General features: G+C 51.4%; 32 protein-coding genes and 2 rRNA genes. 5 read left to right on the top strand and 29 right to left on the bottom strand.

Annotated elements, in window-relative coordinates:
- Positions 1–484 precede the first annotated feature (484 nt).
- The 20 genes from VF575_00170 to VF575_00075 all read right to left on the bottom strand — a co-directional run bounded on the left by VF575_00170 (position 485) and on the right by VF575_00075 (position 26,713).
- Complete coding sequence (locus tag VF575_00170; protein HEX8181997.1) at positions 485–2,002, bottom strand: glycoside hydrolase family 71 protein; 1,518 nt, start codon at positions 2,000–2,002, stop codon at positions 485–487.
- Positions 2,003–2,154: 152 nt separating this feature from the next.
- Positions 2,155–5,700, bottom strand: coding sequence for a hypothetical protein (locus VF575_00165; protein HEX8181996.1), 3,546 nt, complete (start codon positions 5,698–5,700; stop codon positions 2,155–2,157).
- Positions 5,701–6,087: 387 nt separating this feature from the next.
- The gene (gene rplU / locus VF575_00160; GenBank protein ID HEX8181995.1) at positions 6,088–6,402 is read right to left on the bottom strand and encodes a 50S ribosomal protein L21; all 315 of its coding nucleotides are present in this window, start codon (positions 6,400–6,402) and stop codon (positions 6,088–6,090) included.
- 112 nt (positions 6,403–6,514) lie between these two features.
- Positions 6,515–8,716 (bottom strand): ATP-binding protein, encoded by a 2,202-nt coding sequence (locus VF575_00155; protein HEX8181994.1) that lies wholly within the window; start codon positions 8,714–8,716, stop codon positions 6,515–6,517.
- Between the two features lie 249 nt (positions 8,717–8,965).
- The gene (gene ileS / locus VF575_00150; protein HEX8181993.1) at positions 8,966–12,010 is read right to left on the bottom strand and encodes an isoleucine--tRNA ligase; all 3,045 of its coding nucleotides are present in this window, start codon (positions 12,008–12,010) and stop codon (positions 8,966–8,968) included.
- A 362-nt stretch (positions 12,011–12,372) separates the two neighbouring features.
- Positions 12,373–13,323: a right-handed parallel beta-helix repeat-containing protein gene (locus tag VF575_00145; protein HEX8181992.1), complete on the bottom strand. Its 951-nt coding sequence runs from the start codon at positions 13,321–13,323 to the stop codon at positions 12,373–12,375.
- Between the two features lie 137 nt (positions 13,324–13,460).
- Positions 13,461–13,730 carry a hypothetical protein gene (locus tag VF575_00140; protein ID HEX8181991.1) on the bottom strand — a complete coding sequence of 90 codons (270 nt, stop codon included), beginning with the start codon at positions 13,728–13,730 and terminating at the stop codon, positions 13,461–13,463.
- Between the two features lie 62 nt (positions 13,731–13,792).
- Positions 13,793–14,830, bottom strand: coding sequence for a hypothetical protein (locus VF575_00135; protein ID HEX8181990.1), 1,038 nt, complete (start codon positions 14,828–14,830; stop codon positions 13,793–13,795).
- Between the two features lie 5 nt (positions 14,831–14,835).
- Positions 14,836–15,855, bottom strand: a complete 1,020-nt coding sequence (locus tag VF575_00130) for a hypothetical protein (GenBank protein ID HEX8181989.1) — start codon at positions 15,853–15,855, stop codon at positions 14,836–14,838.
- 134 nt (positions 15,856–15,989) lie between these two features.
- Positions 15,990–16,511 (bottom strand): hypothetical protein, encoded by a 522-nt coding sequence (locus tag VF575_00125; protein ID HEX8181988.1) that lies wholly within the window; start codon positions 16,509–16,511, stop codon positions 15,990–15,992.
- Positions 16,512–16,732: 221 nt separating this feature from the next.
- Positions 16,733–19,660: a vitamin B12-dependent ribonucleotide reductase gene (locus VF575_00120; protein HEX8181987.1), complete on the bottom strand. Its 2,928-nt coding sequence runs from the start codon at positions 19,658–19,660 to the stop codon at positions 16,733–16,735.
- 189 nt (positions 19,661–19,849) lie between these two features.
- Positions 19,850–20,356: a transcriptional regulator NrdR gene (nrdR, locus tag VF575_00115; protein ID HEX8181986.1), complete on the bottom strand. Its 507-nt coding sequence runs from the start codon at positions 20,354–20,356 to the stop codon at positions 19,850–19,852.
- A 304-nt stretch (positions 20,357–20,660) separates the two neighbouring features.
- The gene (gene ftsZ / locus VF575_00110) at positions 20,661–22,046 is read right to left on the bottom strand and encodes a cell division protein FtsZ (protein HEX8181985.1); all 1,386 of its coding nucleotides are present in this window, start codon (positions 22,044–22,046) and stop codon (positions 20,661–20,663) included.
- A gap of 315 nt (positions 22,047–22,361) precedes the next feature.
- On the bottom strand, positions 22,362–23,618 hold the full coding sequence (ftsA, locus tag VF575_00105; GenBank protein ID HEX8181984.1) for a cell division protein FtsA: 1,257 nt from the start codon (positions 23,616–23,618) through the stop codon (positions 22,362–22,364).
- A 189-nt stretch (positions 23,619–23,807) separates the two neighbouring features.
- Positions 23,808–24,575, bottom strand: a complete 768-nt coding sequence (map, locus tag VF575_00100) for a type I methionyl aminopeptidase (GenBank protein ID HEX8181983.1) — start codon at positions 24,573–24,575, stop codon at positions 23,808–23,810.
- An 8-nt stretch (positions 24,576–24,583) separates the two neighbouring features.
- Positions 24,584–25,132, bottom strand: coding sequence for a nucleoside monophosphate kinase (locus VF575_00095; protein ID HEX8181982.1), 549 nt, complete (start codon positions 25,130–25,132; stop codon positions 24,584–24,586).
- Positions 25,129–25,596, bottom strand: a complete 468-nt coding sequence (locus tag VF575_00090) for a GatB/YqeY domain-containing protein (protein HEX8181981.1) — start codon at positions 25,594–25,596, stop codon at positions 25,129–25,131. The genes VF575_00095 and VF575_00090 overlap by 4 nt, the downstream gene beginning before the upstream one ends.
- Before the next feature lie 135 nt (positions 25,597–25,731).
- Entirely contained in the window at positions 25,732–25,947 is a 216-nt protein-coding gene (gene rpsU, locus VF575_00085; GenBank protein HEX8181980.1) for a 30S ribosomal protein S21, read from the bottom strand.
- Positions 25,948–25,981: 34 nt separating this feature from the next.
- Positions 25,982–26,386 (bottom strand): hypothetical protein, encoded by a 405-nt coding sequence (locus tag VF575_00080; protein HEX8181979.1) that lies wholly within the window; start codon positions 26,384–26,386, stop codon positions 25,982–25,984.
- Positions 26,387–26,428: 42 nt separating this feature from the next.
- The gene (locus VF575_00075) at positions 26,429–26,713 is read right to left on the bottom strand and encodes a winged helix-turn-helix domain-containing protein (GenBank protein ID HEX8181978.1); all 285 of its coding nucleotides are present in this window, start codon (positions 26,711–26,713) and stop codon (positions 26,429–26,431) included.
- 199 nt (positions 26,714–26,912) lie between these two features.
- Here VF575_00075 and priA point away from each other — a divergent pair, with 199 nt between their 5' ends.
- The 3 genes from priA to VF575_00060 are packed head-to-tail and all read left to right on the top strand — an operon-like array spanning position 26,913 to position 30,621.
- Positions 26,913–29,021 carry a primosomal protein N' gene (priA, locus tag VF575_00070; protein ID HEX8181977.1) on the top strand — a complete coding sequence of 703 codons (2,109 nt, stop codon included), beginning with the start codon at positions 26,913–26,915 and terminating at the stop codon, positions 29,019–29,021.
- 58 nt (positions 29,022–29,079) lie between these two features.
- Entirely contained in the window at positions 29,080–29,667 is a 588-nt protein-coding gene (gene def / locus VF575_00065; GenBank protein HEX8181976.1) for a peptide deformylase, read from the top strand.
- Positions 29,668–30,621 (top strand): methionyl-tRNA formyltransferase, encoded by a 954-nt coding sequence (locus VF575_00060; GenBank protein ID HEX8181975.1) that lies wholly within the window; start codon positions 29,668–29,670, stop codon positions 30,619–30,621.
- 63 nt (positions 30,622–30,684) lie between these two features.
- Here the strand turns inward: VF575_00060 and VF575_00055 are convergent, their stop codons facing one another.
- From VF575_00055 to VF575_00040, 4 genes are all read right to left on the bottom strand, one after another.
- Entirely contained in the window at positions 30,685–32,577 is a 1,893-nt protein-coding gene (locus tag VF575_00055) for a hypothetical protein (GenBank protein HEX8181974.1), read from the bottom strand.
- Positions 32,578–32,825: 248 nt separating this feature from the next.
- Complete coding sequence (locus tag VF575_00050; protein ID HEX8181973.1) at positions 32,826–33,488, bottom strand: DUF5663 domain-containing protein; 663 nt, start codon at positions 33,486–33,488, stop codon at positions 32,826–32,828.
- 26 nt (positions 33,489–33,514) lie between these two features.
- On the bottom strand, positions 33,515–35,281 hold the full coding sequence (infB, locus tag VF575_00045; protein HEX8181972.1) for a translation initiation factor IF-2: 1,767 nt from the start codon (positions 35,279–35,281) through the stop codon (positions 33,515–33,517).
- 51 nt (positions 35,282–35,332) lie between these two features.
- Complete coding sequence (locus VF575_00040) at positions 35,333–36,448, bottom strand: S1 RNA-binding domain-containing protein (protein HEX8181971.1); 1,116 nt, start codon at positions 36,446–36,448, stop codon at positions 35,333–35,335.
- A 242-nt stretch (positions 36,449–36,690) separates the two neighbouring features.
- On the opposite strand from VF575_00040, the gene VF575_00035 reads away from it, so the two are divergent.
- Both VF575_00035 and VF575_00030 read left to right on the top strand, forming a co-directional pair.
- Positions 36,691–37,536: an ROK family protein gene (locus VF575_00035; protein ID HEX8181970.1), complete on the top strand. Its 846-nt coding sequence runs from the start codon at positions 36,691–36,693 to the stop codon at positions 37,534–37,536.
- Positions 37,537–38,037, top strand: coding sequence for a hypothetical protein (locus tag VF575_00030; protein HEX8181969.1), 501 nt, complete (start codon positions 37,537–37,539; stop codon positions 38,035–38,037).
- A gap of 67 nt (positions 38,038–38,104) precedes the next feature.
- Here VF575_00030 and VF575_00025 read toward each other — a convergent pair whose 3' ends face one another.
- The 5 genes from VF575_00025 to VF575_00005 form a co-directional block, all read right to left on the bottom strand.
- The gene (locus tag VF575_00025; protein HEX8181968.1) at positions 38,105–38,305 is read right to left on the bottom strand and encodes a KGG domain-containing protein; all 201 of its coding nucleotides are present in this window, start codon (positions 38,303–38,305) and stop codon (positions 38,105–38,107) included.
- A 235-nt stretch (positions 38,306–38,540) separates the two neighbouring features.
- Positions 38,541–38,759: a hypothetical protein gene (locus tag VF575_00020; protein ID HEX8181967.1), complete on the bottom strand. Its 219-nt coding sequence runs from the start codon at positions 38,757–38,759 to the stop codon at positions 38,541–38,543.
- A 278-nt stretch (positions 38,760–39,037) separates the two neighbouring features.
- On the bottom strand, positions 39,038–40,786 hold the full coding sequence (locus VF575_00015; protein HEX8181966.1) for an IPT/TIG domain-containing protein: 1,749 nt from the start codon (positions 40,784–40,786) through the stop codon (positions 39,038–39,040).
- 209 nt (positions 40,787–40,995) lie between these two features.
- Positions 40,996–41,111: ribosomal RNA gene (gene rrf / locus VF575_00010) — 5S ribosomal RNA — on the bottom strand.
- Between the two features lie 222 nt (positions 41,112–41,333).
- Positions 41,334–41,738 (bottom strand): 23S ribosomal RNA (locus tag VF575_00005); the annotation flags it as partial.

Here is a 41,738-nt window from a genome sequence, read left to right as displayed (position 1 = left end):
GGCAGCAGCCGTAGCTGTTTGAGGGAATAGAGCGAAGCCAGCATACAAGATGCTGGCCACGCTCAATACACCCAGTACGACAGGCGTCAGGATACGTGGGAACAGTACTCGTTTTTGAGGTGTTTGTTGGAACATTTGTTTGAGTATGTTTTTTGGTTTTAGCTGAAGCAATTGCGAGAAAGCTTCAACTAGCGCCATAAACTTTAGCGTCTATGGCTTGTATACAGTATGAACCGCTTATGGTACTCAATCAATGACAATTGCATAAAATATCCTTTCCTCCAAGCAATCGGCAAAATGTCATAAAATAAGCATATAGTGTTGTTAATACCACACTTATCACCATAAAATAGATGACTTATAAACTATCGTAGTAATATAATTGTTGTATATATCACATTAATAACTTAATTTCTTGTTATTTCCATAGACTTATACACAGGCATTATCAGGCCACAGCAGCCGAAGGGTCAACAGACACTGGCTAGCGGGCACTACTCGTAAAATAATATTGGAGATCTTGGACTACCGGAGAGTTAGTAACAGGAAATGTCGATGTTGCAGTAGCCGTTACCTGACCGGTAGTAATCCGGGTAGTACTCACTGAAACAGTACCCGCTGCCAATGGATACGTCTTAGCATATACACCTGCAGGCGCATCATACGTATATGCCGTAGCGCCGATCTTAACACTCACCTTGGCTGGAGCAGTTAGAAAAGTTAACGCTTCTACCATGTCTCTCGGCTGGCTGCTGCCGGCTCGCAGCAACATAAGCCTCGTCTGGCCCCCAGTCGGCGTAGCGGCGGCTGGGTGCACCCTGTGGGACACATAGACAACATCTTTCCTTATAGTCGGTTCAACACCCAGTTTATATTTGGTGACGTAATAGCTCGTCAGGTCTAACAGACTCCAGCCGATATGCGTTGAGGGAGCAATTTCCGCACTTTCTGTGTAATCATTCCAGGTGGGTATTTGCACCCATTCGGCATCCCCCCGGATTGCTCCGTCCCATGTTAAGCGGTAATTTTCAGAATTTTGAGCCTCGTCGTACACACCGGACCTTGGTCGTTCGTCCTGGGTCGAGGCTGATTGCATCCATAATTTTCCTCGATTATGGGCATCCGTTATATTGGTGGCAATGTTAGCATTCGCCGCGGGGCTGCGACTTCCCCAGTTCGATAATCCATAACTAAATGGCGCAAAGGACTCAACATTGTTTCGATAATCAACAAAACATGGCACAAAAGCGACATCGATTCCTTTGCTTTTCATTATAGCCAACCAGTTCTGCCACCAGGCAGCTCCCTGGCGTTCGGGTGCAAACGGCGAAATAACAAGACGCCCATCTGCCAGCCGGTACGCCGAGGAATTCTGTGCCATGCCGGCAACGGAGTTAGCCAGTGCATTAACGTCTGCAGTTACAGAGGTCGTGCCATCTGGCATAAGTAGTATTTTGAATTTTGGATCCACGGCAGTCGCCGCCTGCAGGAGCAATTGCATCTTATCCCAATGCGCTCCGCTGAGTGACAACATGTCGAGAGTAAATCCGTCGAGGCCGGCCCCTGTTGCCCGCCTGACCTCAGTTTTCATATCCTCTAGCCGCCAATCAGCAGCAGCAATAACCGGCCGTGGCAACGGCCTTTCACGCAGAAACCCTCCATACGAGCTATGTTTTCCGCTTTCGCCGTTGGGATTTAAATAGTTCACCGCATAGTAGTCGCTCTCCGCCGGTTTATTATCTATAGATATAGGAAACTGCGTAAAATAATGAGCAAATACTTTTTTGGGGCTGGATTTCAGTACATCCTGGGATGGTAGTAACATCGGCAAATACTGCTCGCCTGATGGAACTGTTCTACCGAACACTACCCCGCTCCCACTACTTGCCGAACTGTCGGCGATATCAGATACCACCCCAGTCTTTACGCCCGCTTCGGCCTCAACACTGACAGAACTAGTTGCGGCAGATGACGACCATGTCAGTATTTGTGCTCCAAGCACTGCAAATAACGTAATTACAGCAGCAACTACAACAAATCTACTCCACTTTCTCCTCGGTAGTACCATAACTACCATAAGCATAACCAAATGTGGTCAGACGGTCAATGCAAGACCTCTCTCCTGCCCCCTGGGTTATACAGCACATCAACAGACTAATTCGTATACTCATACGTTATTTCACCTATTCGCACGTTGCTATTTGATCTGGAAGCCATACGGATTACAGCTGTGATGAGATCATTGACAGCGTAGGTACAGCCGCTCAGGGTGACCGTTTGTTGCGTCCAGGTATTGGCAGTGCCTGGTAATAGCGATACGGCATTTGTGCATGTCGTCCCCGCAGCGTCTTTGATAGTGATGATTATATCGTTGTCTGCCGGCAAGTTTGACGTACCATAAGTCCATATCTTAAACGAACCAAAATTGCTCATATAATCGCTCGGAATGGCGCTGCGGACAACTACCTCATTGTCATTGAGCGTACCCGCGGTACTCGTCCAATTGTAATATGAGTGCACGTTCGCAGCGTCATAATTCGTTGACATAGTGCCGCTGTTATCACTGCCATCAGCCCTGGTTATTGCACCTGTATAGTGTGGTACAAGTGTCGTTCGACGTATTGCTCCGCCGCCGCCTGAACAATTCGAATATCCAAGCTGCGCATTGCCCGATACGACCGACACAATGGACAAACACTGGCCTGCACTGCCGATAGCCATTGGTAATGTCAGCGTATAGCTGGCACTTGTAGCACTCGAAGCTAGGGTGACTGTATTTGCGTTGGTGCTGTTTTGTAAGGTAATACTACTCGCCGTTAAGCCGCCTGCAGTATTAAAACTGCTTACCACGGTACCTGCAGAATTTATAAGTTCGAATACATTTCCAGATTGACCCGACCACCCCTGCACGGCCAGCTTCGTGCCAGTCGTTGTGGCCGGAGGAACGCCCGCGCCCGTAGCACCGGCTGTGCCAGTATAGCTAGTAGTTGTGCCATTTGTGATGGTAGCAGCCAGCAATGTTCCAGTGGCGAACGAACTCGTCGTATTTCGATAAATCTTGTATCCAGTCGCCCCTGGTATTTGTGTCCAGCTAATCGTGACCGTATTGGTCGTAGCGCCAATGGTATTCGATGCGACCGTCTCACCGGCAGCATTTGTCGCTGTCACTACGTAATAAAACGCGGTTCCGGCAGTACCGCTCGACAACGTTATAACTGGCGTGTTCAGTCCGAGTAAATTTGTTGTCGTGCCGTACGATGTCAGGGCGCCGCTGGCACTGAATTTGCTGAAAACTTCACCGTTCGCAGCCTGGAGATCCAGCAGGTTGCCTGTCTGTTGTGGTCCTGCCCGGCTCACCAGCGTCGTATTAGCGTTGCCGGATGTCCGGGTGACGAACATGCCGGAATTTCCGGCAGCGTGCCCGAGTACGCCGATAGAGCCAGTGCCGACAGCCTGCCCCACTACACCGCGGCCACCGTTAATAGATTCGCCAAATACGCCAGCCTGGCCGCCGCTCTGGCCAAAACCCATACCGCCCGTATTATATCCATATACTGCATAGCCGCCGCCGGCAGACGTCACCGTTAATGCAGTGCTGAAATTTCCGACTGTGCTGGTACTCGCTATGGTCGTGTTATTGCCCGACATCGTTACCGTTTGAGCTGCACTGACCGACCTAAACAGTGTATACCCACTGGCGGCATTGCCGGGAGCACTGCCCGAACCGCTCGTAGCAGTCGTATCGGCGTTACCCAAACTGGTAGCGTTGCCTGGCACCGTAATGTAGACATTCTGTCCGCCTGGTGTCGTACCGCGATATACCCGGTAGCTGGTAGCCCCGGCAGCAGCCGTCCAGCTGACAGTGGCACCAGCACCGGACGAGACTTCTGTCGTTACGCCAGATTCACCCTGCGCATTAAGGGCGCTGACCTTGTAATAGAAGCTGGTGCCGGCTGGCGTAGCACTCAATCCAGTTACCGGCGCTAATGCGCTCAAGGTAATAGTCGTACCATTACCCGTGTAATTTCCGTTGGCATCATATCTAGTCAGGACTTCGCCGTTATTGGCTTGTAACTGCAGCAAATCACCGGTTTGCGCGCCGTTGGCCCGCGATACGGTGGTAGCGGCCGTATTAGTCGCCGTGCCGCTTTGGAAAAACGCCGAGTTACTACTATTACTGCTTGCGCTCAGCGCCAAACCACTGGTAGACGTGCCACGGACACCAATCCCGGTAGTGCTGCCGCCCAGGACTGCTGTAGCGCCGGCCGTACCAACTCCTTCAACAGCAGAGTTCGTGTTATTGCCGCTGGATGTTGCCTTGAGGCCACTGCCGACATTCGATACGGTCAATGCTGGTTGTGTACCATTAGCGGTTACCGCCATAGCGACTGTCCCTGTGCCACCTCCAGCATTGGGTGCGATTTGAAACTGCCCCGCACTCGTTATGGTCGTCCTGAACTGTCCACCGCCAATAATCCGCAGTATGTCGGCCGATTGACTGGTAGCTCCAGAAATAATCGCCGCCACACTGGATGCGCTGTTGCTCATTATGTTGAAATTGGCAGTTTGCTGAGTAGTCGTGTTTTGTATGTAGTTTGCGCCGCTGCTGTCAACACCGGCCGACGTCCACTGCGTGCCGTTCCATACCAGTGTCGTCGTCGAGTTTGGCACAAGAATTGTGTTCACCCCGCCGACCGTAAAGCTCACAGTACCAGTGTTACTTATGTACAAAAGCCGTCCGGCGGTCGTGATAGTCGGAGCCGGAATCGTCAGCGTTTGCCCTGCTGTCGTCTGCGTAATGGCGATGGTCGTTGCAACGTCTACTGTCGCTGCCGCCGTTCCTATAGCGCCCCCCGCTACCAAGTTAGCAATGGTAATTGCAGTATTGATCGTACTAGACGAATTGATGAAGGCCGGACCGCTTGCGACTGTCAGTCCGGCATTGGCGGTCAACAAACCACCAAGTGTACCGCTGCCGGAAATATTGAAGTTTGCCGTTTGCGGCGAAACATTCTGATTTTGTATATAACTCGCGTCTGTGCCAGATCCAGATCCACAGCTACTGCCTCCCTGCACACACAACGTATACACCCCCGCCGCCCCCTGGTCCTGCACGACGAAGGTCTGGTTACCACCAGTTGGTGCAGCCAATGTCAAGTTGCTCGTGAAGTTAGTCGCGTTGTTAAACTGCGCCAACTGCCCTGCCTGGAAGGCATACGGCACAGCGGTAAGCGCGAGCCGAGGATTCATTTCACCGTCGTAGGACGGTGTGGACGACTGTGTTGTCCCGCCCACATTCATAGTCAGGTAGAGATTCTGGTTCCAGTTGATCGTACTTGGGAAAGCCGTCTGGGAGCCGAGTGAAACACTGACGTAGCCGTTGACCACTTGTACTCTGTTATCATTCCCTGCGGCTAATCCATTACTGTCATAATAAACTTCATTCCACAGCGATACGCCGCCACTACTGGTAGCGTAGATATTAAACTCGATATTATACATACCGTCAGGTGCAATACTGCCCCCGGGACCTTCCAGGCGAGCCTGAAAATTAATCGTATTACTCGTAATAGCCGCGGCAGTTTGAGGGAATAGAGCGAAGCCAGCATACAAGATGCTGGCCACGCTCAATACACCCAGTACGACAGGCGTCAGGACACGTTGGAACAGTTCTCGTTTTTGAGGTGTTTGTTTGAACATTTGTTTATAATGTTTTTGGTTTTAGCTGAAGTCGCTATGTAAAGCGACTAATAAGCTTATGTACTATTTTGAAGCATGCTGATAACAGATACAACCCTAATGTTTATTGGGCAAATATCATAATCCATACGTGATATAGTCAAAGGTATACATTGAATAGTTGTAAAAACAACCAAATGGTATATCTACAGATGCTAATTCCTAATATTTTCAAATATATGAAATTTGGTTGTATTATTTATGTTGTATTTATTATAAGTAATTATTACCTAATATATGCTGCGATGTTTTTCCACAGGTGGTCACAGCGGATACGGGCTGGCGCGGCAGCTTTATGAAAAATGCATCGCCGTGCGGCGATGCATTTTAAAAACAGAAGACGTACAGTTACGCTATTTTGGTAATTTTGATCGGAGTCAGACGTTGACGGTGACCGCGAACTTTGTGAACGCGTTTTTTAGCCTTGTAGCGGATGCTAGTGACCTTGTCAGCCCGAACTTCTTCAAGGACATCAGCAACGACCTTAACGCCAGACACGGCAGGTGCGCCGACGCTGACTTTGTTACCGTCGATGACCAGTAGCGGTTCGAAGGAAACAGACTTATCGTCGCTTTCGATTAATTCAACATTCAGTGTGTCGCCGACGCTTACAATGTATTGGTGACTACCAGTTGCAATAACTGCGGAGATTGCTTTGCTCATTTTTTCTCTTACTTATTAGAATTTACCTACCAATAGATGGTACCAGATATATCGGCCTCTGTAAAGTCGGCAATGCTCGACTCGGCCGGCCTACCGGATCAGCACAGCAAGACTACAGCTGTTTCGTGGCTAAAGGTGCATCGATCTGAGCCTGCGTCGCAAGCGGTACCGTAAACGAGAACGTGGATCCTCTGCCGACTTCCGATCGCTCTAAGGCCATTTTGCCGCCCATACCGTCAATCAGGAGCTTTGATATATAGAGCCCGAGTCCCGTACCACGGCTTGTCTCACGCGTCAGGAGACTATTGCCAGCTTGCTGGAACTTACGGAAAAGCAAGTTTTGGTTTTCTTTTGATATACCGGGTCCTGTATCAGTTATTTTGACTTTCAGCGAAGCGGCTGCCGGTTCTACCGTAATGGTAATCGCTCCCTTATCGGTAAATTTCATAGCATTGCCAACAAGGTTGTATATCACTTGTTTTACACGGTTCTTGTCAGCATACACAAGCGATGTTGCGTGAAGCGTCTTATCGATCTGTATATGCGTGTGTTTCTGACTCGCAAGCGCGCTCATTTCATATACGACATTCTCAAGAATTTCCTCAATCCGGAAAGCCTCAGAGTGAAATTGTATTTTCCCCTGCTCTAAGCGCGAAGCATCCAGGAAATCATTGACAATTTCAATGAGACGGACGCTTGATATCTCAATATCATCAACCATTTGATGCAGTTCCGTGTCCTGCAGCTGCGCAGCATAAAACTGCTTGATCATGGAGGCATTGCCGCGAATAGCCGTGAGCGGCGTACGGAGTTCGTGCGATGCAATCGAGAAGAATTCTTCCCGGCTGCGTTCAAGCACCTTGGCCTCGGTGATATCTTCGATAAGCACTACGACTCCGAGTTTTTGATCTGTCTCAACTGTCGTATCGCTAATCGGCGCCAAAAATACTTTTAGCATTTTACCGTTTTGCAGAACAGCGTCCGTGACGATAGGCCTGTCGTTTTCCAGACAGGCTTCAACTGATCGTACAAACTGAAAGTCCGTACCAAAGATTTTTGCAATGTCTTCGAGCGTATACTTAGTCGCTGCGTCAGTTCGACCGAACAGCATATGCTGCGCAGCTCCATTCATAATTAATATATTATTCGTGCGATCGGTCATCAGATACCCGGCGTTCAGACTGTTGATGGAAGCCTCAAGCCGCGCCCGTTGTTCAGTCAGCTCCTGAGTACGCTCATGTACCTTGCGTTCAACATTTTGTTTTTCGTGAATAAGTTTTGTGTCGGCAGCCTCGAGTGCTTTATACGACTGCTTCAGTTCTGTGACATCAGACAAAACAAACAAATAGCCTTCGATCAGACTATCGCTGTGCAGTTTGGACACTTGAGCCTGCATGTATACCTTTTTAGACTCCTGGTCCGTAACCGTCAGGTTATCCAAAGTATAGGTTTCGCCTTGCTGCAACTTTATAATATTTGCGTCAAACCCATCATTGTCGAACTGGTCGAATAAACGAAATATTATCGGGCGTGTCGTCTGACGGCCAAAAATTTTCTCAGCTTCGGCGTTCATGTACTCAATTTCTGATTGATCGTTGGTCGCAATGACGGCCTCATGCATGGCTGACAGAATATTGTGTGCAAGCAGCGACGGACTAACCCGCAAGACCCGGTAACGTGCAATTCCATAGACAAGGCCAGCGGCAGTAACAACACTAAAGAAGGTAGCCAGCGGCGGCAATGTCGTGATATACAGAGCCGGCAATACTAGATCGGTAATCATACCGCCGATAACAGGTACACCGATGGCAACCAAAAATAGCATGGACTGTTTTTTGATAACAGTATTCGTAGTCGTGCGATATAGATGCAGCAACAGCCAAAAAGCGGCCCCAAAAAACACTAATTGCCATATGGCTTGCGCTATATACGCATCACCAATTTCATTATTAAAGCCCCATGAGTACTGCATGACATGGCCAGGATCCGTGAAAAATATCAGGTCAGTACTACTAGCCTGATAGAAGATCATGAGCATCGTTGCCAGCAGTATGTATGCGACTTTGCTCGAATACCAAGACGTCGGCCGGGTATATGCAAGCGCGAATAAGAATGTGGCTACCGGTATTACTTCTGTGGCTACACCGCCCATCGTTGCCCAAAACATTGCACCGTCAATCGTCAATGAAAGCCGCTGCATTGTCTCGGCGAACCCGAAAACACTAACTGCACCGATACAAAACGTTAGCCATGTCGCTTCGTCTCCCTGGAGTTTGAGGGTACGGATATATATGAGAAATGCAACGTTAAGCATACATCCGCTGAATGAAAGCAACGCATACGGATTAAAACCGATATCAAAAATTCGCACATCGGCCCTACCACCCTGAATAATCAGGGGTATTGTAAGCGCCAAAATTATGAGTATTCCAAATATCAAATGCCGTACGCGTCGGAGCATGGCATGAGTATCGGAGGGCATGTCATCACTATAGCCTAAAAGGTTATGTCAAGCGAGCATGTCAGCGCAAAGCATACCGGCGTGCTCGCCATAAAACTAAAGCTAGAGTCCAATAATCGCGATAGCGAGCCCAGCGCCGTCTATGCTGACTGCAGTCGTAAAGCCGTCTGCCATATCGCTACCATCCGTCTGCAGCTCGGTTGCCAGCGTCTCCGACTGAATCGTGGCCACATGCTCGGCGATTGCCTGCTTTAGCTCATCGTCATGCGTGACGAGTTCCAGACGGATGCGATCGTCGACATTCAGTCCAGCTTGCTTGCGGGCATTCTGCACCTGGCGGATGACTTCACGGACTTGACCTTCGCGCTTGAGATCAGGAGTTAGTGTCATATCGACTTCGACTTTGGGCGGTCCATCGTTGCGTTCTTCCCAAAGCTCGACAAAGGATTTTGATTCTACATCGTCGGCGCTCGGACGTAGTCGCACCTCAACATTTTTGACATTAAGCTCCTCGGCAATGATGGCCGTCAGCTCGTCAGTCGTCCATTTCGTATCATCAACGATACTAACCTGACTAAGTGGCTGACGAACTTTAATTTTTGCGGTGGCACGTTGCGAGAGACCTTCATTAATCACTTCCCGTACCCGCTTCATTTGAAACAGTACAGCCGTATCAATCTTCCCCGTCTCCGGCCAGTCACGCAGATGCACCGATTCCTCACCTGTCAGCTTGTGGAACAGTTCTTCCGCCAGGAACGGCGTGAACGGCGCTAAAACATGCGCGAGTCGCACCAGGACGTAGTGCAGTGTGCGGTACGCATCCTGCTTGTCGCTGTCCGTGCCGTCCGCTCCATCTACAGATGACTTCCAGAACCGGCGACGGCTGCGGCGGACATACCAGTTGCTGGCGTCATCCAGAAACGGCAATATCGGCTTGGCAGCATTCGGCACATCGTAACGCTCCATATTGTCTGAGACTTCTGCCGTCAATTGATGGACGCGCGATACAATCCACCTGTCGAGCGGATTACTGAGCGCGTCGAGGGGATCGTCATACAAACCGTGAGCCGCATCCGGCGATTCCCAACCGTCAACCTCAGCATACAGCGTAAAGAAATCGTACATATTCCAGACCATACTGAGCTTGCGGGCCACATCAGCAACGTCTTTGTCGACCAGCGCAAAATCTTCGGCGTTCATGAGCGGGCTGCTCATCAGTAGGAAGCGTAGGCTGTCAGCACTGTACTGGTCCATCAACTCGTTCGGATCTGTGTAATTTCCGAACGATTTGCTCATCTTGCGGCCGTCATTGCCAGCCAGTGTACCGGTCGTGATGACATTCTTGTAGGCATTATGTCCGAACAACGCAGTATTTACCGCGTGCACATAATAGAACCAGGCCCGGACCTGACCGACGTACTCCACGATGAAATCACCGGGGAAATTGTTCTCAAATTTTTCTACATTTTCAAACGGATAGTGGAACTGCGCGAACGGCATGCTGCCGCTTTCGAACCAGCAATCAAGTACTTTGTCGATCCGTGTGTAGTGTACCCCGTCGTAGTCGAACTCGATATCATCAATCCACGGCCGGTGATAATCAGCCAATTCTTCACCGCTCAGTTCCTTTAGCTCAGCATAGCTGCCGACTACTTTTACCAGTTCCCTGCCGTCTGCATCTGTACCCTTCCACACCGGCATAGCCGTCGCCCAAAAGCGGTCACGGCTGAGGTTCCAATCCGGTGCTGTTTCAACGGTCTTTTGGAATCGGCCGTGCTTGAGATGCTCCGGAAACCAATTGATATTTTCGTTTTCTTCCAGCATCTTATCTTTTTCGCCGACGATGTCCATAAACCAGCTGGGGTGAGCGCGGTACATCAGTTTGGTGCCGCAGCGGTGACAGTGCGGATAACTGTGTTTGATGTACTCAATTTTGTATACAACACCGCGTTCCTTCAGCGTTTTGGCGATTGGCTTGTTGGCTTCCCAGACATTTTGACCTACCCATTCGCCATCTTTAAAGAAGCCGTTGTCATCAATATTTATGACAAACGGAAAGCCCTTTTCTTGGGACAAAACATAATCCTCTTCACCGTAGGCTGGCGCCAAGTGGACGATACCAGTACCGTCCTCCGTCGAAACATAATCGGCATGCCAGACTTTGTGCGCTTGCATATTATCCGGTGTATTACGGTCTTCGAATAACGGCTCGTATGACATACCGACCAGCTCTTCACCTTTCAATGTCCGCTTGAGCGTGTATGGAACTGGCTGATGTTTTTCGTCGGTCAGCACTTTGGCAAGTAAGCTTTCGGCTAGGATTAGGTTCTGTCCGTCGACCTCAATCTCGGCATATTGCACATGAGCATTGACTGCAACAGCAGTGTTGGCGGGCAATGTCCACGGCGTCGTTGTCCAAGCGAGCAGAAACGTGTCCGCATCGGATTGCTGAACTACCTGCTCTGCTGCTTCACCTTTAGTTTCCGTGCCTAACCCGCCTGTCAGCTTGAATTTCACAAACACCGACGGATCAGTCACATCCTGGTAGCTATTGTCCATGGCAACTTCCGCCTTTGATATCGGCGTGGCATCGCGGGTGCAATACAACAGCACTTTCTCGCCTTCGTAGATTTTGCCTTTGTCATAGAGCTGTTTGAAGGCCCACCAGACTGATTCCATGTAGTCTTTATCCATGGTTTTGTACGCACCCTTGAAGTCGACCCAGCGGCCGATACGTTCGATGGTGTCTTCCCACAAGCTGCCTGTCTGTACCATGTTCTCACGGCAGGTATTGATGTAATCTTCAAGGCTAACTTTGGTTCCGATGTCGCGGCGGTCAGCTATGCCTAGTTTCTTCTCAGTAAACACTTCTGCTGGCAGGCCGTGGCAATCCCAACCCCATACCCGTTCGACGCGCTTGCCTTTCATTGTCCAGTATCGCGGCACGACATCCTTGGCGATGCTCGACAACAGCGTTCCGTGGTGCGGGACACCGGTAATAAACGGTGGCCCGTCATAAAAGACATAGGCATTATCAGCCGGGCGCTGCTCAACTGATTTTTCGAATGTTTTGTTGTCTTTCCAATACTGGATCAGATCCTTTTCGTACTCATTCGCCCGGCGGCGGCTGTTTTTTTGAAATTTCATGCATTACTCCTTGCTGCTGGCGTAAACCAGCGATATAGTGCTATTTTGCGTAGATTTGTAAATAAAAAGTCACCTCTTCCGAATGCCAGAACCCCGATGCCAATGCGGCTTGAGGGCGGTACCATCTGACTTCCAGAAGAGATGACTCTTCAGTGGCGCTTTGTTATTGCTATTACGGGCTGTCCCGGCCAGATCTAATTTCTATCTGCATGTAGGCATCAAGATTTCTTCCAGCTACGCACTCCGCGTGGCAGAGTCTTGTGGTTGATAGCCACTCCATCCAGGCGCCAGATCTGGCCCAGGAAACGTATTACCTATTATTATACCGCTCAAACTGCAGTTCGCATATAGAACGGCATGATTTAGTTTGCGGCAGCTCCATTATCGTCAAAATAATTACCTGTCCAGGTACTGCCTGGTATGCCGCCGGTACCGTAGCTGGCGTTGCGCGTAAACCGGTTATTAGTAACCGTCATATCCGTATTCCCAGCTCTAGCATTGATAGTCCAACCGCCGCCGTCGAACAAGTTGTTCGCGACCAGCCAATTGGAATTACTAGCCCATTCCGTACCAACTTGGATACAGGCATTGGCAGTCGGCATCGTACTGAGCTTGCAGGTATTATGCCGTAGGGTGACATTGCTGCCGCCAGTCGTCTGAAACCCGTCGTTGTGCGTCGTGGAATTGGTTGCTAAATCATGGATATAAGAATCTTCGATCGTGACATTAGCGTCAACTTTTAGACCATCGGCTGAGCCATGGACATTAACACGGCGAGCGGTATAGCCGCGAAAGCTAAGAGCGGCTGTCACATTCACGCTCGTCCCGATGATTTCGGTATCCTCGACGACTAGGCCAGTGTATGGATCCCGGTAATCAACTGGATAGTAAGCACCCGATGTTATTCGAGTATTGCGGATGGTCACATTATTGGCTTTGATGATTATCTGGCCGTTAATGTTCATGTTTGAGATAACCGTACCAGCTACCGTAACTGTTATCGAACCGCTATTAGTTAATGTCGTGCCAGATGGTACGCCGGTATTGGTTTCGTCCGGGTAACCGCAAGCCGACGGCTTAATGATACAGTTACTCTGGAACGTACCGGTTGCCTGGTTGAATCTGACCGCCCTGCCACCAGATGCTGTCGTATCAGCCATGGATGCTGCGGGTACTGCAATGGCAGCAGTCTCAGGCTCAGCCGCTACAAACGGCGTCGCGGCCTGCGACGCATTCAGCAGCGCCGCGCCGCCAACTCCCACTAATGCCACCGCGACAAAAGCTGTAAGCCTGTTTTTTTGCTTCACATTCATATTCAGTTTTTCATACTTGCTTCAAAGGATAACCAGTTTCATGTCAGTTATTATAACACTGTCTATATAACCTGTTTAAATAAATCGTAAGCATAATAAAAGGATGGTAGCCGATATGGCTTTTACAGTAACGCTGCTTAGCGTTCGACCATATACGAAGCAACTTCATCCATCAGCGGTAGCTGCTGATCGGCCCACATGTGCAGCAGCGTACCGTCCGCTGCCATCGCCAGGATTGCTGGGTAGCTGACAATGTCGTACAGCCGGGCGAGCGCAATTCCCTCCCGCTCATCGACATTAACGAGTTCTAGCCGGGCCGATCCATGACGGATCTGATAGTCATGCACGAACGATTCGACGGCCGTCGAATGTTCGGATTTTGGTCGATATAGGATAACCACTTTCATGCTGTAAATTGTAGCACGTATTATGCGGCACATGCGACTAATATCGTGGCAGGCAGCGCCGCCTAATCGTGCACCGACGGACTCGGAATCGGTAAGCCGGTATCGTCCCAGACATTTCCACTATACGCAGTTAGCGTTGATCTGGTAGACAGCAGCACCGTACAGTTCGTAAATCCTTGATGACGGCCGAAGCGGTTGCCCGTCACCGACACACCCGTCAGACTGGCGAGAACCTTGTGAGCGATGTTAATCGTGCAATTGCCGCCGTCCAGCCAATTGTTGCTGATGACGATGTTGCTGCAGGCTTTGCTATAGTCCTGCGTTATCTGGTAAGCTGCGTTACCGCCGCTTGAAGTACTGAGGTCGATCGTATTATGGTTAATGGTAATGTTGGAATTACACTGGTACGATTGGACGCCGTCATTATGCGTCGCTCGGCCGCCCTGGTTCGGATCAGACGCAAAATACGCGAGATCGTGTATATAACTGTCCTCTATCCGAAGATTGTTGTGCGCTTTGATGCCATCAACAGATCCGTGGACGTTGACGCGGGTCAGCGTGCTATTGGACGCCCAAATACCGTCCATACAGGCAGTCGCGTTGCTGGGGCTGATCTCCACATTCTCAATCGTAGCCGTTGCCGCCAGGTCTTCACGTACCCACAAAGCTGCCGAATTTTGGGCATTGCCCATAATGCAGGGCTTAATGCCGCCACGGATAATTGAGTTCCGAATAGTAACATTTTTGCCGGTAATCTGCACATAGCCGCGTATATCCACATTGGATATCACCTGATTTGCCGTGCTGTATACCTGATCACCGCTGACGACCGTCAGGCTCGTACCTGCCGGTACACCAGTGTTGGCAGCTGAGGGCTTGGCCGTCGATACGACGGCAGGCGTAAACTTGACTGCCGCTCCAGCTGACGCGGCATTATCGCTTATTCGGGCGGCTGGAGCACTAATAGTACCAGCTTCCGGCTCAGCAGATACCAGTGGCGTCGCAGCCCGTGACTGCACATAGAACATCGTACCCGCGGCACTGACAAGCAGAATTGCAGCTACCGTAATTACTTGTCGTCTCGCACGTAGCCGCTTCATAATGTCTAATTAGCTGACGGCAGGACACTGCCATCTGACCAGGTATTGTTAACCCACTGGTTGCCAGGTGAGTTTGGGTTGAAGTAGGTTACTGGTCCGTAGGCGCCACATTTGCCATTGGCACCGCGCTGGACAACGTTGTTGCGAAATACAATAGAACTGGCAACGCCTGGTTTATTGCCAGAGTTACCGCCGCCGTATAGACAATAGCTACTGTCTGGCGAGGCAACGATCAGATTATGGTCAGCAGTAAACCCAGATATATTGTAGTCAGGTATAAGCCCAATAACTGCAGTACAGCCACCAGTGCAACCCATAGTGTTGTGGATCATATTGAGATTTGAGCCACCGTTTGTCAGGAAACTGTTCTGATGCCATCCTAAGTCACGGCCACCAGGATATTGGTCGTGCATGTAGGAATCTGTCGCGGTGCAATTTTCACTACACTGTAATGTATGCTGGTTGCCGTAGACATTCACCCGCAGCAAGGTAACGTTATTAACCCCAATCGACCGCGCATGGCCAGAGCCGCCATCGACTTCGGTATCGATCAGCGTCAGGCTGGCAGTGGCAGAGTTTGTAAAGATATGCCCGACAATTTTGCTGTTCTTAATCGTCACATTACGGGCATATACCAACATGCCGCCGCAGTTTAACAGTTTAGAATCGATGACTAGATTGTCAGTTCGGATATCACAGAGCCCAGTGTACGGCGTCAGAGTCACTGGCGTACGCGTATCGCCTGGCAGTCCGCGCGGATAGCCAGTGTTATAGGCTGCCGGCCAACAGACGCCGGCACTGTCGGGGCCGCCCGGCGTATTGAGGGCGCCATTACATGCACCTGGAGCACTGCCTACCGCAAACTGCACTGCTTTGCCGTTGGAAGCAGCCGCGTCATTTACGGCCACTGCCGGAGCGCTCAGCGTACCATTTTCTGGTTCCGCAGTTGCAAATGGCGTTTCCGCATGCGACTGCAAGGAGGCAATGCTTCCACCTACGCCTACAGCCAGCGCTATCACCGTCATTACAATTACCCTTTTACTCTTGCCCGTTAGAGTTCGTACCGCACGTACCATCAGGAATACACCTTATTAACTATACTTATGCTTACATGCTACTTGATCCAAGTTTTCAATGCAAGCAATAATCAGCAGCCCGTCTATTGACGGACGCGGCGGAGCATCATATTACCGAAATCGTATACCTTTGGCAGCTGCGATGCTTGGACGACCAGATCCATGCCCCATTGGCGCATTTTGACGCGCTGACGCACCGTCATGAATGGAACGAATATTTCCATGATGTCATTGTCAATTCGCCGGCCGCTGCGCCGCGCGTCCTCAACCAGTAACTGGATTAGCCGGCGGACTGCACGATCAGCGTCTTTTGCCGTATAGCTATACGGCAGCTTACGGCCTCCTAGCATGCGGGCCACCAAGCCGACGCAGTGTTGCAAGATACTTTCCTTTTCACGCAGGAAATGCGACTGCATTGTCGGGTAGCTGCGGAGAGTATCGCCAGCCGTATGATAGGTGTCAAGTGACTCCTGCAGGTTGAGCAGTTCCTCTTCGATATGGATCTCTGTCTCGAGCAGCGGGTTTTGACGCTTGATGCGTTTAGCCGACGCCATATCGATTCTACCGAGACGAGCTATGGCCTTAAGCGCAAGCTTCAAAGCCATTTGATGAGTATGTAAAATAGGAACCCTCCTTGTTTGCATAAGTTCCAAGTATATATTTTATATCATATATGGTCAAGCTTAAGCGTTTTCAACACCATATACTGACAGTAGATCTATAGTAGACACCGCTCGTGAGACAGACGCATATGCTCAACTAATTAAATAAGAGGCCCCTCTCGGGCCTCTTATTTTACACATACAGTCCTGTGGGGTTACCAGCGCTATGAACAGCCGGTTGTTGAACCACAGCTTGAGCAGACGTAACAGCTGCCGGCGCGTTGTGTCTGATTACCGCAGTTGTAGCACAGCGGAGCAGTACTGTCACCGCTGTTCAGCTTGGCGTCTGCCGATGACAGGCCAGGTGCCGTGTTGACGGCTGGGGACTGAATCCGGGAGGCAGCAGCCGGTAGCTTGGCGGCCAAGGCGACCTGCGCTGGCTTGGCCGCTGCACCACTTTCGGCGTTGGTCAGCGGATTAGGGCCGGCATTGCGATCAGCCGTATCACCCTTGGAGGGGTCGATAGTAACCTGATCAGCCGGTTCGTCGAGCAAACTCACCTGCTCATCCGACGGCATGTCGTCGAAGCTGGCTAGGCCGAGTTCCAAGCGATCATCGAAACTAAGGTAGTCGAGTGCCAAGCGGCGGACGATGTAGTCAGTAATCGAGCTGGCGGTGCGGATATCATCGTCGTCAGTAATGCCTGACGGTGCAAACGAAGTGCCACGCAGCGTCTTGACGTACGATTTTAGTGGTACCCCGTACTGCAAGCCATGGCTGACGCTGATCGCGAATGAATCCATCAGACCGGATAGTGTACTGCCCTGCTTGGAGACCGAGATAAACAGTTCACCCGGCGTGCCGTCTTCGTATTCACCGACGGTAAAATAGCCTTCCAGGTCGGAGATCTGGAACTTATACGTCTTGCCGTTACGGACGCGTGGCAGCTTACGGCGGACAGCGCCACGGACAATGATCTTGTCGCCAGCTGTAGCAGCGTCGTCAGATGCGGTCGCACTGGCTTCAGGTGCAGCAGTATTGTTATTGGCGTCACCGCCCTTTTTCATCATGCTGAGCGGCTGGGCGACCTTACAGTTGTCGCGGTAGATAGCAACCGCCTTAAGGCCCATTTTCCATGAATCGAGGTGTAGCTGCTCGATATCTTCGACGCTGGCGTCCTCTGGCATGTTGACCGTCTTGCTGATCGCCCCTGATATGAAGGGCTGGACAGCCGCCATCATCTTGACGTGACCGAGATAGTGAATGCTGTTGTCACCCATTGAACAAGCAAAGACATTGAGGTGTTCAGGCAACAGGTGTGGTGCACCGACAATCGTCTTTTCCGTATCGACATACTGCACGATAGCGTCAACTTCTGCCGGCCGGTAACCAAGTGCCGTCAAGGCCCGCGGCACTGTCTGGTTGACGATGTTCATCGTGCCGCCGCCGACAAGCTTCTTGAATTTTACCAGGCCGAGATCAGGCTCGATGCCGGTGGTATCGCAGTCCATCATCAGACCGATCGTACCTGTTGGCGCCAGGACTGAAGCCTGCGAGTTGCGCACGCCGTAGAGCTCACCGAGCTCGACAGCATCATCCCAGGCACTGGCTGCAGCGCTGAGCAGTTCTTCCTGTACGAGACCAGCGTTGATGTTCGATACAGCCTCGCGGTGCTTGCGCAGAACACGCAGCATACCTTCGCGGTCCTTATGGAAGCCGGCAAATGGTCCGACCTTTTGTGCCATCCGGGCACTTGTCGCATAGGCTTGGCCAGTCAGGAGTGCCGTAATAGCCGCTGCCTGCGCCCGGCCTTCGTCGGAGTCATAGGCCAGTCCCTGGGCCATCAACAGCGCGCCCAAGTTGGCGTAGCCAATACCGAGCTCGCGGTAGGCGCGGGCGTTTTTGGTGATACTTGCGGTCGGATAATCACTGTAGCCGACCAGAATTTCCTGGGCCGTAAACATCAGTTCAACGGTGTGGATGAATGATTTGATGTCGAATGAGCCGTCGTCCTTCAAGAATTTGAGCAAATTCAGGCTCGCCAGGTTACAGGCCGAGTTATCGAGGTGCATATATTCGCTGCAAGGGTTTGATCCGTTGATACGGCCAGCCTTCGGCGTGGTGTGCCACTCATTAATGACGGTATCGAATTGCATACCAGGATCGGCGCATTCCCAGGCAGCTTCACTAAAGGCGCGCATGATGTCTCGGGCCTTAATGGTCTTAACGGTCTTACCAGTCTGAACCGCCTTCAGGTCCCAGTCGGCATCAGCTTCGACGGCTTTCATGAAGTCGTCAGTGACGCGTACCGAGTTGTTGGCGTTCTGATACTGAACAGAGAAAATGTCTTTGCCATCGAGCGTCATATCGAAGCCAGCTGCCTCGAGGGCGCGGGCTTTGCGCTCTTCAATCATCTTACAGCGGATGAAATCAAGGATATCCGGGTGGTCAACATTCAGGATCACCATTTTAGCTGCCCGGCGGGTTTTACCACCACTCTTAATGGCGCCAGCAGAGCTGTCGGCACCGCGCATGAAGCTGAGCGGGCCGCTGGCTGTACCACCGGATTTGCTGAGCGGCTCGACGCTGGAGCGGATATTGCTAAGGTTAATGCCGGAGCCGGAGCCGCCCTTGAAGATCATACCTTCTTCGGTGTACCAGTTGAGGATGGAATCCATAGTGTCCTGCACGCCCAGGATGAAACAGGCGCTGGCCTGTTGTGCCCGCTCCGCGGCGCCGATATTGAACCATACCGGGCTGTTGAATGCCGCTCGCTGGGTTGCCAGCACGTACTTCAGTTCTTCACGGTAATCTTCGGCTTCTGTTTCGCTGACGAAGTAACCTTCCTGCAAACCCTGGCGCACAACAGTATCGGCGACACGGTTGATAAGATCTTTGAGTGATGATTCACGCTCGTCAGTGCCGGGTGTACCAGTAAAGTACTTTTGAGCAACGATGTTGATAGCATTCTGGCTCCAACCTTCTGGAAATTCGACACCGAGCTGCTCAAACACGGGCTGCTGCGTCATCGGATTCATAATAACTGAATCAAGTTTGTTCCATGTCAGGCTGTCATATGCCTTGGTCTGTGGCTTCGTAAAGAGCCTTCCGTATATCCGCTCTGCTTCGGTTCTGCTTGCTGCTTGTCCCATACTTATACCTGTTCCCCTCTTGTTATAATCCGGCGAGCTCTCACACTCGGTCGAACCCCTCAATAATTTTGTTGTTTTTGTTAGAGTTTCGTCACTGACGCAGCGTGCACTCTGTGCGGCTTTGGCTTTGACGATAGCTCTCCTACATCTTTTATATCTATAAAAGACCCGGGAGAGCCATCAAAGAACTTAGTCTTTGATGGTATCCAATTTCTGTTCACGATCCGGCGTATCATGCGCCTTATCCCTGCCTTTCAGCAGCGATAATTCCTGCTCGAAGCTCGATATGTCCTTGAACCGGCGGTAGACGCTGGCAAACCGGACATAAGCGACTTCGTTGACGAGCGACAGCCGTTCCATCACTAGGTTGCCGACCTTGCCTGATCCGACTTCGTTATCGCCACAGGCATACAATGCTTGCTCAATATCGCTAACGATCCGCTCGACTTGCATGCTGGTCACGGTTGTCTTCTCACAAGCTCTGTACAGTCCGGCCAGCAGCTTGTCCCGGCTGAATAGCTGCCGTGTGCCGTCATTTTTGATGACGATCAGCTGCGGCCGCTCCAAGCGCTCGTAGGTCGTAAACCTATAATTGCAATCCGGACACAATCGCCGGCGGCGAATGGCTTCGCCGTCTGAAACGTCGCGCGACTCAATTACCTTCGTATCGTGAAGCTGACATTGGGTGCATTTCATATTCATACCCCTTTTTTTACTGCGCTGCCGTCGGCACGTTTGGCTTTTGGCACGTACGGGTCACCAGATGTGCGCCACATGGTGGCACATCTGGCGCTTCCGATGTGCCGTAGTCCAAACATCCCGAGCCAGCTTAGCCTCAAGTACCCATTAACATCTCAATTTCCAATGTGCGAGCCTGCATGCATTTTTTACTACATGTGGTGTTAGCTTTATAAGCATAACCCTACAGCTAGCGTATTTCAAGACCAGAAGGCCAAAAATCTGCTGTATTAATTATTACGCTTATGCCTACGATGGGCACTTATTTTATATCAGGATCAGACGGAGAAATCGTCGATTGATTGTCGTTCTTGTCAGTCTCGCTTTTGCGGCGTCCGCGCAAGCGGCGCAGGAATGAAGGACGCTCGAGTTCATCTTCAGTATTGTCAGGTCCGAATAACGACGTCGAAGCTGGTTGCTGCGTCGGCGCATCATGATGGCTGTCATGCTGAGGTATATTCTGACTGTCGTCATCAATTGCCCAAATATTCGGCATCGGTGTGTCACTGGTAAAGCTATCATCCTGGGGTGCTGGGTCGTCGAGATCCATATCGAGGCTAGACATGACACTGTCATCACTACGCAGCGGAGCTGAATTATGTAATCCGTCAGCTATGGCCGGGGCAACTGGCCGGGCTGCCACCGATGGCCCGAGTCCGAGCTCGCTGGCAGCGCTGCGCTTAGTATAATAAGCAGCATCAAACCCAGTGGCGACAACGGTAATAATCATCTCGCCTTCTAGATCCGGGTTAATGGTCGCACCGAAGATGATATTGGCTTCCGGATCAGCGGCAGCCGTGATTGTTTCGGCAGCAGTGTTAATTTCGTGCATGCCGAGATCATTGCCGCCGATTATGTTAAAGAGAATGCCGCGGGCGCCGTCAATCGAGACCTCAAGCAGCGGCGAATCGATCGCCTGCTGCGCCGCTTGGACGGCACGGTTCTCACCACTGGCGCGGCCAATACCCATCAGTGCCGAACCGGCATTACTCATGACGGCTTTGACATCAGCGAAGTCAAGATTGATCAGCCCGTTGACGGTAATAAGATCAGAGATTCCCTGCACGCCCTGGCGCAGCACATCATCGGCCACCTTAAAGGCGTCGAGAAGCGGCGTTTGGCGGTCGATCGTCTGTAGCAGACGGTCATTTGGGATCGTAATCAATGTATCGACTGATTTGCGCAGATTTTCGATGGCAATATCAGCATTGCGGCGGCGCTTTTCACCTTCAAAGGCAAACGGCTTGGTCGCGAAGCCGACGACCAAAATGTCCATATCGCGGGCAATCTGAGCAACCACATGGCCAGCACCACTGCCAGTGCCACCGCCGGCGCCAAGTGTAATAAACACCATATCAGCACCTTCAATAGCTTTTTTGATTTCATCATGTGATTCTTTGGCTGCTTCTTCGCCAACGCCAGGATTGGCGCCAGCACCCAGTCCACGCGTCGTATCCTTGCCAATGTGTATTTTGACGGCAGCCTTCGAATGGTGCAGCGCTTGGGCATCGGTATTGATAACAATGAATTCAACGCTTTCAATGCCAGCTTCAACCATCCGGTTGATTGCTGCGCCGCCAGCGCCGCCCACGCCGATCACTTTGATACGGGCGAATGTTTCAATGGCTGGATCGACTGCTTGTGGCATGGGGAGAGTACCTGTTTAGTTGTGTATACCGTCAGTATACGGCATGCACGCTAACGGTTCAATAATTTATACGGGCTAATGACGTGTTTATAGTTTGAATGCCTATCATCAGGTGTGCCGCACACCGACCCCCGTCCTACATAATCATCGTCATGGAAATATGGGATTTTGAACACATAATGTATTCACATGTTAACTCTGTTAATTCGAGTAAATACGGCAAATTTGTGGCTGCAACACGATTGCTTCAAGCAGCGCATACAGTAGATAAATTAATTGCAATGAAGCATAAGCAAGGCAGCGGGAGCGCTGTGTTTATTTGCGAAACCGGCCGAATAATCCTTCGACCATCCGGTACGCCTTAGCGCTCGAACCGCCGTAATTACCGACTCCATGAGCTTCCGGCAAAAGTAGCATATCAAGTAACATCAGCCCAACAACCGTGCAGTACGCCGGGTCATCAATGGTATCGACTAGGCCAGTGACCGATTGCAGTTTGCCGACGCGGGCTGGCAGCTGCAGCTGTTCCTTGGCAAAATCAGCCAGCCCTGGCAGCTTGGCCGATCCGCCCGTCAGGACGATTCCGCCTGGCAATTTGCGCGCCCGACGAATCCGAATCAGCTCTTTATTAACGTATTCAAACAACTCTTCTACCCTGGCTTCGACAATCATATTGACGTCATCCATAGCAAAGTGATGATCCTGGTCGCCCTGGCGGATAATTGCTGTCGCCCGCTTCGGTACGCCGAGTGTCGCGTGCTCGACTTTGACACGCTCAGCCACATCGAGCTCTGTCTTGAGTCCAATTGCCAGATCATTCGTCAGATGGATGCCGCCGATCGGCAGGACGGCGATGTGCTGGACTTCGCCGTCTTCTATGACGATGAAGTTAGTCGTGCCAGCACCGATATCCAGAACGACGGTACCAGCCTCTTTCTGCTGACGACCGAGTACAGCTTCGGCGGATGCCAGGCTCGATAGCGTATGATGCGTCGGCGTGATCTGAGCCTTTTCGAGAGCCATATCAAGATTGCGTAGATTCGGGCTGGCAGCTGTTACCAGATGAGCGTCGACCTCGAGCCGTACGCCGTGCATGCCGACAGGATCTTTGATATTGCGCTGACCATCCAAGCTATAATTTTTAGCAAAAAATTGGATTATTTCACGATTTGGCGGCATTTTGATAACGGTCGCCGCTTCTTCAACGCGCAATCGATCCTCAGTGCTAATTTCGCGGTTAGCGGCGCTGATCGCAATCACGCCTTTGCTATCGATGCCTTCGATGTGTACGCCGTTGACGTTGATAGTGGCACGGTTGATCTGTGTACCGGACAAGCGCTCAGCCTCCGTAACGGCCTGAATAATCGCCTCGGTAACATCGTCGACATGAACAACGACGCCTTTACGAACACCCATATTGGGCGCTGATCCGTGTCCAATGATGGACGGTTTGCCGCCATCATTCGTATCGATCATACCGACGACACAGCGAACAGCCGATGTGCCGATATCGAGACCAATGAAATGAGCCATGTTTTGGCCGCTGTTACTATGTGCCGCATTGCTATGCATGTTCTCAGTAGTATAACGCTTCAGCTTCGATTTGAGCAAGTTTTGCAAGCCCAAATCTCAAAACCTGCCCATGAGCCTCGTCAACCTGTCTGCCCCTAAAATTTTTTATCTTAAGGATAAAATAATTCTAGGGGCCGCCCCGCAGGTTGCCACTCAAAATGGAGGTTTTGGGATTTGGGTTTGCAGCGATTACACTTCGGTAAGTATTTCGGCGGCGTCCTCAGTAATAAGTATGGTGTGCTCAAAATGGGCTGACCAAGAACCATCAGCTGTCACAATCGTCCAGCCGTCGGGCGCCATAGCGACGCGCTCTGTGCCAAGTGTCGCCATCGGCTCGATCGCAATCGTCATCCCGGCGTCCAGCCATGGGCCGGTGTTGGGTTTGCCGTAATTAGGAATGTTGGGATCTTCATGTAGTTCATGACCGACGCCGTGCCCGACAAGATCACGGACAATACCGTACTTGCCGCCGAGTTTCGGCGATTCCAGCACCGCTTGAACGCTCGAACCGATATCGCCAGTACGCACCCGGTCATGCAGTGCCGCAATGCCGGCGTGCATCGAAGCTTCGGTGGCGCGGACAAGCCGCGCATGCCGTTCTTCGCGTGGCTTACCGACAATTACACTGATCGCGGCGTCAGTAATCATCCTGTCGTACAACACACCGAAATCGAGGCTGACAATATCCCCGGCCTGGATGATTTTTGATGCTTTAGGTATACCATGGACCACCTCTTCATTCACAGAAATACAGATCACGTCCGGAAAGTCCTGGTAGCCGAGGAAGGCTGGCTTGCCGCCGAGCGCTGCAAGCTCGCTGGCCGCAATCAGCGCTAAATCTTTGGTCGACATGCCTGCCTCTGTCTGCGCTTTCAGCGTTTGCAGCACGCTCGCCAGCATGCGGCCGCTTTCTCGCATGGCAATAATTTCTGTTGGTGTTTTGATTCGTGTATTCATACCTGCGTTTAGACCAGTGGCTCAGGGTTATCGATCAGGTTTAATATATCGTCATGGATGGCACGGGCGTCTCGGTCGCCATCAATATCGTGGACCTTTATATTTTCTTGCTTGAAATGACTGAGAATCGGCTGTGTAACTGCATGGTATTCTTCAATCCGGCGGCAGACGGCATCTTTGGTGTCATCCGGACGGCCCCGGCTTGTCAGACGTTTGATCACTGTCTCTTCGCTGGCATTGAGATTGATGATACAGCTCAGTTCAAAACGGCCTTTTTTGGCCTGCTCTGTCAGCCAGTTAGCTTGAGGAATTGTCCGCGGAAAGCCATCGAGAACAAACTGCTGCGAGGTGTCGATCATTTCAAACACTTTGTCTATCAGTTCGATGATTTCGTCGTCGCTCAGTAATTTGCCTTGCAGCATTTCCTGGCGTCGCTTACCTGTGACGAGCACGCGCAGAATTTCGCCTGTCGATATCCAGGCATAGCCGTGTTCGTCAGCCAGTATACGCCCCTGCATGCTTTTACCGGCGCCGGCAACGCCCATGAGGAGTATCAAGAGATTCGCTCCCGGACCAGCCGTGCGATCATGGCGCCATCAGCCGCACCGCCAGATTTTTGTTTGACGGCTGCAATCGTCGCGCCCATAGTTTCTTTTGTAATACCGCCGTTTGCGGCAGCGATTTCATCGACGATCTTGCTGATTTCGTCTTCAGACAGCTGCTTTGGCAGGTACGCTTCGATAATTTGCTTTTCCTGGAGCTCGGTGTCAGCGCGCCCGGAATCTCCACCTTGGGTATACATATCAGCGCTTTCCTGGCGCTTCTTCGCCTCTTTAGACAATATGCTTAGTACTTCGTCTTCCGGCAGGCCATTGTCGCGGGCACCCTTGGCGACTTCGACGTATAGTATGGCGCTCTTTAGGCCGCGCAGGACTTGGACGCGGTCCTTGTCGCCAGCCAACATAGCAGCCTTCAGGTCTTTGTCGATGCGGACTTTGTATGTATCGGTCGTATTTGGCATATGAGTATCTTCTCCGTTCGTCTTATTCTAGCAAAAACTGCTGTGTTTGGATACGGTTGACGGAGTTATTGAAGGACGGGACAATAAAAACACCTCCCAGTGGAGGTGTTTACGCAAGGTGCAGGGAGCTGATGCTTAGCGGATGCCGAGCTTGATCTTCTTGACCTTGATGTTTTTGCGTTCCTGGCGAATAATTGCTTTGGTGCGGCGATCACGCTTGCTGATGCCTTTTTCGAAATATTGACCGGACTTAACGATGGCGATAGCGCCGGACTGCTGTACTTTGCGGTTGAAGCGTCGGAGTAAGTTCTCCGTTGATTCTTTGCCGTCTTTACGTGTAACTTGTATCATATCTGTTGTATTCTACTCTAGTAGTGACACTATTTCAAGTGTTTCGCGCGTCTTCTTGCTGCGAATGTCCGCTCACCATAGATTTCTGACGCGGTTTTATGAAGCGGGCCAGTAAATGCAGCAGCCCGAACCAGAACAGCGTGTTCATGATGACGCTCGGCACGCTAAAGGCCTGATTCTCGATAGATGTCTGCGCCGTACTAGTGTTATTAGATGATGCATTATTTCCTGACGGGCGGAAAGTTGTCACCTTCTTGTAGGCTAGTGGGTAACCGTAAATACGCTCGCCCAGCGTACCGCGTTGCCCGTCAAACTGGCAGCCAGGCGTATTGATACAGGCCGGTACATTGTTCGTCGTATGCCAGCGGATAATTGCCAAGCCGAGTATCAAGGATACAAGCGCTAAAATCAGATATTTCTTCGTGCTAAATGAATTCATGATAGGATTGTACTCCACTCCGTACTTCGGCTATATAAAAATTTAAACAGTTTTTTTCTGAGTCGTGCGCTGCGACTTGAGGACAATACTCTGCAGCTCTTTGAAGATGGCGAATTGCTTATTGGTGTAATAAATTTTGGTGTTTCCCTGCTTTTCGGAAATCAGGAAACCAACTTTTTCGAGGCGTTTCAGTTCACGCTGGATGTTGCCGGCGTCTTCTTTAATCAATTTGGCCAGGCCTCTGACATGCGTTTTGAAATCAGGATACTTAGCATAAATAACAATGATCTTCCGACGAACTCTGGATGTAATAAATACGTCAAGCATACACGACTCCCCTTAATTGCCTCTTATGCACTGGCTGATAAATCCCCGTTACGAGAACGCTTGCGATGTATAGGAACCGTCGTTCAGCTGTGATGCTTACGGTTACCATTGTCATTCGCACAACGTCAACATAAGAAAGTATAGCGACTTTTAGCTGTCGAATCAACAATGATTCTGTAGGTTTCTATATACTAAAGAAGTGAGCTATTACTACACCGTGCTCGTGTCGAGCGCTCAATACCATGGCAACGAAGCGTTAACTTACGCCTCACCTGATAAAATCGCCCTTTGCAGCGTCGTACTGGTGCCGATGCAGAAGCAGGCTGTGCTGGGCGTTATAACCGGCTCGGTCGGCAAACCGCGCTTCACGACCCGCAATATACTCGAAGTCTTCGACATTCCACCCTTACCGAGTCCTCTTGTCGATCTGACGGCATGGCTGCGGGACTACTATCCGGCACCGCTCGGCATGATAGCCCAGCAGATCTTACCGAACGTCCTGTCGCCCAAAACAATCACCGAAACGGCTGGTGCGACCAAAGACATTCCAATGCACTCGGTCGGCTTGCCAGCGCCAACTGCCGAACAGGCGGCTGCCCTGCACGCCATAGACCAACCGGATACGTACCTGCTGCACGGCGACACCGGCACCGGGAAAACCAGAGTCTACATCGAGCTGGCGCTCCGGGCCGTCAACGCCGGTACGTCGGCGATTATTCTGACGCCTGAAATAGGCCTGACATCCCAGCTGGCAGCCAGCTTCCGGGCGGTATTTGGCGAGCGCGTCATTGTCGTCCATTCGCAGCTTACGCCCAAAGCCCGACAGCAGACCTGGCTACAGATCATCAAGAGCACGACGCCGCTGATCGTGCTCGGGCCGCGCTCGGCGTTATTCAGCCCGCTGGCACGCGTCGGGCTGATCGTCGTCGACGAATCGCACGAACCGTCATACAAGCATGAGCAAGCGCCGCACTATCACGCCGTCCGCGTCGCCTCGCAGCTGGCGCAGGCCCACGCAGCGACGCTGATACTTGGCTCGGCTACGCCGCCGATAAATGATTACTATATCGCCGAGCAGAAGCATAAGAAAATACTCCGCATGCGGCAGATGGCGGTCGGAAGCGGGATTGCGGATTCAGAAACTGCCTCTCGAGTGCGCTCTACGAGTGACCGCCTCGGATCTTCCGAGGGGTCAGCTCGTGGCGCTAGCTACCCTCTCGATTCAATTTCTGAATCCGCGCCTATGCAGCACATGGGCCTACAAAACGCGCATATCGCATCTGCCGAAAATAGCGTTTTGACGGAAGTCGTCGACCTCAAAGACCGCGCCGCATTTGGGCGCTCACAGTATATCTCGAGCGCGCTCATCAAAGCCATCCATGCCAGCCTGCAGCGCGGCGAACAGAGCCTGCTGTATCTCAACCGCCGCGGGACGGCCCGCGTTATCCTGTGCAATACCTGTGGCTGGCAAGCTGTCTGTCCGCACTGCGACCTGCCGCTCACTTATCATCATGATCTACATATACTGCAGTGTCACACCTGCGGTTTCAAACAAGCCACGCCAACATCATGCCCGGACTGCGGCAATGCCGATGTCGTCTTCAAGGTGGTCGGCACCAAGGCAATCGAGGAAGAAGTCCGTCGGCTGTATCCAAGTGCCCGGGTGATGCGATTCGACACCGACAATAAAAAGTCTGAGCGCTTTGAGCAACACTACGAAGCCGTCAAGGCCGGTGATGTCGATATCCTCGTCGGCACGCAGTTACTGGCTAAGGGTCTGGACCTGCCCCGCCTGAGCACGCTCGGTGTCATTATCGCTGACACGTCGCTGACGTTTCCGGATTATTCCGCCGAAGAGCGCACCTATCAGCTGCTGGCGCAAGTCATTGGGCGAGTTGGGCGTGGCCACCTGGCGCGGCAACGTATCGTTGTACAGTCATATGCGCCCGAGCGCCCGGTGATTACCGCTGCTCTGGTCCGCGATTGGGATACATTTTATGCCAGCGAGCTTGCCGAGCGCAAAATGTTCAATTTTCCGCCGTTTTGTTACCTACTCAAGCTGACCTGCCGGCGTGCCACCAGTGCATCCGCCGAAAAAGCATCCGAAAAATTTTATGACGTAATCCAAGATCTGAAATTGCCACTCATCGTCGAAGGCCCGATGCCATCATTCCATGGCAAAGCTGGCGACAAATTCGAGTGGCAGCTGATCCTTAAATCGAAGCAGCGGCCCGCCCTGCTCGATGTCATCAAAATCCTGCCCAAATCCGGCTGGAATTATGATATTGACCCGATCAACCTGTTGTAACCCGGTGCGGAGGCTGCATCTCCAATTGTCGGTATTTCATCTGTTATAATGGTTGCTAATGACAAAAGACGACATCATCACATTGCCGAACGCGCATTTGCGCCAACGATCCCAAAAAGTAAGTTTCGTAACCCCCGAGATTACGCAGCTGATAGCAGACATGGAAGCAGCGACAATCGACTGGGAAAACAGCCGCGAACACGAAGTCGGTGTTGCATTGGCCGCCATCCAGATCGATGTGCCGCAGCGTGTGGTGGTGATCCGCAACAACTTCGACGACAAATCAGACCATACCTTTACCGTTTTCATCAATCCCGTCATCACTAAATACGAAGGCAAGCTGGAGTCCGATTACGAAGGCTGTCTGAGCGTCAAAAGTATTTACGGCATGGTTCCCCGCTACACCAAGGTCCGCGTCAAGGCGATGGGAATCAACGGCAAGGAATTCCGTGTCACCGCCGAAGGTTTCCTAGCACGCATATTCCAACACGAGATCGACCATACCAACGGCATCGTCTTCGTTGACCACATCAAAGACAACCCAGCGGCCTTCTATAAGCTAGCCGGCCAAGGCGAGCTTGAACCGCTTGATTATGAACACACCGTCCGCGACAATGCCGAACTCTGGGAAGACACAGGCGAATAAATGCCGCTCACAACCAAAGATATTTCAGTCGTATTCTTTGGTAGCGGCCCGGTTGCTGCCGAGTCCTTGAAGCTACTGGCCCAAAACTTCACAATTGAAGCCGTCATTACCAAACCCCGTCCGGCGCACTTTAAGGGCTCGTTTCCGGTCATTGATTGGTGTGAGCAGCCGGATGCGCCAGTCGGCCGCGTGCTGACCGTAACCAACAAGCGTGAGCTATCGCAGCTATTCGCCGAGCAGCAGTTTAGCAGCCGGCTCGGCATCGTCATTGATTTCGGCATTATTATCGCCCAGGACGTCATCGACGCCTTTGAACTCGGCATCGTCAACAGCCATTTCTCTCTGCTCCCGCAGTGGCGCGGCGCCGATCCAATTACCTTTTCGATATTATCAGGTCAGGCCCAAACCGGCGTCAGCCTGATGCTGATCACAGCTGGCCTCGACGAAGGTCCGTTGCTGGCATTCGGCATATACGATCTGCAAGGCACTGAGACAACACCGTATCTGACGGATCGCCTGATCGCGCTCAGTGATTCACTACTAGTCGGCACCCTGCCGCGCTACATCGAGGGCGTCAACCGGCCCTATCCGCAGCAAGAGGCCGCAGTCGCCTTGGGCCGCTCACCCGAACCGACCTATTCACGCAAACTGACCAAAGATGACGGAGTTTTGGACTTTACCAAACCCGCTGCACAGCTAGAGCGCGAAATTCGTGCCTTCACTGGCTGGCCGAGCAGCCGAACTCGCATCGGCGAGCGTGACGTCATCATTACTGCAGCTCATGTCGAAGGCGTGCCTCCGGACGCCGACAATGTACAGCCTGGTTCGATCTGGCACCCGCCGAAACGGCTCGGATTCTATACCAGCGATGGCATATTAGCGATTGACCGGCTCAAGCCCGCAGGTAAGGCGGATATGGCCGTGCAGAGTTTTTTGGCGGGCTATAAGGTCTAAGCCGCGCGGCCGCTAACTCCTACAAACTGTACGGGCAACGAAACAGCTCGCTTGATATACCAACTAAGCAGCGTTTTGAAGTGTCTTGGTTTCTTCGGCAACCTTAATGATATTGTCGTGGATGAAACGCTCAATAGCTTCGGTGCGCCAATGCGCTTCGCCCGGAGATGCAATTCGCAAATCTTGGTTAACAACGTACGTATCTGGCCCAGTGTGCTTCGGTAGCTCAATTATATTGTTTCCAAATGTGTCTTGCACATTTTGAAGTACACTTTCGGTCATTTCGTTATTGAATTTATGACCGACAAGGTCGTGTCCTTGGTCGTGAATGGTTTCTAACAGACCTTCGCCTTTTGCTATTTCAAAACCATCTGGAGTCCATGGTTCCTTGATTTCGATTTTCGGCACTTCTACGATTTCTTTGTCTGGCAAAACTTCCACTGGCGGACTAACTCTAGGAGCCGTAACCTCAACTACTGGGTCTTTGGTAAATAGACCGCCGTCAAACCCGTCGCCATCAAAGAATGCCGACAGGATATCAGGGTCACGATCAATTGTACTGACGGTCGGATTGGCGGGATCATCGTTAAGGAGTGTTGTTTGATTGAACGGATTTAAGTCATAACCGGAGCTATCCCCCTGACCAATATCTGCTGTCGTCGGAAGCGGTGCACCTAAAATGTCTAAGCCTTGATCTTTACCATCGCCGAAGTCAACAAAATTCTCACCAAATTTGTAGATCAAAATTCCACCGATCAAAGTAGCAATCAAAGCCTTCTTTCCAAATCGACGCTTCTCGGTTTTTGTTTCGGCGCTCGCCGTGCTGCCAGTTCTACGCGCAGCAAGCCAAGTTGCACCAGATGCCGCTAGATATTGTGGACCGAATTGAACTCTTTCTTTCACTTTCTGTCTAATAGGCTTGTCGGCTGGTGGAACAATTGGAGGCTGTCCAATACCCGTAACTTTTTGTGGAGGCTGTCCAAGCATGTGCTGCTTGCCTGCCTCTGCGCCACGTGCCTGCCATCGACTAATTAAACTACCGACAGTTGCAGGGACTGCTATGCCGCCGAGCATCTTGGCGCGCAGTCCGGTTCGCTGTGGTTCGAATACTTCGCTCGCGTCATTACCGACATAGCCGGGGCCGTCTGGTACGTCGATCACCACTGCTGATGCCCCTCTTCTCGAGGGCACGCGGGAAGCGAGTGCGCGGGCGGCATCTTTCGAACCAGGATTTTCCTTCAGGATTTTTCCCAGATCTTTCAAGAGATCGGACGAACTGGTAGCACCTAGGGCACCGAACACTGCCTTAGAAATTATTATAATGCGCTCACCGGGGCGGACGGGCCTGACCGATGTCTGAATTTCATTGGTCGGCACTTCTGAATCATGCACGATGTCAGAGATGGGTGGCGTCTGCGGAGACGTCCTTTGCTCGTGCAGTACGTAGTTGCTGCCGCGACTCCCAATGACTGCTTGGAGTATGCCACCCTTGTCACTGTTGCGCTGAAAGAATTTGACGGCTGCCACCGAAATGTCTTCATTTTTGGGCTGACGGTGCAAGCCAACATATTTTTCTTCGAGTGCTTGGCGCATCGTGGCCTCGGGATTGTCAGGGTCAACGGGCGATTGAAGAGATTTTCTAATATCTCGGCCAAAGTTCTTGATATATCGGATCCCCCGCCTAGCGTTTTCATCTACGTCTATGACACCGTAAGTACCAGATTTTGTGTCTCCAAATGCAGCGGTTCTCGTATATTCTTCTCCGCTTGCGACGTGCTCGGCGGCAGCTAAAGCCTGCACGATGCGTGGTCCGAATATGTAGGGACGCTCCGAGGTCTGTTCTGCGCTCGCAGTCGGCTCCGTAACTAATATGTCAGGCTGCGATTCGGCGAGCGGTGGTTGTGTTTCGCTGACGCGACGAGGCATTGTTTCCTGTCCTACTGAACTTGGTGACATTGTCAGGTTCTCCATATAAATTAATTAAGTGAGTGCATAAATAATACATTTTGATCGCGCGCAGGGAGTTATCCGATGCACGCACCTCAAGCCTCAACTCAATCCTGAAATACTATCAGCCGACCGGTATACCAACTATAAAATATTTAACTCTCAAGTCAGTTCTATACATTTTGATGATGCGAGAAATCACAACACTTTTCCGATAACACAATGAGCAGCTCGTGTTATGCATAACGGGAGGTTATTTAGGCCTGGGTAAAGGCGGCTGGCGGCTGCTGCGGTGGTTGCTCGGGGGGATAAGACTGCTGACCTGCCTGTTGCGGCGGGTACTGCTGCGCAGGATTAGCGTTTGGTGCGGGCGCACCGTACTGAGGCTGCAAATGTCCGTTCTGGGGTATTGCGGTGCCCGGTGCGGGCGCGTACTGGGGTTGCGACTGTTGATAATACTGCGGCTGAGGTTGCTGCCCTGGTTGCGGTTGCGGACCGGGACTATACTGCTGCGGCGCAGCTTGTGCTGGCGACGGACCTGATGCTGGCATCTGTCCGGCCTGCGGTGTTCCCGGGCCAGCTGCAGCCTGCGCTGCACCTTCCTGCTGCTGTGCGCTCGCCAAAATCTGTGGAGCAACAGACCTTACCTCAGCTTTTAATTTTTCAAATTCTTCGTTGACGACCATTTTATAATTTGGGAAGTTCTGTTCCAGCCACTGGAAGGCGCCCTTGTCATCGCTGGCATCGACAAATTTTTCGAAGGCGTCGAGTTGCTCGTTGCTCATCTGGTCAGCCAGGCGCATACCGACATTCATTTCGAGCTTTTCGTATATCTGGCGCAGCAATAACTGCTTTTCGGAATCCGGCAACGCGCCGAGACCGAGTTCTTCTAGTAGGTTGTTGTCGAGTTTGAGTGCCATATGCTGCTATTCCTTACTACTTTTGATTATAGTGAACGCTTCACGCTTTCGCGAGTAAATAATTCAATATGATCGCCTTCAAGGAGATCGAGGCGTGAGTTTGTCTTGATACTCATGCCGCACATTTCACCTTCGAAGACTTCACGGGCTTCCTGCGGGCCGCGCTTGAGGCCGGTTATTTCGACATCAGCGATTTTGTCATTACCGCGGACGACGCGGGCCAGCGCTGGTGCGACTAACTTGCCCTTGGTCACTTCGCCGCCGCAGATAACCTCCGTTTTGGTGGTATTGAAGATACCGCGGATGACCAGGCGGCCCATGTCGGTTTCGGTGACTTCAGGAGCCAAGCGGTTGGTGAGCTCGACTTTGACGTCATCGATCAGCTCGTAGATAACCTTGTACATGCGGACTGATACCTTGTCACGGGAGGCGTGCTGGCGAATATTAGCCGGTAGCGTAACGTTGAAGCCATAAATGACGGCATTACTGGTGTGCGCCAGGTGGGCGTCATTTTCGGTAATCGTACCGATGCCGGAGCCGACGACGCGGACGGCAACTTCATCGGTGTCAAGTGCCTTCAGGCTGTCCATGACAGAAGTCAGTGAACCTTGCACGTCGGCTTTGATGATAATATTGAACTCTTCGACTTTGTTGTTGCGGTTGATCATACGAATTAGTTCTGTACTGTTCATGTCGAGTTTGCCGCCGCTGCTTTTGGAGGCTGAGACTGCTTCCGACTGTGAGCGGGCCAGTTTTTCATTGTCTACGACGATGAACTCATCGCCGAATTCCGGCAAGGTCTTGAAGCCAGTAATGACGACAGGCGTCGACGGTGTGGCCTGCGCGAGGTTTTCGCCGCTGGTAGATTCCAGGTTGCGGATTTTGGCATAACTGCCGCCGGCGACGATGAACGAGCCTTTTTTGACGGTTCCCGACTCCACGAGTGCGTGGGCGACTGGTCCGCGGCCCTGTTCGACATGAGCTTCGATAATGAGCCCGGTACCCGGCAGATCAACTTCGGCCTTTAGCTCTTCGACATCAGCTACTAGGAGCAACATATCGAGTAATTCTGGTACGCCCTTGCCTGTTTTGGCCGAGACTTCGACAACGACGATATCGCCGCCGTATTCTTCAATTAATAAATCCTGCTCGGCTAATTGGCCTTTGACCTGGTTCGGATTAGCGCCTTCTTTGTCCATTTTATTCATAGCCACGACGATACGGACACCAGCTTTGCGGGCAAAGCGGATCGCTTCGATGGTCTGCGGCTTGACGCCGTCATCTGCGGCGACGACGATAATAACAATGTCAGTCAGCAGTGCGCCGTGCTCACGGATCGCCGCGAAGGCTTCGTGGCCCGGTGTATCGAGAAATGTTATCTTGCGGTCTTTGTGCGTGATCTGATAGGCCGAGATGTGCTGGGTAATGCCGCCGGCCTCGCCCTTGGCTACCTGGGCACTACGGATAGCATCAAGCAGGCTGGTCTTACCGTGATCAACATGCCCCATCACAGCGACAACCGGCGGCCGAGTGACGGCTTTGTCGCTGATAGCCCGCTTGACGCGGGTCGTGACCGCAGGAGCAGCTTCCTCTTGCTTTTTGAGCTCGACATCAAGCCCGAGTTCACCGACAATAATCTGCGCAGTATCGATATCGATACGCTCATTGACGGTTGCCATAACGCCGTTTTTCATCAGCTCGCCAATAACACGGCTCACTGGAAGCATCAGCTTCTCAGCCAGCGTGCCGACCGTAATATTTTCTTCTATTTCAATGGTTGTAGTAGTTGCCATCGTTGTCGACACACCTTTCCGGCTGAGTAGCCAATACTTATTACTTACATACTATTTTGCGTCTTTAAGACTGAGCGCGATTTTGCGGTTCTCAGCATCAATGTCGAGAACCTTGAATTGCTTCTTTTCGTTGAGCTGGAAAATCTTTTCAGGATCAACGCCGTCTTCACCGCCCATTTCGGAGACGTGGACTAGTGCTTCTACTGAAGGACTAATCTGTACGAATGCACCGAATGGCGTAATGCGGGTAATCTTACCCTCGACGACATCGCCCTTATTGAAGGTTTTGACTTCAGATAGCCATGGATCGTCGCTCATCTGCTTGAGACTGAGGCTCAGACGATCTTTGTCGATAGCAATAATCTTTGCCTTGACGGTGTCGCCGACTTTGACGTAATTGCGAGGATCATCGACTCGTTCCCAAGAAATCTCGGAAATGTGAATGAGACCTTCGATACCATCGACGTTGATGAAAGCACCAAAGTCGATCACACCAGTGACGACGCCTTCGACCGCATCACCAACTTTGAGGCTGGTTAAGCGGGCCTGCATATCACCCTTAACAGCTTCTTTTTCTGAGAAAATAAGCTTGTTGTCTTTGCGACTAACATCGAGAATGCGGACGCGCAGTGTCTGATTGACGAGTGCATTGAGCTTCTGCAATATTTCGTCCTTGTCCGCACCGGATACCCGTGGGTAATGGCCGGCAGCCAGCTGTGAGACAGGCAGGAAACCTCGGATACCTTCCAGTTCGACAAGCAGTCCTCCACGGTTTGCGTCATAAGGTACGATCTCGACAACGTCACCGTCATCGAAGACGCGCTGCAGCTCGTCCCAGCCGCGGTCCTTGGCAGCCCGCTTCATGCTGAGCAGCGAGTAGCCCTCGTCCATTTCAGGGTCGATAACGCTGACTGTAATACTTGACCCGACTTCGAGTGGCTGGCCATGACCGATTTCGCGGCGCATGACAACTCCGACGCCACGGGCGCCGAGATCTATCCACATTTCGTGTTTCTTGACCGAAGTGATAGTCCCTTCGACGACATCACCGGCTTCGAGCTGCTTGAGCTCGCTTGCCGCGAGTAATTCATCCATACTCATAGGAGCATTATTTTTACTGGCCGTTTCGGCTGGAGCGTCAGTATCCGCTGTAGTTGTTGTTGGCATTTTCTAAGTGCCTCCTTCGAATGTATTTCTTCAGCCATAGCAACGAGTATCCTCCGTGAGGAACAGATTGCCATAATCTGTAAGATTAGCTTAATTATACCTCTTTTCGTATCAGAGGTAAAGTTACCGGCCCTGGCCTGGTCGTAAAAGGTACTGCCATACTGCCTGCAAAAGCTGTAATTTTGTAAAATTGGTATTATAAGGCTACCCAATTCTATAGCAGTAGTACTATACTGTAGCTAATGTATGTAGGCATCGATATTGGGGGTAGTAAAATATTGGCGGCGAGCCTAGATGACAATGGTGTCATTCTGCAAAAAGTACGCATCCCCACCCCCAAGCAGTACGATGATTTCCTGGTTGAGCTGAAAAAAGCCGTCAAAGATTTTGGCGACCATGACTTTCATGGAGCCGGCGTCGCCGTACCAGGCCGTATCGACCGCAAGCATGGTATCGGACGGGTATTTGGCAATCTTCCCTGGCGCGATGTACCGATTCAGCATGATATTGAAAAGATCCTACACTGCCCCGTCGTCCTCGAGCACGATCCGAGCCTGGCAGCCCTATCGGAGGCAATGCTCATCAAGCATATCGACAAAGTCTTGTACGTAACAATTAGCACCGGTATCGGCGCAGGTCTAGTTGTCGGCGGCAAAATCGATGCTAATTTTGCTGGCAGCGAAGCCGGTCAAATGATTATTGAACATCAGGACAAGCTGGTCAGCTGGGAGTCATTTGCTGCCGGCAGTGCCGTTGTTCGCCGCTACGGTAAATTTGCGCAGGACATCCCGGTTCGTGATACGGCAACATGGCATGCTATCGCCCGCGATATTTCCCGCGGCCTGATCGAGCTGATCGCACTTACCGAACCAGATATCATTGTCATCGGAGGTAGCGTCGGTATCTACTTTGACCGTTATCAGAAATTCCTCGTAGCCGAACTGGACAAGTTTGCCAGCCCGCTCGTGCCGATACCACCGATCAAATCAGCTGAACGGCCGGACGAAGCCGTCCTGTACGGCTGTTATGATCTGGCTAAATCACTGTATCACCCGGAAATTCATCACCGCATACCGAGGGCTGTCTAAATGACTGAACTGGTTGAACGTCTAGCGCTTGCTCATCCGCAATTACAATTCGTGGCCGGGCCGTCATTTTACTGGTGCCCTGAAACATCTGAAGTTTTCTACGATGCCCGCCGCATGCATGAGCAGTCTGGCAGTTGGTCGCTGCTTCACGAAACCAGCCATGCCCTACTCGGCCATACTTCCTACAAAGCCGACATCGAACTACTACACCTCGAAGTTGCCGCCTGGAATCATGCGTTGGTGGCTTCGGCAGATTACGGTGTTACTATTGACGATGACTATGTTCAGGATTGCCTCGATACCTACCGCGACTGGCTGTATCGCCGCTCACTCTGTCCTGGCTGCGGCACGCAGTGCCTGCAGGCTGACGAGAGCAACCATTACCGCTGCTTCAACTGTCATACCCGTTGGCAAGTCAGCCCGTCGCGCTTTTGCCGGGCGTACCGCCGTGCCCAGCACAAGAAAGCACCGCCAGTTTTTGCACTCCAGATCCGCCGTTAGCAACAGCGAATATATAAACAAAAAGCACCTGGACAAACCGGGTGCTTTCATGTCAACTACTAGCTGTTTAGGCTTCAGTTTTTTTGGTGCGGCGGCTAATACGGCCACCTTTAGCGCCAGCAGCACGAGCAAGCTCGCGGTTAGCAGCAAATCCACCAGTGCGGCCTAAGCGGCCACCCTTAGCACCGATTTTTGCGTAAAAATCAGCACCATACTTTTTCTTGTTCGTCTTGGCAGCAGCTTCGCCGCCAGCTTTTGTTCCAGCCATGCTGTAAACCTCCGTTAATTATAATCGTTCGATAATAAAAAGAGTTCTCCGCACATCTCTGCACGAAGAACCCTCATTACGATATCTCGAAACTATGCTTATGATATCACGCTATTGTTTACTTGTCAACTATAATTTGTTTATGGCTATTTTCGGTAACTTGACTGGATTAAGTGACTCTATAAAATACAAAACCCCTCGATTTCTCGAGGGGTTGATTGTGTGAGCTACGACCCTATGCCGCTTCGTCGAGTTCGGATTTGCCGCGTCGAGACAAACGTCCGCCGATCGCACCGTACTTGCGGGCGCGCTCGCGGCCTTCTTTGCCAGCAGCAAAGCCGCCACTACGGCCTTTTTTGCCACCTGCCGCACCGATGCGAGCGTAAAAATCAGGTCCATACTTCTTCTTGTTTGTTGCAGCAGCTGCTTCGCCGCCAGATCGTGTTCCTGCCATAGTCATTCCTCCTGTAGGTATTACGTCTGAGGGTTGGTATATGTCCCCCTCAAACTATCCATAAGAATAACCTATAAAGCTTATGCGCAGCTGTAAAATATCTCATAGTGCTTATATTCCGTTTGTTCGCCCCTGTAATAAAGTCTGAAAATAAAATAAACCGAGACTCTGTTCGGTTTATTTTATTCAATTCTGGACACATTAGCCGCTGGGATGACAATTTCAAGTGCCGGTGTTTACGGCGCAGGAGACTCGTGAGTTCCCTGCGCCGAAGCTGATTACCAGGTCCAGCGACCAAGTAATATTGCCATGTCAGCTGAGCCAACCGTACCGTCGCCGTTGAAATCAGCTGGCGGATAGTTCTGGGCATCGCGGGACAGAATGATCGACAAGTCGATGGCATTGACGCGGCCGTCGTTGTTGGCGTCACCGGGATTTGACAGATAAGTGAAGACTGGCGCAGTACCTGCCGTTGACTGACCGTCAGGGTTGGTGACAACAACCTGGCTTGGTCCAGCAACTCCAGCCGGAGCGAGGACTGTTAGTGTCGTTGCCGATACGAAGGTAACACTGCTAGAAACTGCTGCGCCGAATTTAACCGTGGCACCGCTTGTGAAGTTCGTACCGGTAACAGTGACCGTAGTACCGCCACCGATAGCACCGGAGGTTGGGCTGACCCCTGAAATGGTTGGTGCTGAGTTTACATATGTGTAGCCGGAAGCCAGGCTTGCTCTCTGGCCATCTGGGTTTGTAACGGCTACGGTGACGACACCAGCTGGCTGAGCGCTCGTGGTAGCCCGTATTGATGTTGCGCTGACGAAGGTAACGGTCGTTGCGGCAGCGTTACCGACCATGACAGTCGCACCGCTGACGAAGTTAGTACCAGTGATTGTAACGACGGTACCACCATTTACAAGACCCCGTGTCGGGCTAACAGACGTAACAGTTGGGGCTGGCAGCCTGTAGGTATAGCCTGCAAGTTTGGTAGCTGACTGACCGTCAGGGTTGGTGACAACTACATCAGCAGTTCCAGCAGCGCGGGCTGGCGTAGTTGCAGTAATACTCGTTGCAGTTACGATAACGTTGGTTGCATTCAGACCACCAAATTTGACTGAGGCGCCGGCTACAAAGTTTGTACCCGCAATAGTGACGCTAGTCCCACCAGTTGGCAAACCGCTGGTCGGTGTCACCGTTGTAATAGTTGGTGCCGGTCCGAAGTAGGTAAAGCCAGAAGCCCGTGACGCAACTTGACCGTCGGGATTAGTAACAGCTACAGTGACCACGCCCGCAGCATGAGCTGGTGCAGTTGCAGTGATACTTGTTGCGCTGACGAAAGTTACTGCCGTTGCTGCAGCTCCGCCGACGGATACGGTAGCACCACTGACGAAGTTTGAGCCAGTAATAGTAAGTGCCGTACCGCCTGCGATCGAGCCACTGGCTGGGCTAACTGCAGAGATGGCTGGTGTCGGTAGTTTCATAGCATACGTTGCAGTGGTGCTGGAGGTCAGTATATTGACGCTATCCGTGCTCCGAACAATGAATGAGAAGGCCGGATCAAAGTTCAAAGCCGTGGTACCGGTATTACCAAGTACCCTGAAGGTAACCGTTACGACTGCATTATTGCCAGTTACCGAGCTGCCAGCCGCTGTTGCACGTCCAACCCGGATTGTTCCAGCCGTAGCAGTGCTAGTGGCTGCAATCGTTGAAAACGCCGTGCCTTCAGTCATGCTGACATATTGTAGTTTCGTTGCGTCATAACGCAGTGAAGCCTGCACGGAGTTAACCGGGTCAGTACCACTATCTTCAGAGATGGTTACGCTAACGTTTGAGCCGGTCGTAAAGGTGCCGGTAGCTGGCGTTACGGAAAGTGTACCTACACCAGCAGCTTGACTTGAATTACTATTATTGGCACCGAAGTAGGCCACTGAACCGACTACCACAAGGGCGACAGCGACCACACTAAAACGCTGTACCACCCGCTTTTGTAAAAAACTGTTTATATTTTGCATTTGTTTTTTGTCTATCATCGATAGGCCCTAATTATTTAGTATTTTACTTAAGTATAAGCTTTTTCATAGCATAGTCAAACCCTTTATGGTTTGAGAATCTAATCATATTTAGTATATGTATGTACTACATAAATAATCATTTTTCTGCAAAACTAGACTTAATTCGGCCGGCTAAATGGCTTACTACAAAAGAAAAAAGCCATCCCGTTAAGGATGGCTTTTTTATAATTCGGCACCGTGCTATTTTCCCAAGGTTCGAAACCCAAGTATTGTAACCGCTATGAGGCTTAACTGCTGTGTTCGGAATGGGAACAGGTGTTTCCCTCATGCTATGGGCACCGAATAGGAGCAGCCATAAAAATGACTGGACCAATCGGTGCCCATTGATATTACAAATGGCACGGATAAGATAATCAATAAACAAGTGACAAACATATTGTGAATATCAGTTTCACAAAGTTCTTAAGCTTGTGAAACGGTGATGAACACCAATAACTAGTCAAATTGCACTCCTCTCATTCAAACCACTACGCTAATAAATTAGTGCAATGACCGAATGAGAGAACGTAAAAAGTCAATGTCCCTATTAGTACGCTTCGGCTGCATGCATTACTGCACTTCCACCTTGCGCCTATCAACCAGATAGTCTTTCTGGGGGATCATGGGGAAATCTAATCTTGAGGTTAGTTTCGCGCTTAATATGCTTTCAGCGCTTATCTAGTCCGCACTATAGCTACCCAACGATGCCATTGGTATGACAATTGGTACACCAGCGGTGCGTTCACCCCGGTCCTCTCGTACTAGGGGCAAATCCTCTCAAATTTCCTATCGTCCACAGCGGATATAAACCGAACTGTCTCACGACGTTCTGAACCCAGCTCACGTACCTCTTTAACCGGCGAACAGCCGGACCCTTGGAAGGTGCTCCCCCTCCAGGATGAGATGAGCCGACATCGAGGTGCCAAACAGC

It is taken from the genome of Candidatus Saccharimonadales bacterium (assembly GCA_036388415.1).
Classification (GTDB): Bacteria; Patescibacteriota; Saccharimonadia; order Saccharimonadales; family UBA4665; genus UBA4665.
The sequence above is the reverse complement of the archived record's forward strand: the minus strand, read 5'-3'. Positions and strand labels throughout refer to the sequence as shown.

Coding starts and splice junctions, on each gene's coding strand:
- VF575_00165 (HEX8181996.1), bottom strand. CDS start 5,700: ATGTTCAAACAAACACCTCAAAAACGAGAACTGTTCCAACGTGTCCTG.
- rplU (HEX8181995.1), bottom strand. CDS start 6,402: ATGAGCAAAGCAATCTCCGCAGTTATTGCAACTGGTAGTCACCAATAC.
- VF575_00155 (HEX8181994.1), bottom strand. CDS start 8,716: ATGCTTAACGTTGCATTTCTCATATATATCCGTACCCTCAAACTCCAG.
- ileS (HEX8181993.1), bottom strand. CDS start 12,010: ATGAAATTTCAAAAAAACAGCCGCCGCCGGGCGAATGAGTACGAAAAG.
- VF575_00145 (HEX8181992.1), bottom strand. CDS start 13,323: ATGAATGTGAAGCAAAAAAACAGGCTTACAGCTTTTGTCGCGGTGGCA.
- VF575_00140 (HEX8181991.1), bottom strand. CDS start 13,730: ATGAAAGTGGTTATCCTATATCGACCAAAATCCGAACATTCGACGGCC.
- VF575_00135 (HEX8181990.1), bottom strand. CDS start 14,830: ATGAAGCGGCTACGTGCGAGACGACAAGTAATTACGGTAGCTGCAATT.
- VF575_00130 (HEX8181989.1), bottom strand. CDS start 15,855: ATGACGGTGATAGCGCTGGCTGTAGGCGTAGGTGGAAGCATTGCCTCC.
- VF575_00125 (HEX8181988.1), bottom strand. CDS start 16,511: ATGGCTTTGAAGCTTGCGCTTAAGGCCATAGCTCGTCTCGGTAGAATC.
- VF575_00120 (HEX8181987.1), bottom strand. CDS start 19,660: ATGGGACAAGCAGCAAGCAGAACCGAAGCAGAGCGGATATACGGAAGG.
- nrdR (HEX8181986.1), bottom strand. CDS start 20,356: ATGAAATGCACCCAATGTCAGCTTCACGATACGAAGGTAATTGAGTCG.
- ftsZ (HEX8181985.1), bottom strand. CDS start 22,046: ATGCCACAAGCAGTCGATCCAGCCATTGAAACATTCGCCCGTATCAAA.
- ftsA (HEX8181984.1), bottom strand. CDS start 23,618: ATGCATAGCAATGCGGCACATAGTAACAGCGGCCAAAACATGGCTCAT.
- map (HEX8181983.1), bottom strand. CDS start 24,575: ATGAATACACGAATCAAAACACCAACAGAAATTATTGCCATGCGAGAA.
- VF575_00090 (HEX8181981.1), bottom strand. CDS start 25,596: ATGCCAAATACGACCGATACATACAAAGTCCGCATCGACAAAGACCTG.
- rpsU (HEX8181980.1), bottom strand. CDS start 25,947: ATGATACAAGTTACACGTAAAGACGGCAAAGAATCAACGGAGAACTTA.
- VF575_00080 (HEX8181979.1), bottom strand. CDS start 26,386: ATGAATTCATTTAGCACGAAGAAATATCTGATTTTAGCGCTTGTATCC.
- VF575_00075 (HEX8181978.1), bottom strand. CDS start 26,713: ATGCTTGACGTATTTATTACATCCAGAGTTCGTCGGAAGATCATTGTT.
- def (HEX8181976.1), top strand. CDS start 29,080: ATGACAAAAGACGACATCATCACATTGCCGAACGCGCATTTGCGCCAA.
- VF575_00060 (HEX8181975.1), top strand. CDS start 29,668: ATGCCGCTCACAACCAAAGATATTTCAGTCGTATTCTTTGGTAGCGGC.
- VF575_00055 (HEX8181974.1), bottom strand. CDS start 32,577: ATGTCACCAAGTTCAGTAGGACAGGAAACAATGCCTCGTCGCGTCAGC.
- VF575_00050 (HEX8181973.1), bottom strand. CDS start 33,488: ATGGCACTCAAACTCGACAACAACCTACTAGAAGAACTCGGTCTCGGC.
- infB (HEX8181972.1), bottom strand. CDS start 35,281: ATGGCAACTACTACAACCATTGAAATAGAAGAAAATATTACGGTCGGC.
- VF575_00040 (HEX8181971.1), bottom strand. CDS start 36,448: ATGCCAACAACAACTACAGCGGATACTGACGCTCCAGCCGAAACGGCC.
- VF575_00035 (HEX8181970.1), top strand. CDS start 36,691: ATGTATGTAGGCATCGATATTGGGGGTAGTAAAATATTGGCGGCGAGC.
- VF575_00030 (HEX8181969.1), top strand. CDS start 37,537: ATGACTGAACTGGTTGAACGTCTAGCGCTTGCTCATCCGCAATTACAA.
- VF575_00025 (HEX8181968.1), bottom strand. CDS start 38,305: ATGGCTGGAACAAAAGCTGGCGGCGAAGCTGCTGCCAAGACGAACAAG.
- VF575_00020 (HEX8181967.1), bottom strand. CDS start 38,759: ATGGCAGGAACACGATCTGGCGGCGAAGCAGCTGCTGCAACAAACAAG.
- VF575_00015 (HEX8181966.1), bottom strand. CDS start 40,786: ATGATAGACAAAAAACAAATGCAAAATATAAACAGTTTTTTACAAAAG.